Consider the following 56139-nt stretch of genomic DNA (forward strand, 5'->3'; position numbering starts at 1 on the left):
ACGGGGATCATGTGCCACAAGTACAGGGCCATGATGTTGTTGTTGGCGATGGACAGGGCGCGCTCGACCCGCACGGCGCGCAGCGCACGGTTGAGGCCCGGCGTCAATCCCATCGCAAGTCCGGTTTGGGCGCACCCGAACGCCAGCAGCGCCACCGTCGGGGGTGTCGTGTTGTCGATGGTCTGTCCGGGAACACCGATCATGCTGATCGGATACACCTTCAGCCACACCAGCAGCGCCAAGGCCACCGACGAGACACCGGCCAGCAGCCACGGCCTGCGGCCGGCCAACGACCCACCGTGCCAAGCGATCCCAAGTTGATACAGGGTGCCCCAGCCCAGCAGATAGTTCACCCAGTTGAGGTAGGGCACGTGGCCGGCGATTCGCGCGACATCCACCGCCGCGACGGCCAGCGCGAGAGCACCCGGTACCAACAATCCCCAACGGCGTTGTGCGGCAATCGCAATCGGCGTCAGCGACACGACCACCAGATAGACGGCCAGGAACCACAGGTGCATTGCCACCGCCCAACCGGCGTATTCGAGCACCGAGCCGGCCACACCGCAGGCGCCCAGGACAACCACCACCACCGACACCAGCGCCACGTAGGCCGCGGTTGGCCCGAGCACGCGGGCCACCCGGTGCTGGATCCAGGTTCGACGCGACAGGCCCTCGTCGTCGTGCCGGTGCGTCCAGGACACGGCGCCGGCGTAGCCGGCAACCAGGAAGAACGCCGGAACGGCCTGGAAGGGCCAGGTCAGCCATTGGGTCCAGGGCAGGTCGACGAGCGGGTTCTGCCGGCCGAACTGCCCGTCGCGGTAGGTCACGGATCCGGCCAGCCAGTGTCCCAGCACGATGAGCACCACGCCCGATACCCGGAAGTAGTCGACCGCCAGGTTGCGCGCCGGCCGTGAGGTGTTTGCGTGGCCCATCAGATCGGGGGAAGCTCGACGCGGTGCACAGCGCCACGCTACCGTCCCCGACCGATCAGGAGATAGGCCATGAAACAGGCACGGCTCGGTGAGCTGCAGGTCGGACGTCTTGGGCTCGGGGCGATGGGCATGTCGGTGGCCTACGCGGTCGGCGGATTCGACGACGCCGAATCCATCCGCACCGTCCATCGCGCCACCGACCTGGGCGTCACCCTGATCGACACGGCCGAGGTCTACGGCCCGTATGTCAACGAGGAACTGCTGGCCCGCGCGCTGCAGGGCCGGCGCGACCAGGTTGTCCTGGCAACCAAATTCGGTCTGATCTCGCACACCGGCCGCCAAGGCCTGGACAGCAGCCCCGCCAATATCCGTATCGCCGTGGATGGTTCGCTGCAGCGGTTGGCGACCGATCACATCGACCTGTACTACCAGCACCGCCCCGACCGCCAGACACCGATCGAAGAGACCGTCGGCGCGCTGGCCGAGCTGGTCGCCGCGGGGAAGATCCGGCACATCGGCCTGTCGGAAGTCGGGGTCGACACCATTCGTCGCGCGCACGCGGTGCACCCGATTACGGCGGTGCAGTCGGAGTACTCACTGTGGACGCGCGATCAAGAAGACGAGATCCTGCCGGTGTTGCGCGAGTTGGGCATCGGGTTCGTCGCCTACTCGCCGCTGGGCCGCGGCTTTCTCACCGGCGCGATCCGTTCCACCCGGGAGCTGCCCGAGGGCGACTACCGCAAGACGAACCCGCGGTTCTTCGACGACAACTTCGAGCACAACCTACGGTGCGCCGACGAGGTGCGCGATATCAGCGCGGACGTCGGCGCCACGCCGGCTCAGGTCGCGTTGGCCTGGTTGCTGGCGAAAGGCCCTGACATCGTGCCCATTCCGGGCACCAAACGCGTGACCCGCCTGGAAGAAAACGTCGGGGCCGACGCGATCGAGCTGACCGCCGATCAACTGGCCAGACTCGATCGGCTCACCCCGCCCGAGGGCGGCCATCACGCCGAGGCGCAAATGGCGTGGATCGATCGGTAGGGGCCGACACTAGTCGACGCTGGCCAATGCCGCTGCGCCGTAGGTCTTTTCGATCAGCGACCACGGGTCGGCGTACGGACCGCGTCCCTCCAGCCGGCGCTGCAGAATCAAAACGGCCCGCAGCACCGGGCGTAGCGCAGGGCCGAGCAGCCGCAGCACGACCCGCAGGGGGCCCTGCGATTCGGCCAGCCAGTCCAGCGTCTGGCTCCAGTCGTGCTCCTGGAAGTCCAGCAGCGCTTGTGCCTCGGTGGTGTCATACCAGCCGGTGAAACTCCAGCCGCGGTCGTCGGCCGGGTCACCGGGCAGGCCGGCCGAGGGGCCGAGCGGTCCCAGGCCGGCCGCGCTCATCAGGTCGTCCTGCAGGCCGTGCTGTAGCAGCACGTACGTTTCGTTGCCGCCGATGAGCAGGGCCTTGCCGGAAATGGTGTCCTTGCGGTCGACGCCGTTGGCGAACGCCAGCGCCACGTCACGCGCGTCCACCGCATGAATTCGGTTGTCGCTGGGCATCGAACGCATCAGGGTGAGGTAGTCGCCGTTTATGGCCGCCTGCGTGTCGGGCGAGATGACGCCGGCGAGTCGATAGAGCGCGTAGGGCAGGCCACTGCCACGGATCGCCGCCTCGGCGAGAACTTTGTCCTGCCCGTACTGGTCGATCGGGTTCACGGGTGTGTCCGGGGTGATCCGCTCGGGCTGACGGTAGGGGTTGCGCGAGCCGTACACCGCGGCGCTGGACGCCATGAGGAACAGCGGCGGGCGGGGGAGCGCGGCGCAGGCGGCCAAGAGGTTCTCGGTGCCAACGACATTGACCCGCCGCGCCAGTTCGGGATTGCGGTAGGACGGTGGGGACACGATGGCGGCCAGGTGGACGACGGCCCCGGGCTCATGGGCGGCGATGAGAGCGTGGACCGCCTCGGCGTCCAGTAGGTCGGTGTACGCAGGAATCAACGTCCCCGGGTGCGCGCCGGCCGCGATTTCTTTTTCGATGGCGACCGTGTTGTCGTTACGCAGATCCATCGCGACGACGGTTCTGCCGCGTTCCAGCAGGATCTGCGTACAACGCTTACCGACTTGCCCGAAGGCGCCGGTGACCAGAACGGTGTCAACTGTCATGGGCGCGTCACCGATCCATCACCCGTCCGGCGATGTTGCCGATCGCCGTGCGGAGCCGGGGAGAGACGAAGATCGAGAAGAACGGCGTCACGATGTCCTCGCGGAGTCGAGTTAGCTTGGAGCTCTTGATAAGCCACTGGCCGGCGATGTTCTCATAGGTTTCGTGGTAGTGGCCGTAGCCGACCAAGGTTACCCCGGGGCCGAATCGGACGACGTCTTGCAGCGCCCAGATGCCACGCGCGGTCGTCGCCGAAGTGAGCTCGATTTCGGGTGTGTGCACCTGGTGCGCCGTGGGCTGTGTCGGGCGGCCGAGGGCCCGCCGGGTGAACGCCACGAACTCGTCGGCGCCGGCGATCACCTTGCCCCCGGCTTCGGAGGTATCGCTGACGAAGTCATCGGCGAAAATCGTGCGCCACGCCGCCCAGTCCTTGGTGTCCAGGTAGCGGCAGTAGCGCGCCTTGAGCTGCTTGATCGACTCGATCGCCGGCAGCGTCTCGACGACCAGGCCCTCGGCTCGTTCCGTCATTGCCACTCGATCCCTTCCGCAAGCGCCCACGCGTGACGTTTCACTGGCGAAGTGTAAACCCGTCAGCCCTTGAAGTAGACGATCTGATGGGTGGTCGCCAGCAGCCCGCCCTGCCGGGTCCACAGTTGCGCGCTTTGGTCGAAATAACCGCGCGAGAAACGGTTGGCGTGGGCGGTGGCCAGCACGAAGTCGCCCTCGACGGCGTCGAGTTGAGGCTGGTCGGCGTGGAAATACGTGGTCAGCGAGATGGTCCCGGACGGGATGAAACGGCCGCGGCGCAAGAACACCCGCGGGTAGAAGATGTCGCACAGCGCGGCGAGCGCCGGGTAGTCGACCGGGCGTCCCGCGCGGTCGCGCACCCACAGCGTGGAGGTCGACGAGGGGTCGGGGTCGCCGTCTTTGCCGGGCATCGCGCCTTCGACGTAGCGCATGTCGTAGAGGCGGGTCCAGCGGACGAGGCCCGGATCGAGGGAGGGCAATTGCTCGGGCGGCGGCGCGCTCGGCGGGTGGCTCTCGGTGTCGGCCCAGCTGTCGCGGCGGAGCGCGAAGAGGGCGGTGGCCGTCGTCTTGACCACGCCGTCCTGGCTCAGTTCGACGATCCAGTGCTGATTGGTGCGGTTGGTCCGCGCAGCCCGCAGCGTGAGGTCGAAGTCGCCGTCCGCGATGGGCGCGGCGTAATTGACGGTCAGGGCCAGCGGTTCCCCGATGCGGTCCGGGTGGGTTTCGACGGCGCGCAGCATGGCGGCGGCCGTGATCCCGCCGAACGGTCCGACCATGTTGGCCCACTCCGGGTGCGTGCGCCCGCGCCTGAGGTCGGTGCCGATCCGGTCGAACTGGAGGGCTTCGTCGAAGGGGTGTGTGTCGGTCATAGTGATCGACCGCAGATTACTGGCGGACGGCGCCGCCGCTGGATACGGGGTCTCGTCGGGTGTGCCGGGCGCACGTCATCGGTTGAGGTACGCGTCGCTGCCAGATCCCGCGGGGCTGTTCAATTCCAGCCTCGACGGCAACACCAGACGCGCAATCGATTTCCACGAGGGCGACAAGATCGACGAAAGGCGTTGACGGCGCTCATTCGCGCCGCGGTGTCGTTGAACGACACCTGAGGCGCCAACCTGTACACCGCGCGTGGCGGTGCTGTACAGTCGCCCAGCACAAGGTCGACGCTCGAACGAGAGGCCATCGGTGTGACTTCCGAGTCGGTCAAGGAATTTCGGAGCCGGGCCAGGGCCTGGCTCGCCGCGACGATGCCACGACTCGACCCCGCCAAGGCGGCGCAGCTGGAGCGCGATGCGTTGCCGTCCTGGCACCGGGCTCGCGAGCTGCAAAAGTTGCTGTGGGACGGCGGATTCGCCGGGATCTGTTTCCCGCGCGAGTATGGCGGGCTCGGACTGGGCTACGAATACAAAAAGGCGTTCGACATCGAGTCCCAGGGATACGAGACTCCGCTCCTGCTCAACGTCCCGTCGTTCGCCATCTGCTGCGCAACGATTCTCGACATGGGCAGCGAGGAGCAGAAGCGCGCGCACATCGCGGCCGCGTTGCGCGGCGACGAGGTGCTGGTGCAGCTGCTGTCCGAACCCAATGGCGGATCGGATCTGGCGGGCGTCATCACCCGCGCCGAGCGCCGCGACGGACGATGGATCATCAACGGCGCCAAGACCTGGAGCACGTGGGCGTTCGCCGCCGACTACGGCCTGTGCCTGGCCAGGACCAACTGGGAGGTGCCCAAACACGATGGGCTGACGATGTTCCTGGTGCCGTTGCACCATCCCGGCGTCACCATCAACCGCATCCAGCAGGTCAACGGATCCATCGAATTCTGCGAGGAGTTCTTCGACGACGTCGACGTGGGCGACGACGCCGTCGTCGGCGAACCGGGCAAGGGATGGGACGTCGCGTCGCGACAGCTCTACCACGAGCGGCGCACGATGGGGGACGGGTCGGAGTACACCAGCGGGCCGGGAATCGCTGAGGCCCACGATGTTTCGGTCGACCTGATAACGCTGCTGGATAAGACTGACCAGGCCGGCAACCAGCGACTCGAGGAGATGGTCGGCCGGGCGCTGGTGCACCGGGCCGTGCATGGCCAGCTCAGTGAACACGTCTTTCACGCCGTGGCCGGCGGATCCCTGCCACCCGCCGCCGGGTCGATCATCCGGCTGTACATGGCCGAGGTGCACGACGTCGAGACCGATACCGCGCTGGCCGTGGCGGGCCCGGCGGCCGTGGTTGACGACGAGGGCGGGTTGGTCGATATCGGGACGCGCTATCTGGGACGGCAGACCGCCAGCATCGGCGGCGGCACCACCGAGATGGCGCGCAACGTGATCGGCGAGCGGGTGCTGAACTTCCCGCGCGAGCGCGCCGACGACCGCGGCGTGCCCTTCAACCAGGTGCGGCGCGGCAAAAGGTAAGGAGGCGAACAGAATTGGGCGGTCAACTTCGTGACATCCGAGAGTTGATGGGTGATTCCGACGCCTACCGCGAGGAACTGTACCGGCGTTGGACGGGACTGTTGAGCTACCGTTACATCGGTCGCAAGCACTCCTCGATGAATCTGGGCGAGACCGATGACATCGTCGCCATCCGCCGCGACATGCGCAACGATGCGGGTGGAATCATGGTGGCGCCGTTGGCCATTTCCTCCCCGGAGGGCTGCCAGACAGACATGGTCGCGGTGCCCAATCCGGTGATCGCGTCGGTACAGATCGTCGATCCCGGATACGACGTCACCAGGATCGAGATCGTCGGATCGGGCATCGTGCACCAGGGCCGCACCATGGGCTACGGCCGCTGCACGATCGTCGATGCCGACAACCCCAGCCGGGTCATCGCCTTCAACGAGGGGCAGGGCGCGATCATCGGCATCCCGCCGGAAGGCCTGGACCGGATGGACGTTTCGGGTACCGAGCTGGTGATCGAGGACTCCGCCGACCTACCGCCGCTGTGGCAGGCCTTCGGTGCCAGCCGGCGCGACGACGGCCACTGGGTACTTCCCGAGCTGAGCACCGAACTCGCGTCACCGGATGCCGCGCTCCACATCGGACCCCAGCACGTCGTTCTCGAGACCGCGGCGATCGACCTCGCCGCGGCGGTCGCGGGAACGAGGAAGCTGCAGGTGGTCAGTTGGCACGTCATGTTTATGTCGCGCGGCAAGGTGGGTCCCTTCCGGGTGGCGGGCACCGCCCACCCGGGCGGTTCCGGTCGCGTCGGCGTGCGCATGCTGCTGCACGACGAGGGTAACGGTGACAAGGCGGTCACCTCCGCCGCGGCGATCTTCGACATCGTCGGCTGAGCCGGCCCTGGACGGCCCGCGGCCACATGGCAAGCGCCCTAGGGACTTACGGCACTAGGCAGCCTACGCCGTCGCGTACATGCTAAAGAGCGTGCGGAAAGGAGCAATCGATGATCGAGGTGCTGCCGAACATGCCGGACGGCGTGACCGGAATCCGCGTGTCGGGCCGGCTGCGCGGCGATGAACTGCGCGAGATCAGGCCCGTCCTCGAGGAGACGGTGAAGACCGGTGAGGTCAGGATCGTCGAGGTCATCGCGTCCGATTACGAGGGCTTCGGTCCCGGTGGCTTGGTCGAGGATCTCAAGCTGGGGTTGGGTACCGTCTTGACCCATCATTCGGCCTTCAAGCGAATCGCGGTCGTATCGGACAAGGAATGGGTCGCCCACACCGTCCACGCGCTCGCCTGGATGGTCCCCGGCGAGCTCGCGGTGTTCGGGCTCGACGACCTGGAGCGCGCGAAGGACTGGGCGGCCGGCTGAAGTCCGCGATCTCAAGGCCGGCTCCGTTGCGGCCTGACGGCAGTGCGCGCTGAAAGACTGGCGTATCGAACCGATTTGGCGACTTCTGGCCTCGCCGGCAATCCGGTTCGGCCCAGGAGTCGGTTGCGCGTCGAAGGTCTCTGGTCCACCCGGTTGGGGACGAAAGGCTCATGACCGGGCCTAGTTTGGGCAATAGCGTGGTGGATGAACTAGGAGATCGACATGACTGCATCCACAAAGCGCCATGGCGCCGTCGTCGGAGTCGACGGATCGCCGGCGTCGAATTTCGCTGTGTGCTGGGCGGCGCGTGACGCGGCGATGCGCAATATTCCGTTGACCCTGGTCCACATGGTCAACGCCACGACGGTCTGGCCGCAGGTGCCTATGGCGTCCGAAGCGCTGGCGTGGCAGGAGGACGATGGCCGCTGGCTGCTGCAAGAGGCGGTCAAGATCGCCGAAGACGCCACTAGGACAAGCCGGAACATCGACATCGCAAGCGAACTGTGGCACGGGCCCCCGACGCCGACGCTGTCCAGGATGTCGGAAGAGGCAATCATGGTCGTGGTCGGATCCTATGGGCGCGGGGCGATTGGTCGGGGAGTACTCGGTTCGGTCAGTTCCGGCATCGTGCGGCGCGCCAGCTGTCCGGTTGCCGTCATCCACGACGAAGACCCCTTGATGCCGTACCCCGCGCAGGCGCCCGTCCTGGTTGGCATCGATGGCTCGCCGGCCTCCGAACTCGCCACGACCATCGCCTTCGACGAAGCGTCCCGGCGAGGAGTCGAGCTCAAGGCGGTTCATGCGTGGAGCGACACGGGAATTCTCGGGCTTCCCGGAGTGGACTGGTCGGCAGTGAAGGCGGAAGCGGAACGGAGTCTGTCCGAACGGCTGGCGGGCTGGCGGGAACGCTACCCCGACGTCACCGTGCACCGAATCGTCGTGGGCGACCGGCCGGCTCGGCAGCTGATCGAGCAGTCAGAGACCGCACAGCTGACCGTCGTGGGCAGCCACGGCCGCGGTTGTCTGACCGGTGTACTGCTGGGCTCGGTGAGCAATGCCGTCGTGCACTCCATTCGCATGCCGGTGATCGTGGCCCGGCCGTCCTGAGGTTGGTTCGTTCGGTGACACCCGGCGATGGGGATTGGCGCAAGACCTGGCCGTAGAGTTGAACGACGGCAACCTTCCCGCCGCCGAAGCCGACGCAGAGGAGCGTGTGGTCATGCAGGTCAGTATGTTCGGGCAACTCAGCGGAACGGGCAGCGAATCGCCGATCGACGCGACCATCGCCAACCTCGCGATGCTTCGCGATGAAGGCTTCAAACGCCTGTGGATGAGCCAATTACCTTACGAGCCGGACCTTCTCACCATCCTGGCCATCGCCCTGCGCGAGGTCGACACGATCGAGGTGGCCAGCGGTGTGGTGCCGATCCAAAATCAGCATCCGATGCAGATGGCGCAGCGCGCGCTGACGGTAAGCCTTGCCTCGGGCGGCCGGTTCACGCTCGGGCTCGGCATGACTCACCAGGCGGTCACCGAGGGCATGTGGGGCATCCCGTGGGACAAGCCGGTGCGCAGGCTGAACGAATTTCTCGACGGGCTACTGCCCCTGCTGGCCGGTGAACGCGCCGACGCGACGGGGGAGACGGTGACCACGCGCGGCGCGCTGATGATTTCGGGTGCGCCCAGGCCCGACGTCTACATCGCGGCGCTGGGTCCCCAAATGCTCAAACTCGCGGGCCGGCGGACCTCGGGTACGTGCACCTGGATGACCGGACCCACGACGCTGGCCGAGCACGTCGGCCCAACGCTGCGCCAGGCGGCCGCTGATGCCGGGCGCGAGGGCGAGGTGCGTGTCGCGGCGTCGTTGCCCGTCTGCGTCACCGACGACGTCGACGCCGCCCGCAAGCACGCGGCCGAACAATTCGCCATCTATGGCCAGCTGCCGTCGTATCGCGCGATGCTCGACCGCGAGGGCTATGCGGGCCCGGAGGATGCCGCCATCATCGGCGACGAGGACACGGTCCGCGGCCGGCTCGACGAACTGAGTGCCGCGGGCGTCGACGAATACGTCGCCGCGGCGTTCGATCCGTCGCCGGAGGGCCGGGCTCGCACGCGGGCGCTGCTGCGGGCGTACGACTCCTGACCGGCAGGGTGCTTCCGGCCTAGTCCCGGTGTGTCCGCGCCGTTTTGGCAACGGCTATGTATGGCCATACATAGCCTCCGGTACGTATGGTGCATAGACGAACCCATACGACAGGAGAAGCGCGGTGGCAGAACGGTTGGCGGGAAAGGTCGCCCTGATCAGTGGCGGCGCCCGGGGCATGGGCGCATCGCACGTGCGGTCGCTGGTCGCCGAGGGGGCCAAGGTCGTCTTCGGTGACATCCTCGACGACGAGGGCAAGGCGGTCGCGTCCGAGGTCGGTGACGCCGCCCGCTACCTGCACCTCGACGTCACCAAGCCCGAGGATTGGGACGCGGCGGTGGCCACGGCGCTGAGCGAGTTCGGTCGCATCGACGTGCTGGTCAACAACGCCGGCATCATCAACATCGGCACCCTGGAGGATTACGCGCTCTCGGAGTGGCAGCGCATCCTCGACATCAACCTGACGGGCGTGTTTCTCGGCATCCGCGCCGTGGTCAAACCCATGAAGGAAGCGGGCCGGGGATCGATCATCAACATCTCCTCGATCGAAGGCATGGCCGGCACCATCGCCTGCCACGGTTACACCGCAACCAAATTCGCCGTGCGGGGACTGACGAAGTCGGCCGCCCTGGAGTTGGGTCCGAGCGGAATCCGGGTCAACTCAATCCATCCCGGGCTCATCAAGACCCCGATGACCGACTGGGTTCCCGACGACATCTTCCAGACCGCGCTGGGCCGGGCCGCCCAGCCCGTGGAGGTCTCCAACCTGGTGGTCTACCTGGCCAGCGACGAGTCCAGCTACTCCACCGGCGCGGAGTTCGTGGTGGACGGCGGCACGACCGCCGGCCTCGGACACAAGGACTTCTCCAACGTCGAGACCGACGCCCAGCCGGACTGGGTTACCTAGCGGCGGTTGCCAGTTCGTCGTCCTTGGCCGGCTTGGGCCACGGCGAGGGAACCGGGCGTTGGCGCACCCGTTGCGGCCACCAGAACCACTTGCCCAGCAGCGCGGCGATCGACGGTGTCATCAACGACCGCACGATCAAGGTGTCGAACAGCAGACCCAGTCCGATCGTGGTACCGACCTGGCCGATGACCGTCAGCTCGCTGACCGCCATGGTCATCATCGTGAAGGCGAACACCAGTCCCGCCGATGTCACCACCGAGCCGGTGCCGCCCATCGACCGGATGATGCCGGTGTTCAGCCCGGCGTGGATCTCCTCTTTGAACCGCGCCACCAGTAGCAGGTTGTAGTCGGCACCGACGGCCAGCAGGATGATGACCGACATCGCGAGCACCATCCAGTGCAACTCGATGCCGATCAGGTGCTGCCAGATCAGGACCGAGAGCCCGAAGGACGCGCCCAGCGACAGCAAGACGGTTCCCACGATCACCGCCGACGCCACCACGCCTCGGGTGATGATCAGCATGATGATGAAAATCAGGCACAGTGACGAGATCCCGGCGATCAACAGGTCGTAGGTGTTGCCGTCGCTGAGGTCCTTGTAGATCGACGCGGTCCCCGCGAGATAGATCTTCGAACCCTCCAGCGGCGTGCCTTTCAGCGCTTCGTAGGCGGCCTTCTTGATCAACGGGATGTGCGAAATGCCCTCCTGTGACATCGGATCGCCGTCATGGCTGATGATGAACCGCACGGCGTGCCCGTCGGGGGAGATGAAGTTCTTCATGCCCTTCTTGAACTCGGCGTTGTTGAACGTCTCCGGCGGCAGGTAGAACGAGTCGTCGTTCTTGGAGGCGTCGAAGGCCTTGCCCATGGCGTTGGAGTTCTTCTGGGCCTCGTTCTGCTGATCCTGCAGACCCTTCTGGGTCGAATACATGGTCAGCATCGTCGTTTTCATGGCCTTCATGTTTTCGATCATCGACGGCATCAGCGCCACCATCTGCGGCATCAGCGTGTCGAGATGATCCATGATCGGCAACAGGCTCTCGATGTCGTCGGTCATCGTGTCGATGCCGTCCAGCCCGTCGAAGACCGAGCGCAGCGACCAGCACACCGGGATGTCGTAGCAGTGCTTTTCCCAGTAGAGGTAGCTGCGGATCGGGCGGAAGAAATCCTCGAAATCCGCCATGTGATCGCGCAATTCGTTGATGTCGATCGTCATGTCATGCATCTTCTTGACCATCTGATGCATGTCATTGGTCATTTGCGCCGTGATGCTCTGCATCTTCTGCATGCTCTCGATGGTCGTCTGCATCATGTCGGCCTGATGCAGCATGTCGGCCATCTGATCTTCCTGGTACTTCTGGTTCATCTGCTGGGTCACACCCTGCATGCTGATCTGGAAGGGGATCGAGGTGTGCTCGATCGGCGTGCCCTGCGGGCGGGTGATGGCTTGCACGCGGCCGATTCCCGGCACCCGGAAGACGGTCTTGGCGATCTTGTCGATCACCAAGAAGTCCGCGGAGTTGCGCAGATCGTGATCGCTTTCGATCATCAACACTTCCGGGTTCATTCGCGCCTGCGAGAAGTGTCGGTCCGCGGCCGCGTAACCCTCGTTCGCGGGCAGATCGGCGGGCAGGTAATTGCGGTCGTTGTAGTTGGTGCGATAGCCCGGCAGGGTCAGCAAGCCCACCAGCGCGACGCCAATCGTCACCACCAGGATCGGGCCGGGCCAGCGGACGACGAGCGCGCCGATCTTGCGCCACCCGCGAATCCGTTGTGTGCGTCTGGGTTCGAGGGTCTTGCCGAAACGTGTGGCCACCGCGATGACGGCCGCACCGAGCGTCAACGCCGCCGCGACCACCACCACCATGCCGATGGCCAGCGGAATACCCAGCGTCTGGAAGTACGGCAGGTTGGTGAAGTGCAGGCAGAATGTCGCGCCGGCGATCGTTAAACCCGAACCGAGCACCACGTGGGCGGTGCCCTTGTACATGGTGTAGTACGCCTCTTCGCGCGTCTCACCGATGGCGCGGGCTTCTTGATATCGGCCTATGAGGAAGATCGCGTAGTCGGTGGCGGCCGCGATTCCCAACGTGACCAACAGGTTGGTGGCGAACGTCGAGAGCCCAATGAGGTTGAAGTAGCCGAGGAAAGCCACCATGCCGCGCGCGGCCGACAGCTCGAGCACCACCATCACCAGCGTCAGCAGCACCGTGATGACCGAGCGATAGACCAGCAGCAGCATGCCGATGATCACGGTGAAGGTGGCCAATGTGATGAGCTGCAGGCTGCGGTCGCCTGCCTCGTGTTGGTCCGCCGAGAGGGCCGCGGGGCCGGTGACGTAGGCCTTGACCCCCTTGGGGGGCTGCACGCTCTTCACGATGTTCTGGACGGATTCCACCGACTCGTTGGCCAGCGCTTCGCCCTGGTTACCGGCGAGGTAGACCTGGACGTAGGCGGCCTTACCGTCGTTGCTCTGCGCGCCGGCCCCGGTCAGCGGATCGCTCCACATATCCTGAACGTGCTCAACGTGTTTGGTGTCGGCGTCGAGCTTCCGCACCATCTGGTCGTAGTAGGCGTGCGCGTCGGCGCCGAGAGGATTCTGGCCCTCCAGGACGATCATCACCGAGCTGTTGGATTTGTACTCGTTGAAGATCGCGCCCATCCGCTTGGTCGCGACCACCGATTGCGCATCGTCGGGTGCCATGGACACCGAACGCATCTTGCCGACCTCGTCCAGCTGGGGGACGGCGACGTTGAGCACCGCGATGAGCGCGATCCATCCGATGATGATCGGCACGGCCAACGTGCGGATGAGCCGGGGAATTTTGTCGTGCACGGGTTCTTTGACGACGGGGATGGCGTCGGTGCGGGTGTCGTCGATCGTTGTGCTCATGCGGATTTCACCAAGCAGAAGGTCAGGGCGTGCACGCCGTGGGTGATGTTCTCGGCCTTGACTTCGTCATCGATGGTGATGCGGCAGCCGAGCGAATTGCCGTCGCTTTGCGCGGACAGGTTCGGGAAGACCGAGGGGGCGGTGGTGCTCAGGACCAGCGTCCACGGCAGCGGTGCGCCATCGACGCGCTTCGGGTCGGCGGACAGGTCCAAGTAGTTGACGTTGGCCTGGCTGGCCGAGCCGAAGACCTCGTATTTGACGACCTTGGGCTTGAACGGCTTCGAGTCATCGAGCCGCGGGCTGGTCATGATGCCGGTGTCTTGGGCGCCGAAAAACGATTTGACCCGAACGACCGCGAAGCCGCCGACCACCACGACCGCCACGATCAACAGCGGCAACCAGGCGTTGCGCACAAGTCTCGAAATCTGCACCTAGGTGATCCCTTCCCCGCCACGCGGTCGTGACGCGGATCAGCGTTTGCGCGACCAGAGGTAGTGGGCAGGTGAGTGCCCACCAGTCGCATTGCTTAACAACGAAGTTCGTCGAGTCCTACGGTTCGCGCGCGCTGGAGCGTCAAGCGCGGTGAATGCTGCCCACCCACACCGGTTGACGTCCCCGGCGTCGATACCCGGCTCGCCTTGTTGCTGAAGCCTCCCCGCGTATCGCCACCAGCGCATAGTACATGATGTGCATATCTTGCAGTGCATGCAACATTTGCTATTGGTGTTTCAGGTCACTTTGTGAAGATGCTGTTGACCAGCGCCGCGGCACGCTCAACATAGGGCATCGGCGTGTCGGCGGTTTCATTTGCCTCGCCGCTGGCCCACCTCTCGATGCCGGACCGTACCGCTGTCAGCGCCAGCGCCGAGATCAGCGCCGCCATCTCGTCGTCGGGTTGCATTGCCTGGCGACGCACGATGATGTCGGTCAACTGATTCTGAAATCGCTCCAAGTCGGCGAGGAATGCCGCCAACACGGCGGGGGAGGTCTTGGCGAGTTCCAGCATGTGGGCCGCGTGTTCGCGGCGCGGCGGCACGTCGCGCAGGTGGTGGGCGGCCAGGGTGATCAGCTCCGCCAGCACCACCGAGTAGGGGGCCGGCCCGGCGGCGACGAAATCCGCCACCAACTCCGGCGGTATGTCCGACGGGCCGTAGGCAAGCGCGGATTCTTTGTTGGGGAAGTAGTTGAAGAACGTGCGGGTGGCGATTCCGGCTTCGGCGCAGATCTCGTCGACGGTGACCTTGTCGAAGCCGCGTTCCAGCGTGAGGCGCACCGCGGCATCGCGGATGTCGGCGCTCGTCTGGCGGCGACGGCGCTCTCGTAGCCCTACGGGATTGGCCATACCCCTATAGTTGCACGTTGTGCACACTTTGCACTCAAAAGGTGCCGCGTTCGGGGTCGGCGGCCTCGCCCTGTCAAGTCCGGCAGCAAAGTGTGGCCGACCGAGCTCATTGACCGAAGCGACGTGCGGCGGGGCACAGTATCACAGCATAAGGCGTTGCTGCGCTAGGTAATTCGAGCATGAGGCGCTCAATGGCGACGGTCATCCGCTGGGCGCAAATGCGCCCCGCAGATAATCGCACTGGCTCTCGAAGAACCTCGTCGATATCGGTGCCTTCTCGGCGATCTGATCGAACGCATGGAAGGCGCCGGGAACGATTTCCTCCTGCACCCGCACTCCCGCCTCGCGCAGGCGCCGGGCGTATTCCAGGCTTTCCTGGTAGAAGAGGTCCAGCGTGCCCACGCCGATCCAGGCGGGCGGCAGCCCCGACAGATCCTTGCGACGAGCCGGTGCCGCCTCTGCGGGATCTGCCCCGTTGAGGTACCACTGCCAGGCCAGTTGATTGTCGGATTCGGTCCACATGATGCGCCGGGCGCCGTCGCGCTTGGCGCCGGTCCGGTCGTCGAGCATCGGATAGACCAGCATCTGAAAGGCGAGCTGGACATCGTTGCGGTCATGCGCCCGCTGGGCGACCGCGGCCGCAAAATGGCCGCCGGCGCTGGCTCCTGCGATGGCGACTCGATCCGGGTCCACCCACGGCTGGCGGGCCAGCCACAGCAGGGCCGCGTAGCAGTCTTCGACCGGGATTGGGTAGGGGTGTTCGGGGGCCAACCGGTGGTCCACCGCCGCAATCGCAAATCCGGTGCGCGCAGACAGCTTGCGCAGGTACTTATCGTCCTGTGCCGCGTGACCCATGATGGTGCCGCCGCCGTGGATCCACAGCAGGGCGGGCGCACGGCCGGGAAGGCCGGCGGGACGATGCAGGCGAACGCTGACGTGCTGGTTGACCGCGGCGACCGGCACCGTGCGGAGGCGCCCCGCATTGCCCATCAGGTTCATGACGGCGCGCTGAAACTTCAGACCACGGTGCAGGGCATAGCCGCGCGGCACGAATCGCGCCACCGTGCGAAGGCCGGGATCCAAGACGTGCGGGGACGTGAAGTCGTTGTCCGGGGGCCTTTTTGCCATCCGAAGCCCTCTATTCCCTTGCGCCGGCAGACATCGCTGACCATACAGGAACGAACTCAGTGTCCAGGAGCGGTTATTGCGAACCGTCTTCGTCGTCGGTGAGCGCGCGCACCGCGCGGTCGAACATGGTCTGCTTTATCGCTCCCAGCGTGCCGGGATCCTTGCCCTGCAGCGGTCGCAGCACGTCGAGGGCCGCCTCGGTGACCGCACCCTCCGGGCGGCTGGCGTCGACGATGCCGAGTTCTTCCGCGTCGGGGCCACTGAAGCGCCGGCCGGTGGTCATCGAGGCGACCGCGGCGCGAGGCGTGAGTTTGGCCTGGATGAGCGCGGCCATGCCGGGGTTGAACGGGATACGGATATCGACCTCGGGAAAGCAGAAGTATCCGCGGTCGGCGCGCATCACGCGAAAGTCATGCGCGATCGCCAACATCGCGCCGGCGCCGAACGCGTGACCCACCACTGCGGCCGCGGTGGGCAGGGGCAGGGTGAGCATGCGTGCCAGCAGTCGGTGCACCCGGCCGATGTACCACTGCCCTCGGTCGGGGTGGGAGCCCAGCCATTCCAGATCCAGGCCATTGGAGTAGAACTTTCCGCCGGCGGTGGTGATCAGGCCCTGGGCGCCGTCGGCGATGGCCTGGTCGAGTGCCTGATCGATGTCGTCCAGAAATTCTGGGGTGAAACGGTTTTCGTCTTCGCCCAGGTGAACGATGGCGATTTTGTCGGTGTAGTCCAATGTCACGGTCATGTGGTTCCTCTTGAGTTGCGTTGATACTTGCGATGTTTGGTCAGCCGCGCCGTTGTCGCGGCGGAGGGGGTCCTACGGCGAGTACCGCGCGCACGGCAGCGTTTAACTGCGCGCGGGTGGTGGCGCTCCCGAGTCGGTCGCGGCGCAGCAGCAGCGCGGTGGGCAGGTCGACGACGCAACTGGTTATCGTGTCCACCGCCGCCGAGTCCTTGCGGTCCCACACCGCGACGGCAAGGCGCACCAGCAACGCGACGAGCAGCCTGTCGAGACGTCGCAGCTCACCGGCGACATCGTCGGGAAGATCGTCGGCGAGCACATCCTCGCGCCGCACCCGCAACACGAGCGCCGACGAGCCGGGGTGCCGCTCGGTGAATACCACCGCCGCATCGGCGGCAGCCACCACGGCGTCGATGGGGCCGCCCGGGCCGTCGCCGGCCATCGCCTCGTCGACCAGCGAAGCCTGCACCGCCAAGAAGCGCCTACCCGCCCGCAGCCAAGCCTGGCCCATCAACCCGCCGCGTGAGGTAAACGTGTGGTACACAGCGCCATTGGACACACCGACCGCGTCGCCGATGGCTCGGATGGTCACCGCGGTCGGGCCCGACCGCGCTACCAGTTCCTCGACGGCGTCCAGCACGACGTCGGGATCATGCATGCGCGGACGTGGCATGCGTCCACCATAACAGAGCAATTGCTCTGTTATGCGACCGGATCACACCGAGCGGCAGGGCGTGTGCCGTCGTACCTGGACGCAGAGGGTGAGCCGTGCGGCGGTTAGCATCGACTGTCCGGACTCGATGTGGAGGTGAGGCCTTGGCTGCGATCCCCGTCATCGCGCTCACCGGTCACCTCGGGGCCGGCAAGACGACGCTGCTCAACCACCTCTTGGGCCATCCGGGCACGCGAATCGGCGTGGTGGTCAACGACTTCGGCGATATCAACATCGACGCCGGTCTGGTGGCAGGTCAGGTCGACGAGCCGGCCTCCATCGCCGGAGGCTGCATCTGTTGCCTGCCCGACGGCGGTGGGCTCGATGAGGCACTCATCAAGCTCGCCGACCCCGCGCGCCGCCTCGATGCCATCGTCGTCGAGGCCAGCGGTCTGGCCGACCCGGTGGCGATCGCGCGGCTCATCGGCTTCAGCGAGATACGCGGGATACGGCCGGGCGGGGTTGTCGACGTCGTCGATGCCGTGAACCACTTCGGCACCGTCGACCGCGGCACGTTGCCGCCTGTGCGCTACGGCGCGGCGTCGCTGATCGTGGTCAACAAGCTCGACCAGATTCCCGAGGACGAGCGGCCGGCGCTGCTGCAACGCGTCACGAAACGGGCGGCACAACGCAACCCGCGCGTGCATGTCGTCGGCACCACGGGCGGGCGGATAGACCCCGAGCTGCTGTTCGACGCCTCGGCCACGTCCGGTCGGGTGGGGCAACTCTCGTTCTTGGACCTGGCGCCCGAGCACGACCGCGACCATGTCCACGCCGATGCCGTCACCGTCAGCAGCTCCGGTTGCGTGGATCCCGATGCACTGTTCGACCTTCTCGAAGAGCCGCCGCCGCAGGTGTTCCGGTTGAAAGGCGTCGTGGCGGTGCGGCACCGCACGACCGTTCGGGACTACGTCGTCAACCTGGTGGGCAGCGGAATCCACATCGGGAAGGCGCCGCGGGGAGACATGGCCAATTGCCTGGTGGCCATCGGGATGCATCTCGACATCCCGGCCGTCCGTGCACGACTCGACAAGACAACCCAGCCTGCGTCGGGACCGGCATCGGCACAAGCGTTGCGGCGGCTTGAGCGGTACCGGCGACTGGGTGCGTGAGAAACGATCCGGCAAGATACGTGTCGATGTCATCTTCGCTGGGCGACGTGCTCGCCACCATGGAGCTCGAGAGGGTCGACCAGTGGCTCTTCGTCGGGCAGCAGTTGCCCGCGCCGGCCAACCACATTCTGGGCGGGCACATCTCCGCTCAGGCTTTGTTGGCGGCGAGCCACACCGCGCCGGGTCGCGCACCGCACAGCGTCCACACGTACTTTCTGCGGCCCGGCGATTCGCGTCGCCCGGTGGACTTCGAGGTCGTCGATCTACAAGAGGGCCGGACGTTTTCGGCGCGACGGGTGACGGCGCGCCAAGAGGGCAAGATTCTGATGGAAGCGATGTCTTCGTTCAAAATCACCGATTTCGCGCCTGCTCACGTCGTATACCAACCGCCCATGCCGGCGGCCGCCAACCCCGAGTCCCTGCCGTGGGTTGCACCGCATCTGGCGGAGTCCGACGAGGGCGCCCAAGGGCGGTGGGCAAGCCTGCGCTGGTTCGAGCGCCGGATCATCGACACCGAGGCAGCCCCGCCCGCACGCGCGCCGATGTGGTGGCGACCCGACGGGCAGGTCCCCGACGATCCCGTGTTGACCGCCAGCCTGGTGGCCTACCTGTCGGCGGTGACGTTGACGGAGCCGGCGTATGCCGCGCGCGGTGGTGTGGGGGCGTCAGCTCAACGAGACCATTCGGTGTGGTTTCACGGCCCGGCGGCGTTGTCGGATTGGCTTCTCTACGACCGTTCGTCACCGAGTAGCGCCGGTTCGCTGGCACTGGCGAGTGGGGCCATGTTCAACCGCGACGGCGGGTTGGTGTGCACGGTGAGGCAAGAGATGTATTTTCCGCCGCACAGCGCTTGAGGCCGTCGTCAGACTGTTGAAACTCGGTGCGTGATCAAAAGCGCTGCACTGCAGGAATATTCATCACAGTGACGTATTGTCGACGATGGGCACGGGGACAGCCTGTTGGTCGCCACAGGTGTCATCGACGCTGCGGCCTCATACAGCTAGATCTCAATCTGCTGGCGTATTGCAGCCATGTCTGCAAGATCCCAAACGTAGGCGAACTTGCCGTCTTCCACCCGGTAGAGGGTGAACTCGGTAATGGAGACTCGGCGCCCGGTCGGCGCAATCCCCTCGAACGTGCCTTTGTGCGTGCCGGTCACCGTGAAGTGGAGTGAGATCAGGTCTCGATCGATCGCGATGTTTCGTACGTCCCAATGCCAGTCAGGAAACGCCGACACGATCGGTTCGAATTGCGCCGCGACGGTAGACGGATCCATCGCTACGTCGTTAACCCGAATCTGCGGAGTGTAGAAGCTCGCCATTCTGTCGAAGTCGTGTGCGTTGCACGCATCGAGGTATGACTCGTATAACCTGCGCAGTTCCTGGTGTTCGGAATTCTGCAGTCGCATCTCGTCCTCTCGTCGTTGACTTGTCATCTACGGTCCGGCGATACGCCGATCATTCGTGTGGACAACGGTACCGTCGGCGACGAACTGACTGGCCAGCAAAGGACGGCTTGGATCGCCGGACGCCACGCTGTCACAATGCGTTCGCCACGAAGTGCCGGCGAGCGGTTCATCAAAAGCGCTGTCCGGCAGAGATATTCGTCACAGTGACGTATTGTCGACGATAGGCGGCAGGGAAGGGGAGAGGGGGCCTGCGGCCAGTCCGGGCGTGTGGATCCGCATCGTCGTCTCGGATGTCTGCTGGAGTGCCTGCGCTCGTGCGCGCGCGCCGGGTGTGACGAACATCAACCGATGACAGTGACGGGGGTCATAGTCAGGCCGACGTTAATCGGGTCATCCTGGCCATTCGTTTGCAAATCTAACGGCTGGGAGCGTTATGGCCGACCTCAACTTCGCCTATGACCTGACCCTCGACGAGGCGCGCCGGCGCAGCGCAATGGTCGAAGCGATGGGTGACGACTGGGACCCCATCGCCGTGCTCGCCGAGGAAGACCAGGCCTACGACATGTTGTACTCGAACCTGGACGACGAGCAGCAACGGGTCTACGACGAACTGGTCCGCGCCGGCGTGCTGCCCGAACGGACGGCCGCTCGTGCTACCGATTGATCCGACCGCCGACCGTGCCCGCCGCGCGTGGCTGCCCTGTCCGCGCTGCGATCACCGCGTCAACTGTGGCGATTGCCGAAGCACCCGTAACTGCGATACACACTGGCAGTACCTTCTGAGCAACAGAGGCACACTGGTGCACCTGCAGTGCTCGGACTGCGGTCATCTCTGGTCGACCGACACCCATCGCCGCACGCGCCCCACGCGGTAGCCAATCGGAGTCCGGTCCGGCACCGGAGCTCAATGACGCTGCGCAGCACCGCTATTCGTCACAGTGACGTATCCGTCATGGCAAGTAGCGGGGAGGGGACTGGGGATGCCCCGGGTTCGGTGCAGCCGTCGAGCGCCTATTGCCTTACCGCCCCGGCGTTTGGATAGGGAAGGCTCGACGGGAGGCGGGCAAGCGCCTGGGCGAAATCTGCGAAGTGCTTGCGGTGCACAGATATTCGTCACAGTGACGTATTGATCCCGCTGTCGACGGGATGGCGAGAGGGGTAAGCGACCGCGTGTCACGCCCGCGGCTGACCCGTCCGGCCAGTGCCCGCGTCTGCTATCGCCGCGACGAGTCCGCCGGCCCGGCGCCAGTGATCGTCGTCCCGCATAGGAGCAAGTCCCGGCGAGAGGGCGAGCGAAGCGCGTAGGGCCGCAAGGAGTAAAACACCTGGTCATCGATACGAGCGCCCCGAACTCGGCGTTCATCAACGCCGATAAGCGACATTATGTCAAGTAAAATACCGCATATTGCAACAGATGAATCAATCACTTTCCCCGTCCAACTTCACGGCCCGCGGCCTGAACGGGCGTGGAAAACGCCTCCGAGCAGCGGGTTTGGAGTATTTCGCGGTGGGTTCGGTTGGATATGCCGGGATGTCCGACCGTGACACGCACGACGAGCCGCCGCGAGTGCCTGGCGTTGACCTGGTGCAATGTTGTAATGATTCATCAGACGAATCAATGATTCATCAGATGAGACGGGTTGGAGGCCGTTTTGCCTGTCGACAAGAGTGGCCGCTTCTACGTTGTGGGCTCAGTTCCGCTGCTGCACCCGGAGACGCAGACCGTGTCGGAGATGCTCGAGGGGTGGCGCAACCAGCAACTGTGCCGCAACCTTGCGCACGACACGATCGACCAACGGATCCGGCTTGTCGAGCGGTTCCTCTCCTACACCAATGAGTTCCCGTGGACCTGGACGCCGGCAATGGTTGAGGAGTTCTTCGGCGATCTGCGCTCAATCCAGAGGTGCAGGCAGTCAACGATCCGTGGGTACCAAAACGCGCTACGGCTGTTCTGTTCCTACGTCTCCGATCCGGACTATGGCTGGGATCGGGTGTGCGAGCAGCGCTTCGGGACGCACCCGGCCCAGGTGTTCTTCGAGTGGAACACCGCCGCGCACGTCCAAGACAATGAACAGGCGCCGCAAAAGCGTGCCTTCGCCAAACAGGAGCTGCAGGAGCTCTTCGACCATGCCGACGACCAGGTGTCGTTGATCGCCGCCTCCGGACGCAAGGGCTGGTTGCCGGCCTACCGCGACACCGTGATGTTCAAACTCGCCTACTCGTACGGGCTGCGGTTCAACGAACTACGGCATCTTCAGACCGTAGACTTCGCCGGCAATCCCCACGCGCGTGAATTCGGTCGCTACGGGCTGGTTCACGTGCGCTACGGCAAGGCCAAGAAGGGCTCGCCACCCAAACGCCGCAGCGTGCTCACCGTGTTCGATTGGACGCCCGAAGTGATCGCCGACTGGCTCGCTCATGGACAGCCCTACATCGACGACGGGATCGATCTGTTCCCCAGCGAGCGTGGAGCGCTCGTCGCCGAGGACACCCTGCTGCGCCGATTCCGCCGCTATTGCGACACTCTCGGATTCTCGCCCGGGCTGGATCTGCACTCGCTACGCCGTTCGTATGCCACCCATCTGATCGAAGACGGCTGGGACCCGATGTTCGTGCAGCATCAGCTGGGCCACGAGCACGCCAGCACCACGTCGCTTTACACCTGTGTGTCCAGCGACTACCGCATCCGTACCCTGCGCCGCGTACTGGACGCCACCATCCACGACGCCCTGGCACTCGCTGACGAGGAGACCTCATGAAACGCCAAGTCGATTACACCTGGCGGCTCGCCGAAATCATGGCCGCCCACGGCATGCACAACAGCACCGACCTGATCCCCCGCCTGGCCGAGCGCGGCATTCAACTGTCGCGGCCGCAGGTGTATCGCGTGGTTCATCAACGGCCCGAACGGGTTTCGGTGCAACTCTTGGCGGCCCTATGTGACATCTTCGGTTGCGGAATCGAAGATCTCATCACCGTCACCGCGACCGACATCCGTCGCAAGAAAACGGCCTCATCAACCGCCACGCCCTCCGCCAACGTCGTCGAGCTGAACAAGTCGGTACGGCCAAGGCGTGCGCGGGTGATCCGCGATGCCGATTAATCCCAATCGGCGATCCACCACGCGAGGACGACCACGAGTCACCAACGGAGCATCTCGGTGCAGCCGATGCGAGCGCATGGCCAACCGGTTGCGCGTGTACTGGCCCGGCGACCAACTCTGCAACAGCTGCTTCTACACCGCCATGCGCACCCACGGCATCTGCCCGCACTGCGGACACGACGGGGTGCTGCCGGGCCGACTCAACCACGCCGATCAGCGCCCGGTATGCCTAAAGTGCGCCGGCATCCCCGGCATCCACCGTTGCCGAAACTGCGGCGCGGAAGGCGAAATGTATCGACGCCGACAGTGCGCACGCTGTGCCCTGCGCGAAGACCTCACACCCTTGATCGTCGAGGGCGCGGTAGACCCGGGCGCCATGGCCACGATCGTCGAAATCCTCTGTGGCGTTGAGCGACCCGAAAGCATCCTCACCTGGAAACGCTCCCCCACAGTCCAGGCCCTCCTGAAGGCGCTCGCAAGCGGCAATATCCCGCTGACCCACGAGGGCCTCGACGCGGCCGGGGGCGGCCGCCACATCTCGCACCTGCGCAGCCTGCTTGAACACCATGACCTGCTGCCCCGCCGCGACGAACACCTGGCCCGCTTCGAGTCATGGCTGGCCGCCAAGCTCGACAACATTGCATCGCCCACGGTGAGAGCGCCCGTTGAACAATTCGCAACATGGCACCACTTGCGCCGGCTACGCCGCAACTCCGCGCCCGGTCAGGCCAATGACGGCCCGAAACGCGCCGCCAAACAAGAGGTCACCGAGACGATCAAGTTCCTCACCTGGCTGGAGGCCACCCATCACCGCACCGCGGCCACCTGCCGTCACCAAGACGTCGACGAATACCTCGCTTCCGGGCCCACCACACGCCATCTGATCCGCACCCTCTTCGTCTGGGCCAAGAAAAGCAAGATCAACACCACCGTGGTCATCGATCATCGACAAGCCAAGACCACCCGCACGCTGACCCAAGAGCAGCGCCTGGCCTGGCTTAAAGAACTCCTCACCGGCGAAGCGGAATCGCTGCCCTATCGTGTTGCCGGCACCCTGCTGCTGCTTTACGCCCAACCACTAACCAGAATCGTGGCGTTGAAGACCACGGCGGTCGTATCCAGCCCACGCGAGATGCGCATATCCCTTGGCGCCGAACCAATTCCTGTCCCAGGTCCCTTCGCTGGGCTGCTTAGCCACCACCTCCGCAACCGGCCCAACCTCCGCACCGGCGGCGGCATGGTGGCCAACCCGTGGCTGTTCCCCGGCTACCGCCCCGGCACGCACCTCGACCCGCAATCGATCATGCTGCGACTGCGGAAACTAGGAGTCAACCTTCTAGGCGGACGCAACTCGGCGCTCCAGAACCTGGTCGCCGAAATACCGCCTCCCCTCGTGGCTGAACTGCTCGGCTATAGCTACCAAGTTACCCAACGCCACGCCGAACTCGCCGCCCAACCATGGTCGCGATACGTCACGTAACAATTTGAAGCACAACATTTTTCACGTCTCAGCATCGACCGGCTCAAAGACAATTACGTGACGCGTGCCGCTTCGCTGAAGGTAGGTGTCGTGCGCAGGCCACATCTGGTTGAGCCTTGGCATGTTGTGCGCGACCTCTTCCTCTGTGGCCGGGCGGGCAAGGTAGTTTGTAGTGGCGCCGTTGATCTCGATGCGCGCCTTGGGGTCGGCGAGCAGGTTTCTTGGCCAACTGGATGTTGCTTCTAGTCCGAAGTTCTCGCATACGGCGACGAGATTCTTGCCGTCGCGGACAAAGAACAGGGGAACGGTCCGCTCTTTGCCACTTCGTCTGCCTCGCGTCGTGAGCAACATTGTTGGCATATGGGGTCCACCTAGCGACAGTCGGCCACGGCTCGCGCGGATCAAGGCCCGGTCGACTCGTGAACCAGCGTGTTTCATCAACAGGGAGAACCAGTGATAGTGGCCGACGCGCCGCATTACACGTAGATACAGCTGATACAGGTCATCGGTCATCGCGCCTATGCGCGATCCCGATTCGGCGTGATCGTCGCGCGTCGCCATCAATCCGTCCTTCCGTAGGATGCACCCGGCTAAACAGGCTCGAAGCAAGATTGCAGCTTCAGCGCCTTCCACGGCCGTCTTCCCCCGACGATGCGTAGACCCCGGAGCGCGGCAGTGAACGGTCCGATGCGTTGGATTAGCAGCGTGATCATCGTTGACGCCGGCACCTTTACAACAGCGTCCGGCCGGTCGCCCGGACGGCGCGGGCGCGATTCCGCGATGCCGTCATGAACATGCACCACGTAGGGTCGAGCGTCAGGGATCTGCAGAGCCACGCAGATGTCGGTGGTGGGGGCGATCGCCCCACTGAGGTATGCGGGCGCGACCTCCAGGCCCTCGCGCAGCAGGAGCAACATGTCGCGCTCACGGATCTCCCAGGGCACACCGACCGATCGCGCGATGTCCTCTCCGTGCAGGATCAAGTCGAAGAGCCAATTGATCTGCACGACTACTCCGGAAACCATGGCACCGCAATGAAACTCAGCCGTGTAGTCATCGGGCAGGCTGTCAAAGAACGCGTCTATCACCGGTTCGAGCGCCGAGAGTTGGTCAAGCAGCTCCGGAATTGGTGCCATTGCCGCCAACATCTCTTCGTGGTTGATCCGATCGAGCTCGCGTGGGTAGCGGGCGCGGCGGAAGTCCCGCCCCTCGGCGATCGCCTGATAGCGGCGCGCGACACAGAGCACGTGGGCGATGACCTGATGGACCGTCCAATCCAACCCTCGTCGCCGAGCCTGGGGATCCGCGGAGCGAGCCACCCCATAGAACCGTTTCCGCGCCTCATCGATGCGTTCCCGCAGTTCGTCCCTGGTGGTGTCGACGAGTGCCACGCATCCGGTGTCGTTCATCTGCGCCTCCGTACTCCAGTGTGGAGATTAAGTAAGTTACTCCATAATGGAGTATTGTCAAGGGATGACCTCGCAGCCGACCACCACATCGTTCGCGCTCCTGGGTCTGTTGGGCATCAAGCCGTGGACCGCCTACGAAATCGTGGCGCAGATCAAACGCGGCATGCACTTCTTCTGGCCGCGATCGGATGCCCATCTGTACGCGGAGCTCAAGCGCTTAGTCGAACGTGGACACGCCACCGCCGAGGTTGTCGACGGCCGCAGAAAACAAGCCACGCGCTACACCATCACACCGGAAGGCCGCGCGGCGCTTGAGGAGTGGTTCGGCAGCGAACCAGCGGCGCCGCTGCTCGAAGTCGAGGGGTTCCTCAGGCTGTTCCTCGGCGACCAGGCCACCAAAGAGGAGCTTCGCGCGGCCCTGGAAGCGACCGCGCGCCACGCTCGCGAATTGCATGCCAAGGGCACAACACTCGTCGAAGAACTGCTCGACACGGGCGGCCCGTTCCCGCATCGGCTTCACCTCATCGAACGTCAGTCTACGTTCATTGGCGACTTCTACCGCAGCCTCATCGAATGGTGCGAACAGTCAATAACCGAGATCGAGGAATGGCCCGACACTCGCGACGTCGGCCTAACGCCCAGGGGACGTGCTCAGTGGGAGCGGATACTCGCTGAACCCAAGCCCTAGACCGTCGCGCGATCGCCGCTCCCGACACGGTTTCCTTCGTCGATCCTGCCAACCGCTCCCACCACGCGGGTACCCGACGGGGTGAATACGACGGAATCGAATATGCGGCTTTACCGGTAGGCCGCATTGCGCTGGGCGACATCAACCCTGCCCCTTATCCAAGCTCGTCCGGAACGGACACTCGCCTATCGCGCAAGGCCGAGGAATGCCATCATCGCTCGCTCGATCTCGACGACTTGCTCCGCTGTCAGCCGGCCGACTCGGGTGTGGACGTTCGACCTTTTGACTGTTGTGAGCTTGTCGATCATCACGTCACTGTCGTGATCAAGTCCGGATAACCGGCCGTCTACGCCGGCTATCCGGATGCGCATCAACGGCGCGTCCAACAGCGTGCTGGACATCGGAGCAACCGTCACTGAATTCGTGGCGGCAAAGAGATCATCCTGAACAATGACCGCGGGACGCGGTTTGGTCGCGTAGACACCCCCCGCTACGGTCCAGATCTCCCCTCTGTTCACTCCTCGTCCCATGGCGTCGAGATTGCCTCAATGAAGTCCTGGTCATCGGTGCTTTCGTCCGCTCGTGCGACCAACGAAGCCTGCCGATGCGCCTCGGCGGCAAAACTCTCAGTGCGCACGTCAGGCACCCAGACCTGCAGGGGCCGCAGGCCCCGCTCCCGCATCCGCCGTCTGTACTCGCCGACCCTGTCCCTCACTGCCATGCCACCATGTTACATGTAACGCGGAATCTGGGCAGCCGAATGGTGTGGCCCGTACACACCCCAACCGCGTTTGTCCGTGGCGCTGCGAGACCAGCAGCGTCCCCCCGGCCGCCTTTCAGCCGATTCACCACTCCACATCGGGATCAATATGGCGGGATCGAATATGGCGGGCTACCAGTAGGATCCACCGTTTTCACCCGATGAATCACGGATTGACGTTGCTAGTCTGGGAGTACGTCAGTCTCGTGAATTGTTCGCGTGCGCGACCCGAGATTGCCACGCCATCACCGCCGGAATGCCGAACAGCTCCAACGCAATCGCCGCGACGAAGACCGGATGCGGACGGTCCGTCGTCCGCCACGAGACCAAGCGCGCCAGGCCGCCGGCGAACACGACGGCAGTCAGGCCACGGACGAGGCTGGTCCGTCGTTCGATGCGCGGTATGGCTGACCAGATGACCGGCGCAGTGGCGAACCAGAAGGCGCTTATGAAGCGGTACTCGCTATCGGTGGTCGGATCCGGCGTGCGTGCGCTCGGCAATGCTTTCGGGCCAACGGCCATCCCCGCCAGCCCCGACAGGAATGGGATCAGCGAAAGTACTCCGAGCGTCACCTGCAACGCTCGGCGGCCACCGTCGCGGTGAGTCAGCGGCTGAATCGGCAATGTCAACGCGTCTGCACCCATGCTTCCAGTCAAGCACTACTACGCGGCGTAGTCGATAGCTATCGAAACCTAAACTGACAAGATCGGTACCGGAGCCACTGAGCGCACGTTCCTTTCCGGCAAACCATCACTAGCGAAGCTGAACGGCTGCTTCGGCCCCCTGGACTGACTGATGGCGCGGGTCGACCCCCGCCTCTCGCCTGTCCCCGCTCGCCCAGTCGACACTTGAGCCGGAGGGCGGCGCAATGCCTCTCCCCCTGCGGGGCCGCGCACTTCGACAAGTCAGTGGGAAGTCTGAGGCATCGCCGCCGAGTTCAGGCCGCGATCAGCCGCAGCGGCAGGTGTTCGTGGCGGTGGATGATGTTGTTGATCGCCCAGGTCGGCTCGGCGGCGATCTCGATGCGCTCGACGGCCTCGGTGAGGGCTTTGAGCATTGCGGTGGTCTCGAGCCGCGCAAGGGCTTGGCCGGCGCAGGCGTGCGCGCCGTTGCCGAACCCGACGTGGCGTCCAGCGTCGTTGCGGATGTCGAAGACGTCGGGAGCATCCCATTCGCGTTCGTCACGGTTGGCTGAGGCGTAAATGACCAGTAGCCGGGCGCCAGCAGCGATGGGCGTCCCCTCGATCTCTGTGCTGTGCAATGTCTTTCGGGTGAAGGCGCGGAGCGGGGATTCGTAGCGCACGACTTCGTTGACGGCGTTGGGGATCAAAGCGGGATCGCTTTTGAGCAGTTCCCATTGGTCGGGGTGTTTGGCGAACAGGTAGATGGCATTAGAGATAGCGCTGATGGTGGTGTCCAGGGACGGGGCGATGTAATCGATCAGCAGCGGCGGCACTTCATCGACGGCGAGGTTGCCCTCGTCGACAGCAGTGAGGAGTTCATGGGCCATGCTGCCGGGTAGCACGTTGCGGTCGCGTACGACGCGGCGGGCGAAGCGCAGCATTTGTAGGCTGAGTGGTACGGCCCTGAGCGCCTGCAGGTTCGCCGGTCCGAGGACGTCGAATGTGGCTGCGCCCCAGTCGAGTAACCGGGCTCGTTGATCACGAGGCCAACCCACCAGATCGGGCACAACGGCCAGCGGCAGGGCCGTGGCGAGATCGGCGACCGCGTCCACCCGTTCCCGGTGCACGGCGACCTCGACGATGGCGCGGGCTTGGGCATCGATGTCGTCGCCGAGCGCACGCAGGGCCCGGGGCATCATGCGGTGCGCGAGGAGTTTTCGGCGCCGGTCATGGTCGGCGCCGTCGCTGTTGAGGGTGGTGCCGCGCGACAGTCGGTTGGTCAGCGGGTTGGCTGCGACTCCCTGTCCGGAGAGGAACTGGCCGTCGTCGCGCAGGGTGGCCTTGCATGCGGCGTAGCGCGGCAGGGCATAGAGGCGGTGGCGGGCCAGCCACACAACGGGCCCTAGTTCGCGCAAGGCGCGGTAGTGCGGGTGGGGATCGAGGATGGCTGCGCGGGTGTAGATGTCGGGCCGGTACACCGGCACAGCAGGGGGGCGACGAAACACGTGGACGATTCCTATTCGTAGTGGGCCGGGGCGGTATGTGGCGAGGGGTCCGACGCCTGGTCCACCAGGAACAGCGGGACAGCGCGGCACAGGGCGGTGAGGTTGCGGCCGGCGATCATGACGGTGCGGTCGGGTCGAAGCACTGCGGCCTTGACGTGATGGCGGTTCAGCCACCGAGCCAGCTCGGACCCGGCGGCGGCGTGGACCGTGCGGGCGCCACGTGCCGCCGCGATGTTCTGCTGCGGCGGGCTCAGCTCTACGGTGGTGATCACACCGAAGCCTGAACCCAACACGTCATCGAGCCGGCAGTCGTTGTCCAGGAATGGGTTTGGACAGAGCCGTCCCGTGATACGGCGGGTGGCCAGTGTCCGCTGGACCAGCGTCGAGGACCGTAGCGGCGGGGTCTGCGAATCGGTGACCTTCGCCCGTAGTCCGGGCACCTTGTGCACGCGGGGCAGCACGACGGCGCGCGCGACCGCGCCGAGCCGGCCACCAAAGGTCATGGCGCGTCCGACATAGAGCGCCAGGGCGATCATGACCCGGGCGTGCGGCCGTCGCTCCGCTTCGTAGCTGTCGAGCACGCTGGGCGCGAGACTTCGGCGGTGGACGGCCGCGATCTTCCACGCCAAGTTCATCGCGTCGCGCAGTCCGGCACCCATGCCCTGACCGATGAACGGCGGCGTGAGGTGGGCGGCGTCGCCGAGCAGGAAAACGTTCCCGCGCCGCCAGCGGTCGGCGATCTGAGCGCGGAAGGTGTATTCGGCGGCCCGCATGACGCGCAGGTCCGCGTCGGCAACGTGTCGCGTCCACGGGGCGATCAGCGGCCGCAGGGCGGCCAGAGTGGCGTAGTCGTCGGCCGATTCGTGATCGAGGAGCGCGAACTCCCAGCGGTACCTCGTGGGCCCGATGCGCATGTAGGTTCCCGCCCGCTGCCCGTCGCAGACCTGATGCACGCCGTCCCACTGCTGCAGGTCGGCGGTGGTGGTGATGTCGACGATCAGCCAGCGCTGATCGAATTTCAGGTTGCGCATCGACGCGCCGATCGCGCCGCGCACTGTGCTGTTGGCGCCATCGCAGCCCAGCACGTAGTCGGCGCTGATCACCGACTCAAGGTTGGTCATGCGGTCGCGGATCCGCAGGTGCAGCGGTCCTACCGCCGCGCTTGCGGTAACCCCGAGGACCTCGACGTCACCTCGGAACCGGGCGTGCGGAAAACGGGCGAGATTGCGGCGGAGCAACTCCTCGAGTTCGGGTTGATCAAACATGCTTGCCGCTGGAAATCCGTTCTGCGTCACCGGGGTGTCGCGCCGGAATTCGGCCAGTACCTTCAGGTCTCGGTCCACCAAGCGCAGACCGCGGGCCGGACGGGAGATCGCGGCGAACTCTTCGGCGATGCCGAGCCGGGCCAGGATCCGGTAGACCTCGTCATCGAGGTGCACGGCGCGCGGCTGCGGATAGACCTGTGGCCACCGGTCCAGCACCAGGGTGTCCACGCCGTGCTGTGCGAGCAGGGTCGCCGCGGTGATACCGGTCGGACCGCCGCCCACAATGGCCACCGAGACGTGCTCAGTGGGCGCGCCATCCGGGCCGCTCATGCGTGGCGCACCGCCAGCCGTTGGGCACCGAGGTCGATGGCGCCGTCGTCGGTGGCAATGGATGCCTCGACGACGTCGCCGTGCTGCAGGTACTTCGGGTTCTTCGCCTGACGGGAGAAGAAGGCTTTCCATTTGACGGCCGGCGGTAGCAGGTTGCCGATGATCTCGACCGGCTTGGGCGGGGCGGTCAGCGCGGTGCCCGCCGGGGTGCCGGTGAGGATCAGATCGCCCGTCGCGAGGTCTTGGAATCGTGTCAGCGATTGCAGTGCTTGTAGCGGCCGGTAGAGCATGTCGCCGTCGACGACCGAATTCTGACGTTCCTCGCCGCTGACACTCAGCCGCAGCCGCAGGTCGCCGAATCGGGCCAACTCGGACGGATCGACGAGCACCAGCGCCGGCCCCACCGGCGTGAAGGTCGGGTACGACTTCGCCTCGTAGAACTGCGTTTGCGGCAGTTGGATGTCACGAGCGGACACGTCATTGGTGATGGTCAGACCGGCGATGTAGTCGGCCAGGTTCGCGTCGGTGATGGTGGTGCCCACCGGGATGTCGCGCCCGATCACGAGGCCGATTTCGACTTCGTAATCCAGCAGACCCACGTGCTGCGGGCGGACGATCTCACCGAAGGGTCCGGTGATGGACGCCGAAGACTTCCGAAAGAAGGTCAGCGGCACAGTCTTTGGGTCCATGCCGGCGTCGACCACGTGGGATTCGAAGTTCGTCATCTGGGCGACGACGCGGCACGGGGTCGTCACCGGCGACAGCAACTTCAGTTCGTCGAGGGCGACCGTGCCGGCCGTCGCGGCAGCCGCGTCGATCGCGGCTCTGTCGGCGAGGAGTTCGGCTGTGGTGGTGGCGCTGGTATCGATGCGGGCGGCGCCGGTGGCGCTTTGCACCCACCAGCCGTCGGCGGTGCGGAGGACGGAAATGGTCACGAGATAGCTACTTTCAGTAATCCGATGAGACGGTTGAGGTCGAATTCGTTGTCCGCGCGCAGGGCGGTGAGCATCGCGGTCACCTGGTGGCGGGCGGCGCGGGGGTCGGCGTCGAGGAAGTCCTTTGTCGCCGGTGGCCCCCACTGCGCCAGGCCCGATGCGGTAAAGGGGGCCCAGCCGGGTTCGAGGGTGTTGTCGAACATGTCGCCGTCGGTGAAGTGTTCGACGAGGAAGCCGTCCGGGTCGCGCCAGTAGTCGAACAGTTGGCTGCCCTGGATGTGGCGACCGATACCCCAGGACCGGTAGTAGCCGCGTTCACGCAGGTATTCGCCGCCGGCCGCCAGCGCGTCGAGATCGCTGACTTCGTAGGCGGAATGGATATAGCGGTTGGCTGGACCGAGGGCCAGGGCGAGGGTGTGATGGTCGGCCGGGATGGTGCCGCGGTCGCAGCGGATGAAACTCATCGCCGGCCCGCGGGCGCGCTGGCCGGGGAAGAACAGGAAGTCGCTGACGATCATCCCGAACGTGTCCAGGTACCAGTTGAGTGTGCGCAGATAGGTGGTGGACTGCAGCACGACGTGACCGAGGCGTTGCACGCGGGCGGGCACGCGAAGGGGCCGCACGGTGGCATTGATCCGCGCGTCATCGGGCCCGGTGTTGAAGACCTGCGGTACCTGAGCGGGTTGGGCCGGCAACTGGTGAAGACCGGCGACGACCTTGACCGCTACGCCGCTGGGATCAGTCAGACGCACCGCCACTCCCCCGAGCGACTCCGGAAGCGGCTGCAGCGAGGCGCCGGTCTTGTCCGCCAGCCGCACCAGGTCGACCTCGTCGGCCGCGCGCAAGGCGAGTCCGGCGAACCGGGTGCGCGGCCCACGACGCAGGACGACGCACGCCGAACCGGCGTTGGTGCCGCGCAGGTGCAGCTGGTGGGGATCGCGCCGGGCGACGCCGAACCCGAAGGCCCGGGCGAACGCCTCCGCGCGGACCAGGTCGGGCTTGTCGAACTCCAGCCAGGCGATGTCGGCCACCCGAATGATCGGATCCCGTGACCTCCCAGGATGCTCGCCCGGCAGGGCGCCCTGATCACTGTGCAGGCCCGCGTGCCCATCGCTCATCGGCGCCACCGTCTGTGCCATGCCTTGCTTCCTCCACTTCGAGCTGACGAAATCGTCACATACGTACGAAAGCTCAGTCAAGTGTTCTGACGATATTCTCAGAATTGAGCCGAACTGGTAACCTGTGGCTCATGGACGTGCCCGAACGCGATCCCGCCGAGTTGTCGAACACGCCGGTCAATCGCCTGGAGCGGCGCAAGCTGCGCACCCGCAACGCTCTGGTGCGGGCCGCGAAAAGCTTTATCGCGCAAGGTAAGACCAGCGTTCCAATCCTGGAGATCACCCAGGCCGCCGATGTGGGTATGGGGTCGTTCTACAACCACTTTTCGAGCAAGGAGGAGCTGTTCGCAGCGGCCGTCACTGACGCCCTCGATGACCTCGGCGCCCTGCTCGACGGCTTCACCGGATCGATCTCGGACCCCGCCGAGGCGTTTGCCGCCAACTACCGACTGAGCGGGCGACTATTCCGTTACCGTCCGCAGGAGGCCGCGTTGTTGCTGGCGCACGGAGATTCACTCATCCTGTCGGACCGGGGATTGTCTCCACGGGCGCGGCGCGATATCGCCGCGGCGATCGATCAGGGGCGGTTCACGATTGGCGATGCTGAACTGGGCTTGGCGATCGCCGGCGGCATGTTCATCGGCCTGACCACGCTGCTGCGCGAGCGTCCCGAACGTGACACCGATGCCACCGTCGACGCGGTGGCCGAACGTGTCCTGCGGACGCTCGGCATGACGCCCAAGCAGGCCAGCGCGCTGTGCCGCAAGCCGCTGCCCGACATCTCGTCACTGCGCGAATCGCCCGTCGATTGGCCCACCCCCATAACATCCAACTCCATCGACCCCCACCCCAACTGAGATCTTTCCGGTATCGCCAAGGAGTCTTCGGGTGGGATACCGAGATCCTCACCTACATTGCGCTAGCCACGCCCTGCACAGCCTGTCGAAGAGGTTCGGCAGGGCGACCCGTTTCGGATGCGTTGACTTCACGCCAGCGGGCTTGTGCGGCCTCGATGAGCTTCAGGCCATGGGGCTATGTTCTCCGTAGCGAGAGGGGACGGATCATGACGGCGGACAACTGGATACTGGCAGCGCGCACGGGCAGCATGGGGTGCGGATGATCGAGTTCACCCTTACCCGAACCTCGACGGCGCCGATCGAGACCGTGTTCGACGCCATGACCGACCACCGCGGGATCGCGGACTACGTGTGGGCATGCCGGCGCAGCACGCTCGATCGAGAGGGAACCCCCGCACCAAACGGTGTCGGCGCGATCAGACGTCTGGTGGTGATCGGACCCCCATTCGTCGAGGAGATCATCGAATATGAGCGACCCACCCGCTACGCGTACAAGATGCTCTCGGGCGCACCGACCCGGAATCACATCGGCACGATCCAGCTGCGTGAAGCAGACACAGGGACCGAGGTCAGCTGGCATCTACGGTCAACGCTGAAGATCGTCGGTGTTGACCGGCTGATGCTGCCGGTGTTCAAGAAGGTCATCGACGAGCTCCTCAAAGGCGGCATCTCCGCCGCCGAACGCCGCGCCTGAACACCATCGTGCTCGTTGGACGGTTGTAGCTTTCATCCACGAGGGGGTAGTCGACGCCAGCTATCCCGGCCTGTGGCACCTACCGGTCATCGGATGCGTGGCTAACCCCCACGCCGTGCTGATCCGACCTGATGGCCAGGTCGCTTGGGTCGATACCGACGACGGCAACGCAACCGGACTCCTCCCGGCCCTGGCCAAATGGACTGGTTTTCGACCAGAACACGTTGCGCGTCCCCGAACTACTACCTAGGTCTGCGCCTCACAGCCTCTTGGTGTCGGCTGCACGCCGACCTCTCCCCCGCCGTACGGCGGCATATCAGCAATTCGAATATGCATGGTTACCAACAAAGTACGCGGTCTGCATCAGGTGAATCAGCTCCATCGCACACGCACGTCCCGTCCGTTGCTTCCTGTTGCTGCACACTAATGGTCATGGGTACAGGGGGCCGACAGGAGCGTCGCTTCGCGCCAACAGCGTTCGCTTGCACGGGACAATCGGCCGGCGCAGCGTGAAGGACTTTGGATGAGCTCCATGTGGCAAGGATGTCTCGCCGACACCGACTATTTCGAGATGCGTTCCAGCCGTGGGCACGACTACGGCATCTGGGTTACCACGCCAGCGGGCTCCAACCGCGCCACGACGCAAGTGCCTGTCGTGTACGTGCTCGACGGGAACTGGGCTGTGGGTCTGACGGCTCCGCTCATCGTCACCCAGATGGATCCCATGCAACGGATCCAGCCTTACATCCAGGTCAGCGTTGGCTACGCGGGCGAGCAGGCACGGGACTGGGATCGGCTGCGCAACAGAGACTTTGTTCCACCCGGCGAGCCGATCGCCGAGGAGCTCATCGATGCCGTGGAGATGGGAGTGCAAGCGGGCGCGAGGACACGCGAGGAAGCCGACGCCTATCTCGCCGAATTGCGCGACACTCACGCCGATGCATTTCTGAAGTTCCTCGCCGCGGAACTACACCCACGGATCGAACACGACTACGGCACCGCCAGACGCGGTCACGGCCTCTTCGGCTACTCCTACGGCGGACTTTTCAGCCTCTACACCTGGCTCACCGGAACCGCCCTCTTCGAGAGTATCGGAGCGGGCAGCCCCGGCGTCATCGCCGAAGACAGTCAGATCTTCGCTCAGATCGACGAGATGGGTGACAGCCGGCGTGCCGCCAAGCTTCATCTGACCTTCAACGACCGAGAGCTTCTCGGTGACCTTGCCGTCTACCAACGCCTCGCGAAGAACACGGCCACGATCCGTCATCTCCTCACCTCGCGCGGCGAAGCGGTCACCAGCGAGATCCTGCACGAAACGCACGTCACCGGCTTGCAGGCCTCGTTCCTCAGTTATCTCAGGACCTGCCGACCGCTGTAAGCGCGCTAACCCATTGTCAAGATTGCGCCCGCGGCGATGCCAATCACCGTCACAAGGGATACCAAAATCACCGTCATCGCCGCGCGCACGATCTCTTCTTCCGTGAGTTTCGGGCGCTGCTTTTCGACGCGAACGGTGTCCCCTAGCGCCATCGCATTGAGTTTCGCGACCGCCAACAGGAGATCGTCATGGTCGTCAGCTGCGTCTTCCTCGACTGGGTTGTGCGCGGTCGATTGCGGTCGTCATGTCAGTCCCCCGGGCTTGCGGACGCCGATTGGCGTTATTGACGGTCGAAAGCTTCAGCTATCTCGTATATCCGACGATACGAGCGCGAGATCACGATTGCGGTAACGATCATTAACGGTCACAGCACACAATCCGGCCCCCGCACTGTGCGACGAGCCGTGTAAGCCGCCGTCAAACCATTCCATTTCAATTGCACGCCAGCACATTTGGACTCGCGCCGTGTGTCCGCAGCTCGTCCAGCAGTGTCTTCGGGTCACTCGTGTATGGCCTCGTACCTCAGCAGGACCGTGCCGCCCGGAAAGGTGCGGTTTTCCAGGAGTCGCAGCGAGGTCCATGACGGCATTGTCGGGAAGAACGGGGTGCCGCCGCCTACGAGGGTGGGCGCGACCACGATGCGGTACTCGTCCACCAACCCGGCCTGCACGATCGGTGCGGCCAGCGTCGCGCCGGCCACCTCCAACGTGCCGTCGGTTTCGGCTTTCAGCTTCGTCACCACCTCGACCGGGTCGCCGCGTTCCAGCCGGGAGTTCCAGTCGACGGATTCCAGGGTGCGCGAGAACACAACCTTGGGCATGTCGCGCCAGATGTGGGCGAAATCGACGATCATCGGGGTGGCGTCCGGGGCCATGTCGGCGGTCGGCCAGTACGCGGACATCAGTTCGTAGAGCCGACGACCGTAAAACGCCAGCGCGGTCTCGCGCTCGAAGTCATTCCAGTACTGGTGCAGTTCGTCGCTCGGATCAGCCCAGTCGATACTGCCTTGTGCGTCGGCGATGTACCCGTCCACCGACACGTTGAAGCCATAGATGAGTTTGCCCATGACGATCAGACTGCCCCTGAGGGCGAAACTCATCGCGACACCAAGTTTCAGATGCCAAGGCTAAGCGTTGTGCGTGGTCAATGGTCGACTCCGGTTGGGGGCCGCTCATTCCCCGCCGCGACGAGGGCATCGTCGCGCACACTAGGACGCGCATCCGACGCTGGGAGGACCGATACCGGAAATGAGCACGGCCGCCGAATTCGACTTCATCATTGTGGGAGCGGGCAGCGCGGGCTGCCTGCTCGCCAATCGGCTCAGCGCCAAGCCCGATCGCCGTGTGCTCCTCATCGAGGCGGGCGGCAGAGACGACTGGTTCTGGATCAAGGTGCCGGTGGGCTACCTGTACACGATGGCCAACCCCCGCACGGATTGGGGTTTCACCACCGAGGCCGACCCAGGTCTGGCCGGCCGCAGCATTCTCTACGCGCGGGGCCGCGTGATCGGCGGCTGCTCGTCGATCAACGCGATGATCCACATGCGCGGGCAGGCCAGCGATTACGAGCTGTGGGTGCGGGCCACCGGTGACGAGCGATGGCTTTGGGGCGGCTCGGACTCACCAGGCGAGACACTGGCGATCTACAAGAAGTTGGAAGACTACTTCGCCGGCGCCGACGACTGGCACGGCGCCGGCGGTGAGATCCGTGTCGAGCGGCCGCGCGTGAGCTGGAAGATCTTGGATGCCTGGCAGGCCGCCGCCGCGCAGGTGGGCATCGCCCCCATCGAGGAGTTCAACCGGGGCGACAACGCGGGCAGTGCGTACTTTCATGTCAATCAAAAGCGGGGCCGCCGCTGGTCGATGGCCGACGCTTTCCTGCATCCGGTCGCCCGCCGACCCAACCTCACCGTCTACACCCAGACGCAGGCCTTGCGGCTTCTGATGGACGACCAGGTCCACGATGATCAGCGTCGCGGTGCCTGGACCACGGCGCAGCACCGCGTCACCGGCGTGCGGCTGCTCAAAGGTGATCGAATCATCGACGTCGGAGCCCGCCGGGAGGTGATTCTGAGCGCCGGAGCCATCGGCTCGCCGCACCTGATGCAGGTCTCGGGTCTGGGCCCGGCCGACCTGCTCGCCCAGCATCAGGTGCCGGTGGCCGTCGATCTGCCAGGAGTGGGCGAGAACCTCCAGGACCACCTGCAGCTTCGAACGGTCTACCGGATCCGGGGCGCCCCTACCGTCAACACGCTGTACCGGAATTGGATCACCCGCGCGGGCATGGGACTTCAGTACCTGCTGTTGCGATCAGGACCCATGACCATGCCGCCTTCCACCCTGGGGGCCTTCGCGAAGAGCGACCCCGCGCTAAGCAGTCCCGATATGGAGTGGCACGTCCAGCCCTTGTCTTTGCCGAAGTTCAGCGAACCGCTGCACCCCTTCGGAGCGATCACTCCCTCGGTCTGCAATCTGCGACCCAGTTCGCGTGGCCATGTGCGCATGGCCGACGCAGATCCACTGACCCACCCGAAGATCACCTGCAATTACCTGTCGACTGACGCCGATCGTCAAACCGCCGTGATTGGCCTCCGAATGACCCGGCAGATTATGGCGGCGCCAGCTCTGGCCCGCTACCGCCCCCAAGAGTTGCTTCCCGGCCCACAATTGGTGAGCGACGAAGAGCTGCAGAATGCGGCTAGTGAACTCGGTACGACTATTTTCCACCCGGTGGGCACCTGCGCGATGGGAGCCTTTGACGCACATGGTCGGCCGCGCTCGGCCGCCACAGTGCTCGACACCGACTGCCGCGTGTATCGCGCCGCCGGCCTTCGAGTGGTCGATGCTTCGGCGATGCCCACCATCACTTCGGGCAACACCAACGCGCCGGTCATGCTCATCGCCGAGCGCGCAGCGCGGGCGATCGTGGGACAAGCTGGTTAGCAGCGAGACATCAATCTGCCTGCACGGCGGGTTGTTTCGCACGCGGCTTCCGAGGTCATAGCCGAACGGTCACCACTTGGTATCTATTTGGGAATGCAACCGCGTTTCGGCTGGCGCAGGTCTATCGGCAACCGCAGTCACCTCGATAGCATCGCGCGATGCACGATTTGCCCTCAACGGCAAGCGATGTGCGGTTGCGCACGGTTTCCCGGCGCGACGCGCTGCGCTACGCTGCCGCGTTGGCCGGTCTGGGCGCCGCATCGGTGGCCTGCGGCGTGCCCACCGCGGCCGCCGCCGCTCCCCCTCGACTGATCGACTTTGCCGCGCGCCAGATTCCGGCGCAGGAGATCCGAGCTGCCGGCTATAGCGGGGTGGTCAATTACGTCTCGCTGTCACGACCTGGCTCGTCTTTTGGCGCCAAGCCGATCACTCGGCCCTACGCCGACTCATTGAAGGCCGCGGGCTTGGTGATCGTCAGTAACTACCAATACGGCAAGCCGGGTGGGTCGGCACCGTCCGATTTCACGCGGGGCTACGCCGGCGGCATCGCGGACGCGCGCACCGCTTGGCAGCTGCACACCGCGGCGGGCGGCGGCGAGGATGCGCCGATTTTCTTCACGATCGACGAAGGCATCAACCGCGACACGTGGAATCGCGTGGCGCTGCAGTGGTTTCGGGGAATCAACTCGGTTCTCGGCGTTCAACGCACCGGAGTCTACGGGGGCATCGATGTGTGCCAGTGGGCCGCGACCGATGGCGTTATCGGGTCTTCGAGCACTGCTGGCCGCCGGTGGGCCTGGCAAACTAAAGCCTGGTCCGGCAATCGGGTTCACCCCGCCGCTGTTCTCTACCAGCGCGTCGTGAGCACCGCGTCCAATCCCGGGCCGAAGGTCGGCGGACTCGAAGTGGACGTCAACGACGTCCTGGCACCCGATTGCGGCCAGTGGAACCTTCATCGGTCGAGTAATCCGAATGGCGATGTGCGATAGGTCCGTCTCTCTATGAGATCCCCATCGAGTCTGGCACGCGCAATATGCAGGACTTGTATATGCAGAGTTACCAGTCACCTCCTGCAAAATACGTCGCGGCGCAGCGCATTTGAAGGAGCTGCTCAGATGGTCCGCCGTTTCAGAACCCATTGATGCTGGAACGGACAGTACTTCTGCGGCAATCTCAAAGTCGGCTCAGCGCCGAAGCCATCTATGCGCGCAGGACCTGACCTTCGTCGAGAGCCGCTCAGCAGCCCTACACCGCAACAGCCAATTCGCGCCACCTCAACCCATCGATGAACACGCTCCCGCCATCGACCGGCTAGCCGCCCTGTCCGGCCGCACCCCGCCAGGGCCCACGAGCGCATATGCGATGCGACGTGCGAAGCGCCGGCAGGAGGCGACACTAGGCTGCCCTGCCCCTACTGGGCGCGATTGCCGGCTCGATGCCGCACGGAGCTCCGGCTCGTCGCCGATAATGGCGAAATGACGGGGTATCCGGTTAGCGCCGCACTACGGCTGATCGTGCGGCGCCGGCTGTGGCGGTTTTGCATGCCGGCGGTGGCGTGTCTTGTGGCGGCGACTGGTGGATGCGCTGCTCTGAATCGCAGCGCCGAGGCCCGCCACCTTCAGGCCGAAATAGCGAAGATGCCTGGGGTTGACAGCGTTGATCCCGGCTATATCAACGATTTTGAGAACGGCGCGGAAGTGAAATTGGTGATCACTATGCCTAAGGCAAGCGAGGAGCAGATCGCCGCTGTCGCCTCGCGCATCACCAGTATCAAGGGCGGCGATTTCGACGGCTACCGTCAGTCCTGTGATTTCGTCGTCGGCGATGAACTTGAGGTGATACGCGGCGCGCAGCTCGACCCCGCACAGATCGCCGACGACACACATCGCTTGCGGGAATTGAGGACCCGCGTCCCGCGATCGCCAATCCAATGGTCACGTGACGGTACTGGTTCGCGGCTTAGGGTTTTTGATATCGAACACACCAGCGACGTCTTGACTGCGGTGTTGGCGGCCGTCAAGCCTGAACCGATGACGGTCTATATCCGTTCCGCCGAACCGACGAAGTATCCGACATGGGAAGTCGGTGTTCCGATCAGCGGCGAGCAGCGCGCAGCGATTGACGCCTTGCTATCGCGGCGGGTGCTGCCGGTCTATTACGTGCGCGTCGACAACGCGAGGATCACTGCAGTGTCGGTATACGTCACCGACACTGCCAGGGCCTACGGTGACCTGAAAACAGTTATCTCCGCGGTGGCGCCCAGTAAACAGCAACCGTTGCAATTGGAGTGGCACCTCATGGTCGAGCCCGACAATTTTCACCAATTCAGCGGCTCGCTGAAGGTGCCGAGCTGCCCCCAAGGCCAAGGGGCCCCCAAATCCCAAGCCCCTCAGGGTAATCAGACCAACGAGGCGGCCGCACTCCAACGGCAACTGGAAAGCGCCTTCACCGACTGCTGATAACTGGCCATGCCCTCCCCCACGCCTGTGGTTGTTTCGGCTGAGACCGTCCATTCGCCGGAGCTGTCACGCCGAGTCGAATCTCCGCGCGATCGCACGCGCCAGCGAATGCACATACTGATCGCGAACGAGACGGTCGCGGGGTCATGATGTGGTACGGGTGCGGAGGAAACGGCAGAGACGGCTCCCCAGGATGATCGTCGCGGCGGGCCCGCGGTTGCGGCAGACTGGGTGCGCCGTGTGGCTACGTTATTTCGAACAGCCCGCTTCAAGGTGGTTGCATATCGTCCTTACAAACTAGTAAGTTACTTGCGTGATGTTGATCAATGAGCCCGCTGTCCTCGACCTGGCTGCTGTTGAAGAATTTGAGCACCGCTGGGAACGGGCCTGGAACGACCACGATGCGGAAGGTGTCGCCGCATTGTGCGCGGAAGACTTGGTTTACGACGAACCGGCGCTCGGTGGCACCGTCTATGGTCGCGACCACCTCCGCTCCTTTGTGACCGCTATGAATGCGTCGTTTCCCGACCACGTCTTCCACTTCCAGGGCCTCTACGCCGACGTCACCCGACGCGCCGTGCTGCTCGCTTGGCGCTTTACCGGCACCCATGCCGAAACCGGGAAGAAGGTCGAGTTCCACGGCGACGATCGCCTCGAGTTCGGCGAGGACGGCTTGGTTAGCGCCTATCGCTGCATCTACGACAATCACCTGGTGCTGCGCCAGATTGGCAAAAAGCCGCGATGACGGGTGGCGCGCCGACGTCAAGAGTGCGCAAGCCCGTCGCTGTACGGCGAGCCGAGATCATCGAGGCCGCCGCCACCGAATTCGCCGAGAACGGCTTAGCGGGAGCCCGATTGGAGATGATCGCGGCGCGCGCCGACATCTCACACCCGCGCGTCGTGCAGATGTTCGGCTCCAAACGGGCGTTGTTCCTCGAAGTCGTCGACGCTATCTTCGACCGCATCACCTCAGCGTTCACGGATGCCGCCGACCGGGCTACCGCTGGCAACGAGGCTGCACCGCTCGTGACTATGGGCGACGCATACCGGCGTCTGCTGCAGCGCGACCGAACAACCGCCTTGATGCTGCTGCAAAGCTACGCCGCGGCCGGCGATGAGGCGGTGCGCGAGAGCGTCGCCCGTCGCTACGTCACACTGCAGCGGCAGATCGCCGACCTCACCGACACCGACACGCTACAGATACGTACCTTTTTCGCCACCGGCTTGATCGTCACGGTCTCGACCGCTCTCGCACTACCCGGCAAACGCACCGACGCCACTTGGGCGGCCTGGTTACTCGAGCTCGTCGATCCCCATGAACCGAGGAGTCAGGGAAATCCTGACAAGTTGCGGTAGCCGATCCTCTGAGTTGCGGATGGGAATCCGCCGTCGCGGAAGGAATATGGCGGGTTGCCCCAGCGTTCGCGGGCACCCACGTGGGCGCGTGAGTACACCGAGCGGTTCCCAGCACTGAAGCGGCTCGGTCTACGCAGGGCCTTCGCGGACAAGGGATCTCACGGCGTAGGTTGAGCGCCGCAATTGTCGCCGACAGACCTGCCAAGAAATGCCAAGAGTCGACTAGTTCGTGACGAATCCGCCGGCGCAGGCTGGGCCGGCCCGAAGGCACCCGGGCGCCGGAGCATCGCTTCTGGCAACGACTCAACGAGTCCTTCACACAGGCCGAGCAGGTCGTCGGGCAACTCAACGGACCTGCCCAGGGATCGGCGGACGTCCCAACTATGCAAGGCCAAGTCAGAAACGGGATACATTAACGCACGGCGAAGAGGAACTTCTCCTTCCGGCGAAACCCGTAGCGCATCGAGGTCGACTGCAGGCAATGCCTGACGAAGACGAACGCTCAATTCCAGGAGTCGACCCGCGGGATCGTCATAAGTCCAGTCCGATGGCAGGGAAGGCCCGCCCCAAAGTTCGCCACCTTCGACAAGCGTGACGACCTTGGTAGCACTACCGGTCGCGTGCGCCACCAACTCACCCACGCTCCACGCTTCTAGATTCGATGGCGAATTCCAGCTGCCCTGTGGGACCTCGCTCACCGCGTCAACCATCAGGTCGATCGCCTCGACGGCCATCCGGTCAATGTGTGCGCTCATGTCATCGTTCATAGCCGACATGCTAAGGACTGCCACCGACACGCGTGCACGACACGACCCGCCTAGAGCGAATGCGAGAACTGTTGGCACACACTGCCTTGCGCCCCAACGCCGGGGCTTCCTTGTGGCAGACAGGCAAACGAAGCGCGGATTAGCTGAGCTGCATCGGCATCGTTTCGGCCCGGTTCATCGCTCGCTCGCAGGCCGCGGCCGGCGCGGGCCGCGGAGGCCAGCGCCCAACCGATTCCGCATCTTTAACGAGCCGACTTGGCTCGCTAAAGCCACGCGACACGACGCGTGTCAAAACCACACTTTGCGGCCAGCGACGGGACGCCCCACCGCACCCAAGATCCACAAGACGATGCCGATCAGCACCAGGATGCCGCCAATCGTGTACAGGATGCTCAGTCCGGTGAAATAGCCGACAACGAGAAGGATGATGCCGAGGATAATCACGATCGCTCCGATCTACGGGGTTGCCGCGGCCGGTGCCGCTTGACTGCGGATACCCATTTCGCGCGACTCCCCAATCTCAGGTTCGCCGTTTAAAAGGGCTTAAGCGCCGCCGGCTGTCGATCGAATATGCACTTTCCAGTCGGTGTGGGGTTGGGGTGTTGTCCTCGCGCCCGGTTCGTACTAGAGCCCGGACGGGACGACCTTGCCATTGACCGTCACGTCGACCTGGCCGGTCTTCTGGTTGTACTCGATCTTGCCGTGTTCGAAGTTCGACACGAGCAGATCGCCGGCGGCGGTCTGGTCGCTGGTCGGGAAACCCAGCGGACCTGCCGACCCGTTGGTGCCGGTGACCGCCGGCGTGCCGTCCGGGTTGCGCGGGATATTCCAGGCCTCCCGGATCCTGCCGAGGGTGATATACGCGGGCGTGCCGGCCTGGTCGTTCCTGGCGGTGATCACGCCGCCTTGGAATTGCTGGAATACCAGGCCGCTCTCCCGCGTGCCTGCGTTGCGGTCACCCGTCAGTGGCTTGCCGAGTGCCTTCTTCTGTTCCTCGGTTGCCGTCGAGTACTTGGCGGCGATAGGGCCCGTCAGCGTCACCTCGACGTCGCGTTCCCCGATGAGCTTCACCTCGGTGGGCGGCGCCGGGATGCCGGACGTGGAGGTGGCACTCACCGCGACGTGAGGCGGCGCCGACGCGTCGACGCTCCTGCCACTGCTGCAGCCCGCAGTGATCAGTGCGGCGGCGGCCAGGCCGACGGCTGCCGTGTGGCGGTATCCGATCCTCGTCATGGTTTCCTCTCGCGTCTTCCTGTGGTGTGGGCCGAGCTGCGGCTGACCCCCTCGCCGGACCGAACTTACGCCGCGGCCACACCGCGTCGCACTCCCCTCCCGTCGGTGAGCAGTCCAATCAGCAATGGCTCGGGCAGGGAAATGCTCGGCTACCCAAGCGAATTATTGAGCGCAGGATCAATACGCCATTCAGCTAAATCAGGTTTGAAATTCCGAGCTTTGGATAGCCCTCATTCCAGCTGCCGCTCCTGGATAACGGCACATCACGAAGGGGGCCCGACGTGGCATTCATTCACATTGCATCGAAAACCACGGCAGCAACAGCCGTGTTGGCGGCCGCCGGAATCCTCGCGGCGACACCGGCATGGGCTGACCCGCAACTGCTGCAGTTCGGTCAAATGGCGGAAATCTCCAGTATGGGCGGCACCATCGATTACACCGTGAGCAACCTGCAGCCCAGCGGCCACAACGACGGGATCTGGTATTCCGACGTCACGGCCAAAGGTGTGAGCGGTAATGCAACTCCGAACATCGCCGACTTCAACGCTCGGGCCGTTAACAGCTCTACGTTCGCGGTGATGAAGGGCAACCAGACCGACGGTCTTCCCGAAGGGCCACTCCCCCTCGGCACGCCGGTTACGGGACGCATTTACTTCGATGTTCGCAATGGCACGAACCCCGACAGCGTCGTCTACCGGGACGCCGGCGGCACGGACAAGGTCGTTTGGAAAAGCTAGCAATTCGGCTCGCGCATCCCATTTCGTCGGGGCGACCCACGAATGAATAGGCAGCATTACTACGCTGGGTCGTTCCTGTTGCGCTCGTAGAACCGTCGTACGCGGGCGCGGTTGCCGCAGTCGACCGTGCTGCACCAGCGGCGGTTTTGTCGGTGGCTGGAATCGAGGAAAAGCCATCCACATTCCGGGTCGCCGCAGTGCTTGACGCGCGAGCGAGGCACGGTCGTCAGTAACGTCACGGATTCGATCGCCAGGCGGTGTAGTGGCGTTTGCACCGTCAGCGCCGTGTCCTGCCATCTGCCGCGATGCTCGTCGAGGGTGAGCCGCCTGACCCGCAGCGCGGATCGGTAAGCGTCGGCGACCCTATCGGCGTCGCGTGCCGACCCCCGCCCCGTCCAGATGCAATGCAGCGCCTCCCTGAGGTGGCGCGCCTGACGCAGCGTCTTCGCGCCGGCATCGTTGTCCGCAACGGCGCGCTCGACGAGGCTGCGCGCCTCGGCGGGCGACAACACGCCGGCATGGTGCGCCCAGGCCACGAGGTCGCGATAGTCCACTAGATATTCCGTACGACGCTGCGGGTCGCCGCGCCACGCCACCGTGTTGACCAGGTCGACCGCGGGATTACCCCCACGAAGATCGAGTTCGGAAGCCGCGGACCGCGCCATGCCTCCCAGTCTAATGCCTTAACTATGATTTAGGCATTAGAACATCGGGTACGTGTCTCAGCATGAGATCCCCATCCACGCACCTAAAGAGTCAGTCCGGGTTGGTCTTCGGTGCCCTGTGCCTGTCAGCCTCGGCGATACTGCTCAAGTTGGCCGCGACAACCCCGGCTACCGCCACAGCCGCGCGGTGTCTGATAGCGCTACCCGTAGTCGTCGTCCTCGCGATCCCGGAATGGCAACGGCGCGAACGCTTGTCGCGTCGCGGTGTGCTGTCGGCGGTCTGCTGTGGTGCGTTGTTCGCCGCTGACATGCTGCTATGGACTCAAGCCATACCGGAAGTGGGAGCAGGGCTTTCGACGGTCCTGGTGAATACGCAGGTCGCCATTGTTCCGTTCCTGACCTGGCTCATCGACCGGGAACGGATCTCGCGGCGATTCCTGCTTGCGCTGCCGGCGCTGCTGGCCGGCGTCATGCTCGCCGGCGGGCTGCTCGAGCACGGATTCTCCGGCACCGACCCTGCACGCGGAACTGTGCATGCGATCGGCGCGGCGGTGTGCTACTCGGGATTCCTATTTTTGCTGCGACGAGGCGGGCAATCCGGCCGACCGATGCAGACCTATGCCATCGTGCTGGCGACGTCGGCGATCGTTGCGGCCGCGGTCGGACCGTGGTGGCACGGCATCGAATTGTGGCCGGGCTGGCGCGCCACAGGATGGCTGATCCTGGTCGCGATCACTGGACAGTTGCTCGGCTGGCTGCTGGTCGCTTTGTTCTCAGCCCGCCTGCCCAGCACCGTCAGCTCCGCGCTGCTGTTGCTGATGCCGGTGGGCGCGGTCGCGCTCGGTGCTGGCGTGCTGCACGAGCGCCCCTCTGCGTTGCAGCTCGCCGGTTGTGCGCTGGTGCTGTTCGCCGGCTACCTGGGCGGCTCGACGGCGTCCGCCACGCCGCCACAGCGCTCCGGTCGATATGAGTCATTCGAACGACAAATGGACCGAACCGAGACCCGAGAACTCGGCCACGAACTCGTCGCCGGGGCGCGCGTCGATCGCCCGTGTGCACGAACCGGGTAACACGATGTCGCCCCGTCGCAGTCGCACGCCGAAACTTTCGACCTTGCGGGCCAGCCACGCCACCGCCGTGACGGGGTTGCCCAGCACGGCGTCGCCGCGGCCCTCGGCGACCACCTGCCCGTTGCGCGTCAGCACCGCGCCGATCGCTTTGACGTCGACATCGTCTGGCGGCACCCGCGCCTCGCCCAGAACAAAGCCCGCCGAGGAGGCGTTGTCGGCGATGGTGTCGCACAGTTCGATCTTCCAGTCGGTGATCCGCGTGTCGATCAGCTCGATCGACGGGACCAACGACTCGGTGGCCGCCAGCACGTCGCCCTCGGTGCAGCCGGCACCGGGTAGGTCGTCCGACAGAATGAAACCCACCTCGACCTCGACCCGCGGGTAGAGGTAGCGCGCCGCCTCGACCGGCACGTCCTCGAACACCTGCATGTCGTCGAGCAGATGGCCGTAGTCCGGCTCGTCGACGCCCATCATCTGCTGCATCGCCAACGACGACAGGCCCACCTTGTGGCCCACCACCCGCGCACCGTCGGCCACCCGATGGCGGATGTTGATCAGCTGGATCTCGTAGGCGTCGACAACGTCGATGTCCGGGTGCGCGGCGATCAATGGGGCGATGGGCTCGCGACGGCGCTCGGCTTGCGCAAGATCGGCGGCCAGCTCGTCCCGGATCGCGACACTGAGCATTTGCCGAGCTCCCCTCATCCGTTCCACCGCGCCGGTCGCAGTGACCGAGCGGCCCAGCCGTAGACACGATTCTCGGCCCCAAGAGGTTCAGGACGGTCGTTCAGTTCCGGCGGCCCAACGCGGTGGCGCGTGGCACGGCGTCGTCCCGGCGGGGTGTGCTGAAGGGCTCAGGCATGCAGGCTGGGCCGGTAGATGAGCTCGTGAATATTGCCGTCCAGCGTTCGGCTTTCGACCAATTCGAGGTCGAAGTCGGCCGCACCGCGAAAGATCGGATCATCACCGGTGCGGCCCGTGATCACCGGGAACAGCGTCACCTGGACCCGGTCGACCAGGCCGGCGGCCATCAACGCTCGGTTCATCGACAGGCTGCCGTGCGAGCGCAACGGTACGTCGGACTCGTCCTTGAGTCGGGCGACGACGTCGACGGCGTCACCGCGCACGAGTGTCGCGTCTGGCCAGTCGAGGGGTCCACCCAGTGACGTGGACACCACCGTGGCCGGCAGCTGCCTCATCCGGGTGACCCACGGGTCGCGCACGTCGGAATCCTCGGTGCTCTCGGCCAGCATTTGGGTGAAGAGTCGATATGTGTTGGCGCCGAAGACCATTCGCTGTTCCTCGCTGTACAACGCGAGCCGGTGGTCGAGCAATTCTGGGCCTTGCTTGCCCCAGTAACCGCCCCAATCCCCTCCGCTGACGCCCCCGAAGCCGTCGAGGCTCGAAAAGACGTCGAAGGTATAGGTAGCGGTCATCGGTGCTCCCCTGGAGTGCGGTTGGCGGTGTCGGGGATACAGACCGGAATCGATGACGAAACTAATCGCCCTCCAAGCTGAATAAACACCCGTTTCGACGGAATGGCACCTGGGCATCCGCAGACATGAGCTCGCTACGATCCCTTTCTTTTCTCGCGACTGCGCTAGCAACAGCCTGGGCGGGGTTTCTCTGTGCACCCGTCCCCGCGGCTTCCGCCGAACCATGTCCCAACGTCGAAGTGGTGTTCGCCCGCGGCACCGGCGAGCCACCTGGCGTCGGCGGGATCGGGCAGGCATTCGTCGACGCACTCGGATCACGGCTGGGAGGCAGGTCGATGGCGGTCTATCCGGTCAATTACGAGGCGAGCAGCGACTTCAACGGCGGCATCGCTTTCGCCAGAACCGTGGTGGACGGGATCAGGGACGCCGGCACTCATATCGAGACCACGGCGTCGAACTGCCCGAACACCCGAGTGGTGCTCGGCGGGTACTCCCAAGGCGCCGCCGTCGCGGGCTTCGTTACGTCGGCTTCCGTGCCCAAGGAAGTGCCGCAGGAGTTCGTGTCCTACGTCCCGCAACCGCTGCCGCGGACGGTGGCTGATCACGTGGCCGCCGTCGTCCTGTTCGGAACACCGTCCAGTGAGTTTCTGCGCGGTGCCGGCGCGCCGCCCATCACGATCGGTCCCCTTTACGCAGCAAAGACCATTCAGCTGTGCGCCCCCGATGACAACATTTGCGATGGTGCACCGCCCGGACCGCCCGGAATCGCTCACACTGTGTATGCGGCGAATGGCATGGTCGACCAAGGCGCGGATTTCGCTGCCCATCACCTTTAAAGCCGCTAGCTGGTCCGGCCCTGATCGGTGAATTCGAGGAAATCCACAGGCCATTTTCCTGAGTTCACATTGGCGCGCGCGGTCATGTACTGTCGTCCATGAAGATATTAGTCGCGCGTCGAACAGCGAGGTCTTCGAATGCTCAGCTCCTCGGGTAGCCGGGGACCTCGACGCCGCATCCAACGCAGGCATCCAGTTTGACAAGGCGGGCTGACACCGACGTATCTACAGCTCTTTTGGAGAGGCGGGGGGAAATCACCGATGGCACGCCATGACCCGGACTACGAGCTTTACGAGCCGCGTCGATCCCCCACCCTCTACACGTGCAGGGGCTGCGGCACGATCGTTCACAACATAAGAATCCACGACGCGTGGCATCGCGGGGTAGACGCGCGCCGCCGGCAAGCCGTGGAGGGCGACCTCACCGACGACCAGTAGGGCCCGCTCGCGGGTGAGCACGGCCGCGTCACCGCCGCAGTCAGGCCGGCCCGACAGCGACCATGGTGGGCGATTGCGAGCCACACCCCTACGGCGCACTTGCTGCGGCGACCGTTCCCGGTCACTACGCTTTGGAAATGCGTTCCTACCGTTATGCGGTCGCGGTGGTAATCAGCCTTTCGCTCGCAGGCGTTGTCGCGACGGCATGCACCAAGAGCACCACCGGACACGCGGTACATCCGACTAGCGGCGTCGGCACCACGTCAGCGATCGCGACGTCGACACCCGCGGCGCCGAGCTCCGCGGCGCCCACCGGCCAGCCGGTCGGCACTGCGGTGATGAAGGTCAGCGGCGGCAGTGCCCCCGTCACGATTCGTTACCGGATCAACGGAGGCCCGGAGCAGACCGAGACCAATGTGCCGCTGCCGTGGGAGAAGCAGTACTCGGTGTACAACGAAGTGGAGTCGCAGGTATCCGCCGATGGCGGAGACGCCCCGCTCACCTGCACGATCATCATGGACGGCGACAAGCTCGTGTCCCTCAAGAGTGAACCGCGACCCACCTGCAACTTCGCCTACTGGGGCTAACCGGCAACGCCATCGGGACCGCGCGCGGGAGGCTCGCCGTCGGCGGATCGCTCATAGGCCATGGACGGCGGCGGCGGCACCGGGGGCAGTCCGCCGCGATACAGGTCGAGATATGGTGCGGCATAAGGGTTCTGCCATGGCTGCACGCCGGAGCGGCGCCGGCGCACATACGTCACGATGAGGGCACCGCAGGCCACGATGAGAAAGCCCAGCAAAAGGGCTTTGGCGACCAGCAGCGCAGTCATGAAGCGGATTTTAGCTCTGTTCCGGGCTAGGGCGTCCGCGCATACCTCGCAGTGCCAACCCCGCCGTTCGCCCTGCTTGCGCCCGGTGACCACTGAGGCTCGAGCGATGCCTGAGACCGGTGTGACCGACTTGGCGAAGCCATCCCCCGACACCCCGCCGGCCGAAGGCCGATTGTCGCCTCCGTGCCCTATCTTGGAGCGTCCGAGACATGACCGATCGAGACGGAGGGCGCGTGCTGGACGACGACACAACGCTGTCGCCTGCCGACCTGCTCGAGTCCAACCGCGGCCTTCAGGGTTCGCCGACCGTCCGCCTGCTGGCCACGTTGAACCTCAATCTGTATGCGACGCTGATGGAGCGCCAGCTCAGCGGCGGTGTGGTCCCCGAGACCGACCTCGTCATCCGGCTCGAACGCGACCTGGCCGAACTCGATCAGTGTGGCGAGCAGTCCGGGCTGGCCCTGATCAAGTCGTGGGCCAGTCAGGGCTGGCTACATCGGGTGGCCGACCAGCGCTCCGGCGTCGAACGCAACCTGTGTTATCTGACCCAGGAAGCCCGACGGGCGCTCGATTTCCTGCGGGGCATGCGCCGCCAGGACACCATCGCCACCGGCGGCTCGATCAACGGCATCGCGTCCCGCCTCAAGCAGATCGCGTTGCGGGTCGGCAACGATCCCGACCGTATCCGCGCCGGCATCCAAGCCGAAATCGCCGCTCTACAAGCCGAACTCGACGCCTTGGACCAAGGCGGGGCCTCCGCCGAGCACAGCCAGGACGTCGACCTCACCGACGCCTACGACGAAGCCCACGCCATCGCCCTGCAGATGGAACGTCTGATCACCGACATCGGTCAGTACGGGACGATGATCGAGCGGGCCACCGCGGCCCTCGACGAGCCGATCGACAGCAACGTCGAATACCGCGACCGTCAGCGCCGCATGTACGCCGACTACGAGGCCGCGTGGGAGTCGCAGGGGCGCGACTCGCACCGCGCCTTCCTGCGGATGATCAACGACCCCGACCAACGTGCCGAATTCGAAGCCGACGTCGCCGCCGTCGCCCAAGCCCTGCCCGCCCTCGACCCCGCCCTGCGCAGGGTGATGGCCGGCTTCTTCGAACTCGTCGGTCATCAGATCGACGAAGTGGAACGCATCCAGCAGCGCTGCGCGCAGCGCGTCAAACGGTTTACCGCGTTCGGCACCCTCGAACAGAGCCGCGGTGTGGCCCGTCAGCTCAACGAGGCCATCGGCGCCGCCCGCAACCTGCTCAAAGCCTCGCTGACCGACTCCAGGCTGGACATCGAACTCCCCCTGGCCCGCCACGCATTCAGTTCCGTTGGGGCACTGAGCTTCCGGATCGGTGACCTGTCCAATCCGAAGCCGGCCCAGGCGGCCGAGGGCGAGGTCGACCTGACCAGCTTCGCAGCGCTCACCACGCAGGTCGACGCGCCCGCGATGTCCGAGATGATCAACACCGCGATCGGCTCCGGGGCCAAGCTGTCGCTGCCCGACGCGGTCGCGATGCTCGACTCGGCCTACCTGGGCCACGTCATCGTGTTGTGGTCCTGGGCGCTCAAACAACCGGAATCCGCGCAGGCTTCCGAATCGGTCACCGTCCGCTTTCAATCCCTGGACGGGCGCGACCGCGAAATGGAGGTGCCCCACTTGATGTTCACCGAGCCGGTTTCCAGTCTGCTGGGAGCCACTGCGTGACCGTCGAAGAGACCGTCAAGGAGACCGCGGACTACAGCGGATTCTCCGCCCTCCCCCAGGTCGACCAGACCGCGCGCATCCCGCACCAGCGCCGGCCCCGGTTCGACGGCGACGTTTCCGAGCTGCCCGACCGGGCCTGCTGGGCGCTACAACAGCTGCTGACCCGCCGCTACATCAGCGCCGACGCCGATCGCGACGTCTACACCTGGGTGCAGGAATACCGCGCCCAACTCTCGGTCCGGCTGTCGGAACTGGATCTGTTGCTGCGCGTCGTCGAGGGCGCCTCCGAGACGGACGGGGTCGCGTTCGTCGAGCAGGCCCGCTACGAATCCGCCCGGGGCGTAAAGCTTTTGCGCCGTGAACCGCTGGGCACCTATGATTCCATCCTGGCGCTGCACCTGGCGCAGATGATGCGCGCCTCCGGTGATCAGGCCGTCGTGATCAGCCGCGACGAAATGCACGGGCTGTTCTCCGGCGTCCTCAACGATGTCGACCGCGACGCCGTGACGTTCAGCGCGCGCATCGACGGCGCCATCGCCCGGCTGACGTCGCTGGAGATCCTGCGCAAGACCCGCGACGACGAGGACAGCTACACGGTCAGCCCGGTCATCAACGCCGTCATGACGGCCTCGGTGATCGCCGAGCTGCAGCAGCAGTTCGAGGTGCTCCTGGGCGGCGGCGTCCCCCAGGAGCGAGTGCAGGGCGAAGGGGAGGAACCCGAGGATGACTGAACAGTTCCACCTGGCGCGCCTGCAGGTCATCAACTGGGGCGTCTTCGACGGATACCACTCCATCGGATTCAGCGAAGGGGGCGCGCTGATCGCCGGTGCCTCTGGAAGCGGCAAATCCTCACTGCTGGATGCCATTTCGCTTGGCTTCCTGCCCTTCAACCGGCGCAACTTCAACGCCTCCGGCGACAACACCGCCGCCGGGTCGAGCGCCGGCCGGCGGACCGTCGACAAATACGTCCGCGGGGCCTGGGGTCAGCGCAGCGACGCCGGCACCAGCAAGGTCATGTATCTGCGCGGCGACGGCACCGCCTGGTCGGCGGTCGCCGTCACCTACCGCAGCAACACCGGCCGCACCGTGACCGGCCTGGTGCTCAAATGGCTCACCGGTGAATCGCGGTCGGACTCCTCGAGCCGGTTCGTGCTGGCCGACGGCGACCGCGATATCGAGAACGTCTGCAACCGCTGGGCCGCTGGCCGCTTCGACGCCGCGGTGTTCAAGGACGACTGGCGGTTCTCCACCAAGGTGGAGTCGCAGTACCTCGCCCAGTTGTATGCCACCATCGGCATCCGGGCTTCCGATGCCGCGCAGCAGCTGCTCGGCAAGGCCAAATCGCTGAAAAGCGTTGGGGGCCTTGAACAGTTCGTCCGGGAGTTCATGCTCGACGAGCCGGGAAGCCTGACCCGGCTGCCCGAGGCGCTCAAGCAGATCGATCCGCTGGTCGACGCCCGCGAACTGCTGGCCGTCGCGCAACGCAAGCGCAAGATCCTCGGCGACATCGAGAAGATCCAGCAGCGCTACGCCTCGGAGTCCTCAGACCTGGGCATCATCGATCTCGTCGACCAACCGATGGTCCGGGCCTACACCGACCACGTCCGGCTGACGCAGTGCCCGTCGCAGATCGAATCGCTCGACGCCACCATCGATCAGCTGGGCAACGAATATGAGGACGTTACCCGCCAGCTGAATCTGGCCAAGGCCGAAGGCGATTCGCTCAACGCCCAGATCAGCGGATCCAGCACCAGCCTGGGCCCGTTGCAGTCGCAGGTGGCCGCGGCCGAGGCGCACGCCGAGCAGGTGTCGCGCCGGCGCACCGCCTATGAAGCCATGCTCAACACGCACGGTCTCGACATCCCGGAGACCGCCGACGAATTCTGGAATCTGCGTGAGGAACTCACCACCCGCGCCACCGAGCTGTTGGCGAAACTGGATCGCGGCCGGGAGGCCTCGACCGACGCCGAGTACGCCCAGAAAGTCGCACGCATCGCTCGCGACGACGCGGCCAAGGAACTCAAACGCGTAGAGCGTGTCGGCTCGGCGCTGCCGGAGTTCGCGCTGACCATGCGCGAAAACATCTGCGCCGCCGTCGGTATCCACCCCGGCGAGCTGCCCTACATCGCCGAGCTGATGGATTTGCGGCCCGAGCACAGTCGCTGGCGCGTCGCCGTCGAAAAGGTGCTGCGCGGCGTGGGTCTGCGGCTGCTCGTCCCAGACAGCCACTACGCCGCGGTGCTGCGGTTCGTCAACGAGACCAACATGGGTGGTCGGCTGCAGCTGCATCACGTCCGCACCAGGTTCATCGGCGCGGAGATCACCGAAGCCGAGCCGAATACGTTGGCCGGCAAGCTGTTCGTGGTCGACCCGAACCATGACTGCGCCGCCGAGGCCGCCGACGTCATCGCCGCCGCCGGCGATCACATCTGCGTCGACACCCCCGACGTGTTCCCTCGCTTCCGGCGCGCGGTCACCGACACCGGCCTGTACAAGGACTCCGAACGCCTGGCCATCAAGGACGACCGCCGACCGCTCAAGCAGGCCGACTACATCTACCAGGGCGATGTCGCCGCCAAGATCGACGCGTTGACCGTGGATCTCGCCAACGCCGAAGAGGCGTATCGCCGTGCCCGCGGCGTCGCCGACGACATCGCCGCCGAGCGCCAGCAGTGGCGTGACCGGGCGGCGGCGTTCAGGGCGATCTGCGATCAATACGAGCAGTGGACCCATGTCGACACCGAGACCGCCGACGGCCACGCCGATCGGCTGCGCGAGCAGTTCGAGCTGCTGCTGGCCGACAATCCGGATATCGAGGCGCTGACGGCGCGGGCCGAGGAATGCTGGGAACAGATCCAGACCTTGATGACCCGTCGAGGTGCGATCCAGACCCGCCGCGACGACCTCGACGGTCGCCGCACCCGGTTGCTCGAGCTCCAGGACCGGCTGGCTCCGGCTTTCGTCTCGGAGCCGCTGACCGATCTGTTGAACCGCTACGCCGCCGAAGTGCCCGTCGCGCTGGACATGCTCAACCCCGAACCGCACCGCGACGCGGTGTTCACCGCCATCCGGCGCGAGCGCGAGCAACTGCGCGAAAGCCGCAGGCGCTCATACGATGAGCTGGCGCGGATCCTCAACACGTTCGACACCGCGTTCCCCGACGCGATCCCCAATGACAGTGACGTCTTCGACGAGCGGGTGCACGATTACGTCGCGCTGTGCCGCCACATCGACGAGCGGGAACTGCCCGAGGCCTACGAGCGAATGATGCGGCTGGTCACCGAGCAGGCGCCCGACGCCATCCTGACCCTGCACCGCGTCGCCGAGCAGGAGGCCCGTCGGATCAGCGAGCAGATCGAACGCGTCAACACCGGGCTGGGTGCGGTGGAGTTCAACCGCGGCACCCGGGTCACCCTGCGCGCCACGGCGCGAAGCCTGACCGCGGTCGCCGAGCTCACCGAGATCGTTCGGGCCATCTCACGGCGCATCGCCGAGGTCGGCCTCGGCGACAAGCAGGCCATCCTGGACCAGTACGCCGACATCCTGCGCCTGCGTAACCGATTGGCCTCGACGGCTCCTGAAGACAAGGCCTGGACCCGTGACGCCCTCGATGTCCGTAACCGGTTCACCTTCGACTGTGCCGAGTGGGATGTCAGCAGTGACGAGCTGATCCGCACGCATAGCAACGCCGGCGACAACTCCGGCGGCGAGCAGGAGAAGCTGATGGCGTTCTGTTT

General features: G+C 65.1%; 59 protein-coding genes and 1 pseudogene (2 of these 60 running past the window's edge). 31 read left to right on the forward strand and 29 right to left on the reverse strand.

Features of this window, described 5'->3' with window-relative positions; genetic code table 11:
* Positions 1-932: the 5' portion of an acyltransferase family protein gene (locus DQP57_RS02260; RefSeq protein ID WP_112631322.1), read on the reverse strand. 409 nt of this gene lie to the left of the window's left edge; only the first 932 of its 1341 coding nucleotides appear in the window; the start codon lies at positions 930-932; its stop codon lies off the left edge, out of view.
* Between the two features lie 69 nt (positions 933-1001).
* On the opposite strand from DQP57_RS02260, the gene DQP57_RS02265 reads away from it, so the two are divergent.
* Positions 1002-1973 carry an aldo/keto reductase gene (locus tag DQP57_RS02265; protein ID WP_112631324.1) on the forward strand — a complete coding sequence of 324 codons (972 nt, stop codon included), beginning with the start codon at positions 1002-1004 and terminating at the stop codon, positions 1971-1973.
* A gap of 9 nt (positions 1974-1982) precedes the next feature.
* On the opposite strand, the gene DQP57_RS02270 is transcribed toward DQP57_RS02265, so the two are convergent.
* The 3 genes from DQP57_RS02270 to DQP57_RS02280 all read right to left on the reverse strand — a co-directional run bounded on the left by DQP57_RS02270 (position 1983) and on the right by DQP57_RS02280 (position 4478).
* Entirely contained in the window at positions 1983-3083 is a 1101-nt protein-coding gene (locus DQP57_RS02270; RefSeq protein ID WP_112631326.1) for an NAD-dependent epimerase/dehydratase family protein, read from the reverse strand.
* Between the two features lie 7 nt (positions 3084-3090).
* Positions 3091-3609: a nuclear transport factor 2 family protein gene (locus DQP57_RS02275; RefSeq protein ID WP_112631328.1), complete on the reverse strand. Its 519-nt coding sequence runs from the start codon at positions 3607-3609 to the stop codon at positions 3091-3093.
* Between the two features lie 62 nt (positions 3610-3671).
* Positions 3672-4478 (reverse strand): acyl-CoA thioesterase, encoded by an 807-nt coding sequence (locus DQP57_RS02280; protein WP_112631330.1) that lies wholly within the window; start codon positions 4476-4478, stop codon positions 3672-3674.
* A gap of 91 nt (positions 4479-4569) precedes the next feature.
* Between DQP57_RS02280 and DQP57_RS27065 the strand changes: the two are divergent.
* The 7 genes and pseudogenes from DQP57_RS27065 to DQP57_RS02315 form a co-directional block, all read left to right on the forward strand.
* Positions 4570-4715, forward strand: a pseudogene (locus DQP57_RS27065) (DUF1801 domain-containing protein); the annotation flags it as partial.
* 81 nt (positions 4716-4796) lie between these two features.
* Positions 4797-6026 carry an acyl-CoA dehydrogenase family protein gene (locus tag DQP57_RS02290; protein WP_112631332.1) on the forward strand — a complete coding sequence of 410 codons (1230 nt, stop codon included), beginning with the start codon at positions 4797-4799 and terminating at the stop codon, positions 6024-6026.
* Positions 6027-6040: 14 nt separating this feature from the next.
* A complete protein-coding gene (locus DQP57_RS02295; protein ID WP_112631334.1) occupies positions 6041-6907 on the forward strand; it encodes a hypothetical protein in 867 nt (288 codons plus the stop codon).
* Positions 6908-7017: 110 nt separating this feature from the next.
* On the forward strand, positions 7018-7386 hold the full coding sequence (locus tag DQP57_RS02300) for an STAS/SEC14 domain-containing protein (protein ID WP_112631336.1): 369 nt from the start codon (positions 7018-7020) through the stop codon (positions 7384-7386).
* Between the two features lie 222 nt (positions 7387-7608).
* Positions 7609-8493 (forward strand): universal stress protein, encoded by an 885-nt coding sequence (locus DQP57_RS02305; protein WP_112631338.1) that lies wholly within the window; start codon positions 7609-7611, stop codon positions 8491-8493.
* Between the two features lie 112 nt (positions 8494-8605).
* Positions 8606-9529: a TIGR03564 family F420-dependent LLM class oxidoreductase gene (locus DQP57_RS02310; protein WP_112631544.1), complete on the forward strand. Its 924-nt coding sequence runs from the start codon at positions 8606-8608 to the stop codon at positions 9527-9529.
* Between the two features lie 124 nt (positions 9530-9653).
* Positions 9654-10436, forward strand: a complete 783-nt coding sequence (locus DQP57_RS02315) for an SDR family oxidoreductase (RefSeq protein ID WP_112631340.1) — start codon at positions 9654-9656, stop codon at positions 10434-10436.
* Here the strand turns inward: DQP57_RS02315 and DQP57_RS02320 are convergent.
* The 6 genes from DQP57_RS02320 to DQP57_RS02345 form a co-directional block, all read right to left on the reverse strand.
* Entirely contained in the window at positions 10429-13329 is a 2901-nt protein-coding gene (locus tag DQP57_RS02320; RefSeq protein WP_112631342.1) for an RND family transporter, read from the reverse strand. The two genes, DQP57_RS02315 and DQP57_RS02320, sit on opposite strands and share 8 nt — an antisense overlap.
* On the reverse strand, positions 13326-13760 hold the full coding sequence (locus tag DQP57_RS02325; protein WP_276310810.1) for an MmpS family transport accessory protein: 435 nt from the start codon (positions 13758-13760) through the stop codon (positions 13326-13328). The genes DQP57_RS02320 and DQP57_RS02325 overlap by 4 nt, the downstream gene beginning before the upstream one ends.
* 302 nt (positions 13761-14062) lie before the next feature.
* Positions 14063-14671 (reverse strand): TetR family transcriptional regulator, encoded by a 609-nt coding sequence (locus DQP57_RS02330; RefSeq protein ID WP_112631346.1) that lies wholly within the window; start codon positions 14669-14671, stop codon positions 14063-14065.
* 201 nt (positions 14672-14872) lie between these two features.
* Positions 14873-15799, reverse strand: a complete 927-nt coding sequence (locus tag DQP57_RS02335; protein ID WP_112631348.1) for an alpha/beta hydrolase — start codon at positions 15797-15799, stop codon at positions 14873-14875.
* Positions 15800-15872: 73 nt separating this feature from the next.
* Entirely contained in the window at positions 15873-16544 is a 672-nt protein-coding gene (locus tag DQP57_RS02340) for an enoyl-CoA hydratase-related protein (protein WP_112631350.1), read from the reverse strand.
* Positions 16545-16584: 40 nt separating this feature from the next.
* The gene (locus DQP57_RS02345) at positions 16585-17214 is read right to left on the reverse strand and encodes a TetR/AcrR family transcriptional regulator (RefSeq protein ID WP_112631352.1); all 630 of its coding nucleotides are present in this window, start codon (positions 17212-17214) and stop codon (positions 16585-16587) included.
* Positions 17215-17357: 143 nt separating this feature from the next.
* Between DQP57_RS02345 and DQP57_RS02350 the strand changes: the two genes are divergently transcribed.
* Both DQP57_RS02350 and DQP57_RS02355 read left to right on the forward strand, forming a co-directional pair.
* Positions 17358-18365, forward strand: coding sequence for a CobW family GTP-binding protein (locus DQP57_RS02350; protein ID WP_112631354.1), 1008 nt, complete (start codon positions 17358-17360; stop codon positions 18363-18365).
* Between the two features lie 26 nt (positions 18366-18391).
* On the forward strand, positions 18392-19219 hold the full coding sequence (locus DQP57_RS02355) for an acyl-CoA thioesterase (protein ID WP_112631356.1): 828 nt from the start codon (positions 18392-18394) through the stop codon (positions 19217-19219).
* 146 nt (positions 19220-19365) lie between these two features.
* Here the strand turns inward: DQP57_RS02355 and DQP57_RS02360 are convergent, their stop codons facing one another.
* The gene (locus DQP57_RS02360; protein ID WP_165821733.1) at positions 19366-19773 is read right to left on the reverse strand and encodes an ester cyclase; all 408 of its coding nucleotides are present in this window, start codon (positions 19771-19773) and stop codon (positions 19366-19368) included.
* A 433-nt stretch (positions 19774-20206) separates the two neighbouring features.
* Between DQP57_RS02360 and DQP57_RS02365 the strand changes: the two genes are divergently transcribed.
* The 4 genes from DQP57_RS02365 to DQP57_RS02385 all read left to right on the forward strand — a co-directional run bounded on the left by DQP57_RS02365 (position 20207) and on the right by DQP57_RS02385 (position 24356).
* On the forward strand, positions 20207-20437 hold the full coding sequence (locus DQP57_RS02365) for a DUF6400 family protein (protein ID WP_112631360.1): 231 nt from the start codon (positions 20207-20209) through the stop codon (positions 20435-20437).
* 988 nt (positions 20438-21425) lie between these two features.
* Positions 21426-22532 (forward strand): tyrosine-type recombinase/integrase, encoded by a 1107-nt coding sequence (locus DQP57_RS02375; RefSeq protein ID WP_205869007.1) that lies wholly within the window; start codon positions 21426-21428, stop codon positions 22530-22532.
* Positions 22529-22876, forward strand: coding sequence for a helix-turn-helix domain-containing protein (locus tag DQP57_RS02380; RefSeq protein ID WP_112631364.1), 348 nt, complete (start codon positions 22529-22531; stop codon positions 22874-22876). The genes DQP57_RS02375 and DQP57_RS02380 overlap by 4 nt, the downstream gene beginning before the upstream one ends.
* A 76-nt stretch (positions 22877-22952) precedes the next feature.
* A complete protein-coding gene (locus tag DQP57_RS02385) occupies positions 22953-24356 on the forward strand; it encodes a hypothetical protein (RefSeq protein WP_112631366.1) in 1404 nt (467 codons plus the stop codon).
* 21 nt (positions 24357-24377) lie between these two features.
* Here the strand turns inward: DQP57_RS02385 and DQP57_RS02390 are convergent, their stop codons facing one another.
* Entirely contained in the window at positions 24378-24917 is a 540-nt protein-coding gene (locus DQP57_RS02390; RefSeq protein WP_205869009.1) for a nitroreductase/quinone reductase family protein, read from the reverse strand.
* Between the two features lie 29 nt (positions 24918-24946).
* Positions 24947-25765 (reverse strand): maleylpyruvate isomerase N-terminal domain-containing protein, encoded by an 819-nt coding sequence (locus tag DQP57_RS02395; protein ID WP_112631368.1) that lies wholly within the window; start codon positions 25763-25765, stop codon positions 24947-24949.
* A 64-nt stretch (positions 25766-25829) separates the two neighbouring features.
* Between DQP57_RS02395 and DQP57_RS02400 the strand changes: the two genes are divergently transcribed.
* Entirely contained in the window at positions 25830-26453 is a 624-nt protein-coding gene (locus DQP57_RS02400; protein ID WP_112631370.1) for a PadR family transcriptional regulator, read from the forward strand.
* Positions 26454-26638: 185 nt separating this feature from the next.
* On the opposite strand, the gene DQP57_RS02405 is transcribed toward DQP57_RS02400, so the two are convergent.
* The 7 genes from DQP57_RS02405 to DQP57_RS02435 all read right to left on the reverse strand — a co-directional run bounded on the left by DQP57_RS02405 (position 26639) and on the right by DQP57_RS02435 (position 33011).
* Positions 26639-26971: a type II toxin-antitoxin system PemK/MazF family toxin gene (locus DQP57_RS02405; RefSeq protein WP_112631372.1), complete on the reverse strand. Its 333-nt coding sequence runs from the start codon at positions 26969-26971 to the stop codon at positions 26639-26641.
* On the reverse strand, positions 26968-27174 hold the full coding sequence (locus DQP57_RS02410; protein ID WP_007771025.1) for an antitoxin MazE-like protein: 207 nt from the start codon (positions 27172-27174) through the stop codon (positions 26968-26970). The genes DQP57_RS02405 and DQP57_RS02410 overlap by 4 nt, the downstream gene beginning before the upstream one ends.
* A gap of 237 nt (positions 27175-27411) precedes the next feature.
* Positions 27412-27858, reverse strand: coding sequence for a DUF4345 domain-containing protein (locus DQP57_RS02415; protein ID WP_112631374.1), 447 nt, complete (start codon positions 27856-27858; stop codon positions 27412-27414).
* Between the two features lie 293 nt (positions 27859-28151).
* Positions 28152-29342, reverse strand: coding sequence for a cytochrome P450 (locus DQP57_RS02420; RefSeq protein WP_240631651.1), 1191 nt, complete (start codon positions 29340-29342; stop codon positions 28152-28154).
* Positions 29343-29353: 11 nt separating this feature from the next.
* On the reverse strand, positions 29354-30937 hold the full coding sequence (locus tag DQP57_RS02425; RefSeq protein WP_112631376.1) for a bifunctional 3-(3-hydroxy-phenyl)propionate/3-hydroxycinnamic acid hydroxylase: 1584 nt from the start codon (positions 30935-30937) through the stop codon (positions 29354-29356).
* Complete coding sequence (locus DQP57_RS02430) at positions 30934-31872, reverse strand: fumarylacetoacetate hydrolase family protein (RefSeq protein WP_112631378.1); 939 nt, start codon at positions 31870-31872, stop codon at positions 30934-30936. Before DQP57_RS02430 ends, DQP57_RS02425 begins: the two co-directional genes overlap by 4 nt.
* Positions 31869-33011 (reverse strand): VOC family protein, encoded by a 1143-nt coding sequence (locus tag DQP57_RS02435; protein WP_112631380.1) that lies wholly within the window; start codon positions 33009-33011, stop codon positions 31869-31871. Before DQP57_RS02435 ends, DQP57_RS02430 begins: the two co-directional genes overlap by 4 nt.
* 110 nt (positions 33012-33121) lie before the next feature.
* On the opposite strand from DQP57_RS02435, the gene DQP57_RS02440 reads away from it, so the two are divergent.
* The 4 genes from DQP57_RS02440 to DQP57_RS02450 all read left to right on the forward strand — a co-directional run bounded on the left by DQP57_RS02440 (position 33122) and on the right by DQP57_RS02450 (position 35919).
* Entirely contained in the window at positions 33122-33847 is a 726-nt protein-coding gene (locus tag DQP57_RS02440) for a TetR/AcrR family transcriptional regulator (protein ID WP_044485768.1), read from the forward strand.
* Between the two features lie 259 nt (positions 33848-34106).
* A complete protein-coding gene (locus tag DQP57_RS02445) occupies positions 34107-34541 on the forward strand; it encodes an SRPBCC family protein (protein WP_112631382.1) in 435 nt (144 codons plus the stop codon).
* A gap of 97 nt (positions 34542-34638) precedes the next feature.
* Positions 34639-34791 carry a hypothetical protein gene (locus DQP57_RS27070; protein ID WP_430917701.1) on the forward strand — a complete coding sequence of 51 codons (153 nt, stop codon included), beginning with the start codon at positions 34639-34641 and terminating at the stop codon, positions 34789-34791.
* Between the two features lie 273 nt (positions 34792-35064).
* Positions 35065-35919: an alpha/beta hydrolase gene (locus DQP57_RS02450; RefSeq protein WP_112631383.1), complete on the forward strand. Its 855-nt coding sequence runs from the start codon at positions 35065-35067 to the stop codon at positions 35917-35919.
* Positions 35920-35924: 5 nt separating this feature from the next.
* On the opposite strand, the gene DQP57_RS02455 is transcribed toward DQP57_RS02450, so the two are convergent.
* Positions 35925-36095 (reverse strand): hypothetical protein, encoded by a 171-nt coding sequence (locus tag DQP57_RS02455; protein WP_240631652.1) that lies wholly within the window; start codon positions 36093-36095, stop codon positions 35925-35927.
* A 323-nt stretch (positions 36096-36418) separates the two neighbouring features.
* A complete protein-coding gene (locus DQP57_RS02460; RefSeq protein WP_112631385.1) occupies positions 36419-36985 on the reverse strand; it encodes a dihydrofolate reductase family protein in 567 nt (188 codons plus the stop codon).
* Between the two features lie 181 nt (positions 36986-37166).
* Here DQP57_RS02460 and DQP57_RS02465 point away from each other — a divergent pair, with 181 nt between their 5' ends.
* The 5 genes from DQP57_RS02465 to DQP57_RS02485 all read left to right on the forward strand — a co-directional run bounded on the left by DQP57_RS02465 (position 37167) and on the right by DQP57_RS02485 (position 42676).
* A complete protein-coding gene (locus DQP57_RS02465; RefSeq protein ID WP_112631387.1) occupies positions 37167-38861 on the forward strand; it encodes a GMC family oxidoreductase in 1695 nt (564 codons plus the stop codon).
* A 158-nt stretch (positions 38862-39019) separates the two neighbouring features.
* The gene (locus DQP57_RS02470) at positions 39020-39850 is read left to right on the forward strand and encodes a DUF1906 domain-containing protein (protein ID WP_112631389.1); all 831 of its coding nucleotides are present in this window, start codon (positions 39020-39022) and stop codon (positions 39848-39850) included.
* A gap of 486 nt (positions 39851-40336) precedes the next feature.
* Complete coding sequence (locus tag DQP57_RS02475; RefSeq protein WP_133259215.1) at positions 40337-41320, forward strand: hypothetical protein; 984 nt, start codon at positions 40337-40339, stop codon at positions 41318-41320.
* A 316-nt stretch (positions 41321-41636) separates the two neighbouring features.
* A complete protein-coding gene (locus DQP57_RS02480; RefSeq protein ID WP_112631393.1) occupies positions 41637-42065 on the forward strand; it encodes a nuclear transport factor 2 family protein in 429 nt (142 codons plus the stop codon).
* Positions 42062-42676, forward strand: coding sequence for a TetR/AcrR family transcriptional regulator (locus DQP57_RS02485; protein ID WP_112631395.1), 615 nt, complete (start codon positions 42062-42064; stop codon positions 42674-42676). Before DQP57_RS02480 ends, DQP57_RS02485 begins: the two co-directional genes overlap by 4 nt.
* Positions 42677-42834: 158 nt before the next feature.
* Here the strand turns inward: DQP57_RS02485 and DQP57_RS02490 are convergent, their stop codons facing one another.
* The 3 genes from DQP57_RS02490 to DQP57_RS02500 form a co-directional block, all read right to left on the reverse strand.
* Positions 42835-43443 carry a TIGR03086 family metal-binding protein gene (locus DQP57_RS02490; protein WP_112631549.1) on the reverse strand — a complete coding sequence of 203 codons (609 nt, stop codon included), beginning with the start codon at positions 43441-43443 and terminating at the stop codon, positions 42835-42837.
* A gap of 288 nt (positions 43444-43731) precedes the next feature.
* The gene (locus tag DQP57_RS02495) at positions 43732-43887 is read right to left on the reverse strand and encodes a hypothetical protein (RefSeq protein ID WP_112631397.1); all 156 of its coding nucleotides are present in this window, start codon (positions 43885-43887) and stop codon (positions 43732-43734) included.
* Between the two features lie 180 nt (positions 43888-44067).
* Positions 44068-44676, reverse strand: coding sequence for an LGFP repeat-containing protein (locus tag DQP57_RS02500; RefSeq protein WP_112631399.1), 609 nt, complete (start codon positions 44674-44676; stop codon positions 44068-44070).
* Positions 44677-44957: 281 nt separating this feature from the next.
* Between DQP57_RS02500 and DQP57_RS02505 the strand changes: the two genes are divergently transcribed.
* Entirely contained in the window at positions 44958-45413 is a 456-nt protein-coding gene (locus tag DQP57_RS02505) for an MPT63 family protein (RefSeq protein WP_112631401.1), read from the forward strand.
* A 59-nt stretch (positions 45414-45472) separates the two neighbouring features.
* Here DQP57_RS02505 and DQP57_RS02510 read toward each other — a convergent pair whose 3' ends face one another.
* A complete protein-coding gene (locus DQP57_RS02510; protein WP_112631403.1) occupies positions 45473-46078 on the reverse strand; it encodes a CGNR zinc finger domain-containing protein in 606 nt (201 codons plus the stop codon).
* 62 nt (positions 46079-46140) lie between these two features.
* On the opposite strand from DQP57_RS02510, the gene DQP57_RS02515 reads away from it, so the two are divergent.
* Positions 46141-47148: a DMT family transporter gene (locus tag DQP57_RS02515; RefSeq protein ID WP_112631405.1), complete on the forward strand. Its 1008-nt coding sequence runs from the start codon at positions 46141-46143 to the stop codon at positions 47146-47148.
* Here DQP57_RS02515 and DQP57_RS02520 read toward each other — a convergent pair.
* Positions 47050-47835: a 2-keto-4-pentenoate hydratase gene (locus tag DQP57_RS02520; protein ID WP_112631407.1), complete on the reverse strand. Its 786-nt coding sequence runs from the start codon at positions 47833-47835 to the stop codon at positions 47050-47052. The genes DQP57_RS02515 and DQP57_RS02520 overlap by 99 nt on opposite strands.
* A 167-nt stretch (positions 47836-48002) precedes the next feature.
* Entirely contained in the window at positions 48003-48584 is a 582-nt protein-coding gene (locus tag DQP57_RS02525; RefSeq protein WP_112631409.1) for a dihydrofolate reductase family protein, read from the reverse strand.
* A 125-nt stretch (positions 48585-48709) separates the two neighbouring features.
* Here DQP57_RS02525 and DQP57_RS02530 point away from each other — a divergent pair, with 125 nt between their 5' ends.
* Together DQP57_RS02530 and DQP57_RS02535 are read left to right on the forward strand one after the other, a co-directional pair.
* Entirely contained in the window at positions 48710-49420 is a 711-nt protein-coding gene (locus tag DQP57_RS02530; RefSeq protein ID WP_112631411.1) for a cutinase family protein, read from the forward strand.
* A gap of 575 nt (positions 49421-49995) precedes the next feature.
* Positions 49996-50445: a hypothetical protein gene (locus DQP57_RS02535; RefSeq protein ID WP_165821734.1), complete on the forward strand. Its 450-nt coding sequence runs from the start codon at positions 49996-49998 to the stop codon at positions 50443-50445.
* Here DQP57_RS02535 and DQP57_RS02540 read toward each other — a convergent pair.
* Entirely contained in the window at positions 50442-50690 is a 249-nt protein-coding gene (locus tag DQP57_RS02540) for a hypothetical protein (protein ID WP_112631413.1), read from the reverse strand. The two genes, DQP57_RS02535 and DQP57_RS02540, sit on opposite strands and share 4 nt — an antisense overlap.
* Before the next feature lie 209 nt (positions 50691-50899).
* Here DQP57_RS02540 and DQP57_RS02545 point away from each other — a divergent pair, with 209 nt between their 5' ends.
* The 3 genes in view from DQP57_RS02545 to DQP57_RS02555 are tightly spaced (each overlapping or abutting the next) and all read left to right on the forward strand, a layout consistent with a single transcriptional unit that may run on beyond the window.
* Complete coding sequence (locus tag DQP57_RS02545) at positions 50900-52402, forward strand: DUF3375 domain-containing protein (RefSeq protein ID WP_112631415.1); 1503 nt, start codon at positions 50900-50902, stop codon at positions 52400-52402.
* Entirely contained in the window at positions 52399-53133 is a 735-nt protein-coding gene (locus tag DQP57_RS02550; RefSeq protein WP_112631417.1) for a DUF4194 domain-containing protein, read from the forward strand. Before DQP57_RS02545 ends, DQP57_RS02550 begins: the two co-directional genes overlap by 4 nt.
* Positions 53126-56139, forward strand: the 5' portion of a protein-coding gene (locus DQP57_RS02555) for an ATP-binding protein (protein WP_112631419.1). It continues 349 nt past the right edge of the window; only the first 3014 of its 3363 coding nucleotides appear in the window; the start codon lies at positions 53126-53128; its stop codon lies off the right edge, out of view. The genes DQP57_RS02550 and DQP57_RS02555 overlap by 8 nt, the downstream gene beginning before the upstream one ends.

This window comes from Mycobacterium colombiense (assembly GCF_003284935.1).
Taxonomy (GTDB): Bacteria; Actinomycetota; Actinomycetes; order Mycobacteriales; family Mycobacteriaceae; genus Mycobacterium; species Mycobacterium arosiense_A.

Coding starts and splice junctions, on each gene's coding strand:
- DQP57_RS02265 (WP_112631324.1), top strand. CDS start 1,002: ATGAAACAGGCACGGCTCGGTGAGCTGCAGGTCGGACGTCTTGGGCTC.
- DQP57_RS02365 (WP_112631360.1), top strand. CDS start 20,207: ATGGCCGACCTCAACTTCGCCTATGACCTGACCCTCGACGAGGCGCGC.
- DQP57_RS02515 (WP_112631405.1), top strand. CDS start 46,141: ATGAGATCCCCATCCACGCACCTAAAGAGTCAGTCCGGGTTGGTCTTC.
- DQP57_RS02475 (WP_133259215.1), top strand. CDS start 40,337: ATGACGGGGTATCCGGTTAGCGCCGCACTACGGCTGATCGTGCGGCGC.
- DQP57_RS02355 (WP_112631356.1), top strand. CDS start 18,392: ATGTCATCTTCGCTGGGCGACGTGCTCGCCACCATGGAGCTCGAGAGG.
- DQP57_RS02525 (WP_112631409.1), bottom strand. CDS start 48,584: ATGACCGCTACCTATACCTTCGACGTCTTTTCGAGCCTCGACGGCTTC.
- DQP57_RS02410 (WP_007771025.1), bottom strand. CDS start 27,174: ATGGCAGTGAGGGACAGGGTCGGCGAGTACAGACGGCGGATGCGGGAG.
- DQP57_RS02485 (WP_112631395.1), top strand. CDS start 42,062: ATGACGGGTGGCGCGCCGACGTCAAGAGTGCGCAAGCCCGTCGCTGTA.
- DQP57_RS02510 (WP_112631403.1), bottom strand. CDS start 46,078: ATGGCGCGGTCCGCGGCTTCCGAACTCGATCTTCGTGGGGGTAATCCC.
- DQP57_RS02385 (WP_112631366.1), top strand. CDS start 22,953: ATGGCCAACCGGTTGCGCGTGTACTGGCCCGGCGACCAACTCTGCAAC.
- DQP57_RS02440 (WP_044485768.1), top strand. CDS start 33,122: ATGGACGTGCCCGAACGCGATCCCGCCGAGTTGTCGAACACGCCGGTC.
- DQP57_RS02390 (WP_205869009.1), bottom strand. CDS start 24,917: ATGGCGACGCGCGACGATCACGCCGAATCGGGATCGCGCATAGGCGCG.
- DQP57_RS02300 (WP_112631336.1), top strand. CDS start 7,018: ATGATCGAGGTGCTGCCGAACATGCCGGACGGCGTGACCGGAATCCGC.
- DQP57_RS02395 (WP_112631368.1), bottom strand. CDS start 25,765: ATGAACGACACCGGATGCGTGGCACTCGTCGACACCACCAGGGACGAA.
- DQP57_RS02465 (WP_112631387.1), top strand. CDS start 37,167: ATGAGCACGGCCGCCGAATTCGACTTCATCATTGTGGGAGCGGGCAGC.
- DQP57_RS02335 (WP_112631348.1), bottom strand. CDS start 15,799: ATGGCAAAAAGGCCCCCGGACAACGACTTCACGTCCCCGCACGTCTTG.
- DQP57_RS02520 (WP_112631407.1), bottom strand. CDS start 47,835: ATGCTCAGTGTCGCGATCCGGGACGAGCTGGCCGCCGATCTTGCGCAA.
- DQP57_RS02360 (WP_165821733.1), bottom strand. CDS start 19,773: ATGCGACTGCAGAATTCCGAACACCAGGAACTGCGCAGGTTATACGAG.
- DQP57_RS02425 (WP_112631376.1), bottom strand. CDS start 30,937: ATGAGCGGCCCGGATGGCGCGCCCACTGAGCACGTCTCGGTGGCCATT.
- DQP57_RS02415 (WP_112631374.1), bottom strand. CDS start 27,858: ATGGGTGCAGACGCGTTGACATTGCCGATTCAGCCGCTGACTCACCGC.
- DQP57_RS02280 (WP_112631330.1), bottom strand. CDS start 4,478: ATGACCGACACACACCCCTTCGACGAAGCCCTCCAGTTCGACCGGATC.
- DQP57_RS02345 (WP_112631352.1), bottom strand. CDS start 17,214: ATGCCACGTCCGCGCATGCATGATCCCGACGTCGTGCTGGACGCCGTC.
- DQP57_RS02310 (WP_112631544.1), top strand. CDS start 8,606: ATGCAGGTCAGTATGTTCGGGCAACTCAGCGGAACGGGCAGCGAATCG.
- DQP57_RS02380 (WP_112631364.1), top strand. CDS start 22,529: ATGAAACGCCAAGTCGATTACACCTGGCGGCTCGCCGAAATCATGGCC.
- DQP57_RS02340 (WP_112631350.1), bottom strand. CDS start 16,544: ATGACCGTGACATTGGACTACACCGACAAAATCGCCATCGTTCACCTG.
- DQP57_RS02320 (WP_112631342.1), bottom strand. CDS start 13,329: ATGAGCACAACGATCGACGACACCCGCACCGACGCCATCCCCGTCGTC.
- DQP57_RS02275 (WP_112631328.1), bottom strand. CDS start 3,609: ATGACGGAACGAGCCGAGGGCCTGGTCGTCGAGACGCTGCCGGCGATC.
- DQP57_RS02400 (WP_112631370.1), top strand. CDS start 25,830: ATGACCTCGCAGCCGACCACCACATCGTTCGCGCTCCTGGGTCTGTTG.
- DQP57_RS02330 (WP_112631346.1), bottom strand. CDS start 14,671: ATGGCCAATCCCGTAGGGCTACGAGAGCGCCGTCGCCGCCAGACGAGC.
- DQP57_RS02545 (WP_112631415.1), top strand. CDS start 50,900: ATGACCGATCGAGACGGAGGGCGCGTGCTGGACGACGACACAACGCTG.
- DQP57_RS02535 (WP_165821734.1), top strand. CDS start 49,996: ATGCGTTCCTACCGTTATGCGGTCGCGGTGGTAATCAGCCTTTCGCTC.
- DQP57_RS02490 (WP_112631549.1), bottom strand. CDS start 43,443: ATGAACGATGACATGAGCGCACACATTGACCGGATGGCCGTCGAGGCG.
- DQP57_RS02500 (WP_112631399.1), bottom strand. CDS start 44,676: ATGACGAGGATCGGATACCGCCACACGGCAGCCGTCGGCCTGGCCGCC.
- DQP57_RS02470 (WP_112631389.1), top strand. CDS start 39,020: ATGCACGATTTGCCCTCAACGGCAAGCGATGTGCGGTTGCGCACGGTT.
- DQP57_RS02540 (WP_112631413.1), bottom strand. CDS start 50,690: ATGACTGCGCTGCTGGTCGCCAAAGCCCTTTTGCTGGGCTTTCTCATC.
- DQP57_RS02530 (WP_112631411.1), top strand. CDS start 48,710: ATGAGCTCGCTACGATCCCTTTCTTTTCTCGCGACTGCGCTAGCAACA.
- DQP57_RS02450 (WP_112631383.1), top strand. CDS start 35,065: ATGAGCTCCATGTGGCAAGGATGTCTCGCCGACACCGACTATTTCGAG.
- DQP57_RS02445 (WP_112631382.1), top strand. CDS start 34,107: ATGATCGAGTTCACCCTTACCCGAACCTCGACGGCGCCGATCGAGACC.
- DQP57_RS02435 (WP_112631380.1), bottom strand. CDS start 33,011: ATGGCACAGACGGTGGCGCCGATGAGCGATGGGCACGCGGGCCTGCAC.
- DQP57_RS02270 (WP_112631326.1), bottom strand. CDS start 3,083: ATGACAGTTGACACCGTTCTGGTCACCGGCGCCTTCGGGCAAGTCGGT.
- DQP57_RS02460 (WP_112631385.1), bottom strand. CDS start 36,985: ATGGGCAAACTCATCTATGGCTTCAACGTGTCGGTGGACGGGTACATC.
- DQP57_RS02480 (WP_112631393.1), top strand. CDS start 41,637: ATGTTGATCAATGAGCCCGCTGTCCTCGACCTGGCTGCTGTTGAAGAA.
- DQP57_RS02305 (WP_112631338.1), top strand. CDS start 7,609: ATGACTGCATCCACAAAGCGCCATGGCGCCGTCGTCGGAGTCGACGGA.